Below are 57671 nucleotides of genomic sequence, written 5' to 3' on the forward strand. Positions count from 1 at the left end.
CGCTCAGCATGGCCCGCCCGGACACGCCGAGGATGTCGGTGGCCACCGTGGACAGCTTGATGCCGGCATCCTCCAGTTCCTTCTCCAGCCGCTGGGCCTCGCGGCCGAGTTCCGCGGCGAGGGTGGAGCGGTAGCGGGTCAGATCCCGCAGATGCCGGATCGGCTCCGGCGGCACGAACGACGCCTTCAGCAGGCCGCACTCGCCCAGCTGGCACAACCACGCGGCGTCGGCCACGTCGGTCTTGCGGCCGGGCAGCCCCTTGGCGTGCGCGGCGTTGACCAGGATCACGTTCAGGCAGTCCTCCAGCAGGTAGAAGGCCCCGCGCCAGTAGTCGCTGGTCGCCTCCATCACCACCAGGGTGACCTGCTCAGCAACCAGCCAGTCCCGCAGTTCCAGCAGCGCGTTGGTCGTGGTGGCGAACGTGCGGATCTCCTGCCGGCGCGAGCGCCTGCCGCTCGGGTTCGGGGTGCGCACGCACGCCTTGAGGTCTTTCTTGCCGATGTCCAGCGCGGCGCACCGCTGGTGCAACACGTCCATGGGCCCCTCCCGGATCGACGTCTGCCTGACACGCCGTCCGGAGGAACCACAGGGCTGAAGAGTCTGGTCCGCGTGCTGTCGCAACAATTGACGGTCCCTGTCAGCGGTCCCCAACGCCATACTGACGCGCGAGCTCGGCTGGCATCACAGATGCATCGGCGTCCCGGACGGACGCGGGCCCATTTTCCCGCCTCCACGGCGGCCCGCGAAGCGGCCTGGATTACTGACGCGTAAATAGCAGCAGGCCAGGGTGGGTGTGGGCAGGGCTGGGTGCCCGGTGGCTGTGGGGATCACCGGGTGTCCGGGCTCGGGAGTGGTCAGGCTGTGGCTTCTCTCGGGTTGAGGGTGAGGGTGTAGCCGAGCTGGTTGAGTGCGGTGATCGCGCGTCGGGCGGCGCGTTCGGGGTCGCGCTGGGTGAAGTAGGTGCCGCCGAGCTCGTGGTAGGGCTGGTCGTCGGTGAGCATGTGCCAGACCGCGGTGATGATCGAGTGCTCGACGGCGACCAGGGCCTTGAGCGGTCCGCGGCGGGCGGCCAGCCGCTTGTAACGGGCCTGCAGATAGGTGTCCTTGGTTCTCGCCGCGCTGAACGCGGCCATTCCGAGGGCGCCTTTGAGATAGGGGTTGCCGGGCCGGACTTTGGTGTTCCTTGTGCGGCCGGCGGACTCGTGGTGGCCGGGGCAGACCCCGGCCCAGGACGCGAGGTGTTTGGCGGAGGCGAACCGGGCCATGTCCCCGCCGGTCTCCGCGATGATCACGTCGGCGACTTTCCGGTTGATTCCGGGGATGGTGTCGAGCAGGTCCAGTGCGGGGCGCAAGGGGGCCATCGCCTCCTCGATCCGCCCGGTGAGTTGGTCGGTCATGGCGGTGAGGTGGTCGTACTGGTCCAGATACAGCCGGGCCAGGAACGCGTGGTGCTCGCGGAAACGTCCGGTCAGCGCCTCGGTGAGCTCGGGGATCTTGTTGCGGAGCCTGCGTTTGGCCAGGTCCGCGAGGACCTGCGGGTCACGTTCCGGGCGGATGAGGGCTTCGAGCATGGCCCGGCCGGAGACGCCCATGATGTCGGAGGCGACCGCGGACAGCTTGATGCCGGTGTCCTCCAGCAGCTTCTCCAGGCGCTGGACCACTCGGCCGCGTTCCCGGGTGGCAGTGGTTCGGGCCCGGCTCAGATCCCTCAGCTCGCGCACCGGCTGGGGCGGGACGAAGGAGGGCCTGACCAGGCCGTGGGCACCGAGCTGGGCCAGCCAGGCGGCGTGCGAGACATCAGTCTTGCGGCCCGGCAGGTTCTTGACCTGCCGCGCGTTGACGAGGATCACGTTCAACTCGTCGGCCAGCACGTAGTAGTAGGGCTTCCAGTAGTCCGAGGTCGCTTCGATCACCACCAGCGTCACCCGCGCGTCGAGCAGATGCTCACGCAGGGCGAGAACCGCGTTGGCCGTGGCGCCCCAGGTGGTGGTCTCGGTGGTGAAGGACCCCCGCCGCCGGGTACTGGGGGTGCGGACGCACGCCTTGGCGTCCTTCTTGCCGATGTCGATGCCGGCGCAGCGTTCGTGCATCACGTCCACGATCCGCCCCTTACGTCATGGAGGCCAGGAGGAACGCCGTCCCGGGAGGGCCAGGGTGAATCAGGAATTCTGACGCACGTGCTCACAGCAACGCTCCACGGTCCCCGTGGTCGGCCCTCAGCACCATGCTGACCAGCGAGCTGCACAGCATCACAGAGGCATCGGTTTCGGCCGGAACGACCACTCCATGATCCCGAGCGGGAACTGCCCCTTGTCAGGGGCAGACAGAAGCACCCCCAGCGCGCGCCAGGATTTACCGTGCCCCCGGCGCGCACCGAAGGCGCGCTGGACTGCTGACCAGCTGTTCCGGGGCATTTCCGGGCCAAGCCCGGGCTAACTAGGTTCGGCTGGTGCGGATACGTCGAGGTCGACGAAGGCACCAGACAAGCCCTTGCCGAACCACTCCGGGCACCGGTACACGACCTCCAGCGACCGCTCACCGGGCACCAACTCGTGGGTAGGCGAGCCGGGCGCGCTTGGTGCGAATGGCTGGCGCACAATCTGGATGGCACGCACGCGGCCTATCGTCTCGGGCCAGCCGCCACTGTGCCGCCAAGGGCGCTCAGGCTGCCCAAGTCAGCCCGCTCATTGGTTGTGCTCATCTGCGGCGATCCCCGACGTGTTCACCGCCATGCCGGACCGCATCGTATAGGAAATCGCCGCGTTGACGGCCGGTGCCTGAACGAACGCCGCCCTACCGTCGGCGCCAAGGCAGTACCTCCTGATCGTCGTCTGTATCCATGCGTTGCAGTGCGGCGTTGATCGCCTCACCGATCTCGGCGAACTGGCTCGCCTACTCAGGGGTGAGCGCATCGAAGACGACGCGGCGTACAGTCTCAACATGGGCCGGGGCCGCGCACTTCAGAAGCTCGAGCCCCTGCGGGGCGAGAGCGGCGAGCTGGTTGCGGCGGTTGCCGGGATGTTCCCTGCGATCGACGTAGCCAGCTTCTTGGAGCCGGGCTACGGCGTGGGTTAGCCGACTTCGGGTGATCTTGAGGCGCTGGGCCAGCTCGGACATGGTCAGAGCGTGCCCTGGGACCGAGGACAGGTGGGCGAGCAAGGTGTAGTCGGCATGCGTAATCCCGGCTTCCCGACGCAACTGACGGTTCAGGTGGTTGGACAGGTGGGTGGAGAAGTCGACGTACGCGAGCCAAGCCCGTCGCTCCTCGGGATTCAACCAGCGCGGCCTCGTGGGCATGGCCAAACCTTACCCATAGGTGTTTGAAGGTTCAAACCTTGCGGTGAAGTCCACGAAGAGGTTGACGGACGCCACCGTCGCCACCGTCCTGGTCCTCACCGCCGTAACCACGACGGCCAAGACCGACACCCACACGCACCACCGTGCGACAGTGAGCGAACAGGAGCGACTGCAGCCGCTAGCAGGCGGACGAGGTCGAGAGCGGCAAGGTCACCCCTCCTGTGGGCAGCGACGCCCAGGCCAGTGGGGCAGCCTGGTCGCCGCATTCCGGAACAGTTCCCGGACGTCGAAGTGCCCCTAGCCACCGACCTGATGGCGGACTCGCTCCGGCGGCCTGCTCCTTCGCACCCAAGAGCGCGGGCATATCCCATCCAGGGCGTGGATGGGCCGGATAAGGGATTCGGATTACGCGGAGGATGGCGGCGGGCCCCCGGACAGCTCATAGTCGTCCCTACCCGCACGCCGCTGTCCGGATCAGCCGCCGGCGTACGGCCGTCCTCAGCATGCCGTGCGCCACCGGCGCCCGTGAATGGCATGCCCGCTCCCGCACACCGTCCCCTGGAGTCGCCATGCCCGGTTCCGTGCCCCCGTCCCCCGCGGCGGTGGGTGACGCCGCCCCGTCATCCGTCGCCGTCTCGGGTCCGGCCCATCTGCTGCGGGTGACCCTGCTGATGGCAGGCAGCTGTCTGCCGATCCTGGGGGCGGTACTGATCGCCCCGGTACTACCGAAGATGCAGGATCACTTCGAGTCCGTCCCCGGCGCCAAGGCGCTGGTACCCCTCGCGCTGACCGTTCCGGCGCTGGCACTGGCGCTGCTGGCCCCGTTCGCCGGGGTGATCGTCGACCGCCTTGGCCGCAAGCGCCTGCTGATCGTGGCGACCGTCCTGTACGCCGTGTTCGGCACGGCGCCGCTGTGGCTGGACTCGCTGGGCGCGATCATCGCCAGCCGCGCCCTGGCAGGCGTCACCGAGGCCGCGATCATGACGTGCTGCACCACGCTGATCGGCGACTATTACTCCGGTCATCAGCGGGTGAAGTACCTCGCCCTGCAGATCATGTGCGCCTCCGCGTCGGCCACCGTCTTCTTCGTGGTCGGCGGCGCCGTCGGCGCGGCGGGCTGGCGGGTCCCCTTCTGGGTGTACGCCGTGAGCCTGGTGCTCGCCCCGCTGATGGCAATCGCTCTGCCCAACCCGGCAGCCGGCGGAGCCGCCGACGACGCCCTGGCCCAGACCGAAACGGCCGAAGCTCCGGCCCGCCGTCCGTTCCCATGGCGGCAGTTGGGGGGTATCTGTGTACTCACCTTCTTCGGGGCGATGGTTTTCTACACGGTCCCGGTGGAGATGGCGTACCTGCTAGATGACCTCGGCGTGAAGAGCACCGGGGTGATCGGTCTGGCCACCGCGATCGCGAGTGCCGCCACCGTGGCCGGTGCGGTCACGTTCGCCCGGCTGAAGCGCTCGCCCGACCCGATGCTGCCGGCCGTTCTCGCACTCTCTGCGGCCGGTTTCGGAGTGATGTTCCTCGGGGGCAGTGCCCCGCTGCTGGTCGTGGGAGCGGTGATCAACTGCCTGGGCACGGGCATGCTGCTGCCCGCCCTTCTCACCAGTGCCATGTCCCGTCTGGCGTTCGAGGACCGCGGCCGGGGCACGGGGCTGTGGACGGCGGCCTTCTTCGGCGGTGAGTTCGTCTGCCCGCTGGTGCTGCTCGCCCTGGAGTCGGCGGTCGGCAGCCTGGCGGGTGCGGTGGGTCTGCTGGGGCTGGCTGCCGCCGCCGTCGCGGCGGGGCTGTGGGCGGCCCGGCGCCGTGCGGGCACGGCGGATCCCCGGTCCCTGCCCGAGCAGTTGGCCTGAGGACGCGGAAGCCCGACGGGGCCGGGGAGTGCCGGACTACGGTGCCCCGGACCCGTCACGCGTGTCGGCCTCGCCGCCGTCGTATCGGACGGCGGCGAGGCCGACACGTGCCGAACACATCCCTGCCGTGGGACGGGGTCACGGCGGCCGCCGGGCCGAGATCAGAGCAGTTCCGGTACCGACCCTGCGCCCTGCGCGGCGGGTACGGCCTCGTCCGTGCCGTGGCCGGTCAGCGTCGCGCCCACCTCCGCCGCCTTCTGCCGCAGCCAGATGTGGGCCGCGTCCTGCGCGTGTACCGGGTGCCACCACATCGCCTCCTGCACCGGTACGGCCTCGAAGGGGCAGGGCAGGACGCGTACCGCGGCGGAGCGAACTGCTTTGCGTGCCAGGCGTTCCTGGATCATGGCGATCCGGCGGGTGCCCTCGACCATGTGGGGCAGCAGCTGGAAGGTCTGGACGGAGACCTCCACCCGGGGGCTGATGCCAAGCATGCTGAGCTGCCGGGCGGCCGGGGCGTCGTAGGGGCGCTGGTAGACCGCCCAGGGCAGGCGCGCGAGGTGGTCGAGGGAGAGTTCGTCGCCGACCTCGGGGTTGTCGTCGGCGACCATGCACAGCCAGCGGTCCTGATGGACGTCGACGGAGGGGAAGCCGTCGATGATGCCATGCGGCAGTAGCAGGCCGTCGACGGTGCTCAGCGCGGTCGCGGTGTTCTCGACGACCGCGGGCGTCGAATGCTGGAAGGTGAGCCGGATGCCGGGCGCCTCCCGGTGCAGGGCGCGGGCGAGCGCGGAGCCGAAGACGGCCGCGCCGTAGTCGGAACAGAGCAGTGTGAACTCGCGTGTCTCGGCGGCCGGGTCGAAGTCGGCCTGGCTGGCGAAGACCCGTTCCAGCAGGTCGCAGGCGGTGGCGCTGCGATCCTGCAGGGCGGCGCCGAGGGGGGTCAGCTCGTAGGCGTTGCCGGTGCGGGCGAGCAATTCGTCGTCGAAATGGCGGCGCAACCGGGACAGCGCCGCGCTCATCGCGGGCTGGCTCAGTCCGATGCGCTCGCCGGCCCGCGTGACGTTGCGCTCCTCCAGCAGCGCACGCAGGGCAACGACCAGGTTGAGGTCGAGTCGGGACAGGTTCACCGGACACCTACCTAGCAAGAGAGAACCATCCACATCATGGATTCGGCACATCCACAGGATTGATTTCCGTGATTCGCCGATCGGGGTCAGAGTAGACCGCATCCCAGCAGGAGGAAATCTCATGGCAACGCTCGCGCAACCTGCCGGCTCGTTCGCGCTCGGCACGGTCTCCGCTCCGAACGGGGAGCCGTTCCCCGGACTCTTGGTCAAGGGCCGGGTACTCGACCTCAGCAGAGCCCTGGCCTGGGCACCGTCCGAGCTGCGTGCCGTGGTGGAGCGGTGGGAGGAGGCCCTGCCCGTCCTGCACGTCCTGGCGGACGAGGACGCCCTCGACTGGCAGCCGCTGGAGGGACTGCGAGTGCACGCCCCGCTGGAGCCCCGCCAGATCTTCCAGTCAGGCGCCAACTACCGGCAGCACGTGATCGACCTGGAGGTCGCCCACCGCTCCCCCGACGACCCGCGCACCGTCGAGGAGACCCGCGCCGAGATCGCCGCGGTCATGGACCGCCGGGCCGCCGAGGACCTGCCGTACGTGTTCATCGGCCTGCCCAGCACCATCGCCGGCCCCTACGACGACGTCGTACTCCCCGCATGGGCCGAAAAGCCGGACTGGGAACTGGAGTTGGCGGCCGTCATCGCCAAGCCCACCTATCGGGTGTCCGTCGAGGAGGCCCTGGAGTACGTCGCCGGCTACACCATCGCCAACGACCTCACTGACCGCGCCACCGTCTTCCGCCGGGACATGAAGGCCATCGGCACCGACTGGCTGCGCAGCAAGAACGCCCCCGGATTCACCCCGCTCGGGCCCTGGATCGTCCCCGCCGAGTCCATCGCCGACCCGGGTGACCTGCGGGTCACGCTGAAACTGAACGGCGAGACCATGCAGGACGAGTCCACCAAGGACATGCTCTTCGGCATCGCGCGGCTGGTGTCGTACATCTCCCAGACCGCACAACTCCTGCCCGGAGACCTGGTGCTGACCGGCAGCCCGGCCGGCAACGGCATCCACTGGGGGCGGCTGCTGCGCGACGGCGACGTCATGGAGGGCTCCATCACCGGTCTGGGCGTGCAGCGCACCCGCTGTGTGGAGGAGAAGGCGTGAGCCTGGACCGCCACGACCCCGAGGGCGCGATCGCCGAGGCCGCCAAGGCGTACTCCAACTGGGGGCGCTGGGGTGAGGACGACAAGCTCGGCACGCTGAACTTCCTCGACGAGGCCAAGCGTCGCGAAGGCGCGGCACTTGTGCGCCGGGGCGTGAGCTTCTCGCTGTCGCAGCGATTCGACATGAACGGCCCACAGAAGGGCTGGCGCAGACGGACGAACCCCGTACACACCATGCTCGACACCGGCACGGACGCCGCCCTGGGCAACCAGGGCTTCCCGCACGGTATCGGCGGCGCCGACGACGTGATCGCGATGCCGCTGCAGTGCTCGACCCAGTGGGACGGACTCGGCCACATCTTCGACCACGGATTCGCCTGGAACGGGCGGCGCGCCGACAAGGTGGTCACCTCCGACGGCGACCTCGTCACCGGCATCGAGCACATGGCGCCGCACGTCGCCGGACGCGGCGTGCTCCTCGACGTCGGCCAAGTCGTCGGCACCGACGGCGAGCTGCCCGACGGCTTCGCCGTTACCGAGGAGCACCTGACCGCGACCGCGGAGGCGCACGGCGTGAGCGTCGGCCGCGGCGACATCGTCCTCGTCCGCACCGGACACCTCGCCCGTGCCCGGCGCGAGGGCTGGGGCGAGTACGCGGGCGGGCCCGCGCCGGGGCTGTCGTTCACCACGGCCGGCTGGCTGCACGGCACCGAGATCGCCGCGATCGCCACCGACACCTGGGGCTTCGAGGTCCGGCCGAACGAGTTCGAGAACTCCTTCCAGCCGCTGCACCAGGTCGCCATCCCCAACATGGGCCTGCTCATCGGCGAGATGTGGGATCCCGACGCCCTCGCCGCGGACTGCGCCGACGACGGCGTGTACGAGTTCTGGCTCACCGCAGCGCCCCTGCCCATCACCGGAGCCGTCGGCTCCCCCGTGAACCCCGTCGCCGTCAAGTAGCCCTCAGCCGCCGGATGCGCCCCTCCCTGGACAGCAATGGCGCATCCGGCCCATACCTCGCACCATCTCTGGCCCGCGCTCCAGCGGGCAAGAGCCGCACCCCCGCCGCCCGAAGCCGCGCGATCCCAATCCCCGGAGGTACCCCCGACATGGCTGACAGCCTCACCCTCCCCCCGCCTCCGGCCGGGGAGACCCCCATCGTCCTGGTCATCGGCGGGGGCGCCTCCGGCAACGCCGTGACCATCCTGCTGCGCCGCGCCGGCATCGCCGTGGACCTGATTGAGGCCCGACCCGACTGGAACGCCACCACCGGCTCCGGCATCACCCTCCAGGGCAACGCCCTCAGGGTGCTGCGCGAGCTGGGCGTGTGGGAGGAGGTGAGCGCTTCCGGGTTCGCCTTCGGCTCGCTGGGGGTGACCGCCCCCGACGGCACCGTGCTGTTCGTCGCCGACGACATCCAGACCGGCGGCCCCGACCTGCCCGCCACCCTCGGCATGCAGCGCCCGCAGCTCCAGCAGATCCTCATCGACGCGGTCCGCGCCTCCGGTGCCGGCGTTCGCCTCGGCACCACCGCCGAGTCGCTGGAACAGGACGCCGACGGCGTCTCGGTGCGCTTCAGCGACGGTACCGAAGGCCGCTACGACCTGGTGATCGCCGCCGACGGCCTGAACTCGGCGAGCCGCGCCATGATCGGCATCACCGACAAGCCCGAGCCCACCGGCATGGCCATCTGGCGCATCGCGGCCCCGCGTCCTGAAGGCCTGGAGCGCACGGACCTGGCGCACGGCGGCCCGGCGTACATCGCGGGCTACTGCCCCACCAGCGAGGACACCATCTACGCCTACGTCGTCGAGGCCAACCGCGACCGCGCGTCGATCCCGCCTCAGTCGTACGCCGACGAGATGCGCGCGCTCGCACAGGGCTACGGCGGCTTCTGGCCCGAGATCGTGAAGCACATCGACGATCCGGCCAAGGTCAACTACACCTGGTTCCACCGCCACTTGGTGGAGGGCCCCTGGCACCGCGGCCGGGTCGTACTGATCGGAGACGCCGCCCACTGCTGCCCGCCCACCCTGGCGCAGGGCGCGGCAATGTCCCTGGAGGACGCCTTGGTCCTCGCCGAGCTGCTGACCACCCGCAGCGAGTGGGACGACCAGCTCTTCACCGACTACCTCGCCCGACGGCTGCCCCGCGTACGCATGGTCGTCGACGCCTCTTGTCAGCTCGGCCGGTGGACGCTCGACGGGGTACGCGACGCGGACGTACCCGGACTGATGGGCCGCACCATGAACGCTCTGAAGGAACTCCCGTGACCGAGCCCGAGTCGATACCGACCATCGACGTCCACGCCCACCTCCTGCTCCCGGAGATCGAGGAGACCGTCGCCGGCCAGACGGGCCTCGCCGAGGCCCGTGATCTCGACGCCCGACGCAACGGCCCGGCGGCCGTGACCGTGAACGGCCCCATGGTCGGCGCGCGCGTGCCGAAGCTGAAGGACGTCGCCGTGCGCCTGGCGACCATGGACGCGCAGGGCGTCGACATCCAGCTGGTCAGCCCGTCCCCGGCGCACTACCACTACTGGGCCGAACCGCGGCTGGCCGAGCGGATCTGCAGGTTGGCCAACGAGGGAACCGCCGAGCACTGCGCCAAGGCCTCGGACCGGCTGCACGGCCTGGGCCTGATCCCGCTCCAGCATCCCGGCCTCGCGGTCGAGTTGCTCGACCACGCGCTGGACCAGGGCCTGAGGGGCGTGGAGATCTCCTCGCACGCCCCCGGCCCGGACGGCACGCGGGAGGTGGAGCTGTCCGACCCGCGGCTCGCGCCCTTCTGGGCCCGGGCGGAGGAGACCCGTGCTCTGGTCTTCCTGCACCCGTTCGGCTGCACGCTCGACGAGCGCCTGGACCAGTGGTACCTGTCCAACACCGTCGGCCAGCCCACCGAGAACGCGGTCGCCCTCTCCCACCTGATCTTCTCCGGCGTCCTGGACCGCCATCCGGGCCTGAAGCTGATCGCGGCGCACGGCGGCGGCTATCTGCCCACCCACATCGGCCGCTCCGACCACGCCTGGCGAGCCCGCCCCGACGCCCGGAGCTGCTCACGGGAGCCGAGCAGCTATCTGCGGCAGCTGTACTTCGATTCGCTCGTGCACGACCCGCACGTACTGCGGGCTCTGATCAGCGCCGTCGGCACCGACCGCGTCCTGCTCGGGTCCGACTTCCCCTTCGACATGGGCACCGAGGACCCGCTCGGCGCACTGCGCGCTACGGACCTGCCCGACCACGACTTCCACGCCGTCCGCGGCGGCAACGCCGCCGCGCTGCTCAACCTCGCATGAGGAGGAATCCCCCCATGAGCAACCGTCTGCTCACCCACCTGCGGCACGTCGACCTGGCCGTGCCCGACTACGACAAGCAGCTCGACTTCTACGCCGGCGTCTGGGGCCTGACCAAGGTCGAAGAGGACTCCGGGATCTCCTTCCTGGCTGCCGAGGGCTCCCCCGAGCAGTACGTCGTCCGGCTGCGCAAGGCTGACGAGAAGCGCCTCGACCTGGTCTCCTACGGTGCCGCTTCAGCGGCCGACGTGGACACCCTCGCCGATCAACTCCTCGCCGGGGGCGTGCAGTTGATCACCCAGCCGGGCAAGGTCGACACCCCCGGGGGCGGCTACGGCTTCCGCTTCTTCGACGTCGACGGACGCACCATCGAGGTCTCGGCGGACGTGGAGGTCAGGCAGCACCGGAAGATCGAGGAGAAGGAGTCGATCCCGGTCAAGCTGTCGCACGTCGTCCTCAACTCGCCGGACCTCGACAAGACCCGCGAGTGGTACGAGCGCCACCTCGGCTTCCGCCACTCCGACACGCTCAGCTCGCCGTACGTCGGCGACGTCATGCACTTCATGCGGATCAGCAACCAGCACCACTCCATGGCCATCGCCAAGGGCCCGCACACCTCGCTGCACCACGTCTCCTTCGAGATGCGCGGCCTGGACGAGTACATGCGTGGCTCCGGCCGGGTGATGCGGGCCGGCTTCCAGAAGGTCTGGGGTCCGGGCCGGCACATGGCGGGCGACAACACCTTCACCTACTTCCTCGACCCGCACGGCAACACCGTCGAGTACACGACCGAGTTGGAGCTCCTCGACGAGGACACCTGGCACCCCCACGTCTACGACTTCTCCCAGCCCGAGGTCACCGACCAGTGGGGCACCGCGAACCCGATGAACGAACTCGTCGCCAAGGAGTCGTTCAACGACGTCGACCGCGGCGTGTTCGTCGCCCCGCCGGTCTGACCGCCCGACCGGCAAAGTCCCCAAGTCACCCGGGGGCGCGGCAGCCCTGTCATGCCCTGACTCCCCGCCGCGTCCCCGGGCTCCCCGTGCCTGCCCACCCCGCGCCGACTGGACCCCTCCCATGCGTATCGCCACGTACGAGTTCCACAACCGACGCCAAGTGGCCGTCGTCGCAGAGGACGGCACGCTCCATCCCCTGCCCGGCGTCACCTCACTGACCGGCCTGCTCGCCGAGGGAGGCGGCCTGCCCGAACTGCTCGACGCGGGCACCGTGATACTCGACGTCCCGGCCGGTCCCCACGTCACCGACGTACGACTGCTGCCGCCGCTCCAGCCCCCCACCGTGCGGGACTTCGTCACCTTCGAGGAACACGTCGAGGGCGTACGCCGCTCCGTGGACGGGGCCGCCGGTGTACCTGAGGAGTGGTACGCGGCCCCGACGTTCTACTTCGGCAATCCCTACGCGGTGTACGGGCCGCACGACGACATCCCCGTGCCGCCGGGCTCGAGCGTGCTCGACTTCGAACTCGAAGTCGCCGCCGTGATCGGCAAGGAGGGCCGCGACCTCACCCCCGAGCAGGCCCGCGACCACATCGCCGGCTACACGATCTTCAACGACTGGTCCGCCCGCGACCTGCAGTCCGCCGAGATGAGAGTGGGCCTCGGCCCCTGCAAGGGCAAGGACACCGCCACCACCCTCGGCCCGTACCTGGTCACCGCCGACGAGCTGGAGAAGTACCGCGACGCGGACGGCTTCCTGCGCCTCGCCCTCACCGCCTCGGTGAACGGCGAGGTGGTCGGCAAGGACCTGCTGTCCAACATGAGCTGGACCTTCGAGGAGATGGTCGCCTACGCCTCCCGCGGCACCCTCGTCCGCCCCGGCGACGTGCTGGGTTCCGGGACCTGCGGCAACGGCGGTTGTCTGGCGGAGCTTTGGGGCCTACGAGGCGAACAGTCGCCGCGGCCGCTGCGGCCCGGCGACACGGTCACCCTCACCGTCGAGGGCATCGGCAGCATCTCCAACACCGTGGTGGCCGGCCCCGATCCGCTGCCCATCCCGACCGGCCGTCGCCGCTCGCGGGAACGGCCGTGACCGACCTGCATCCCTGGGGGCACCTCCCGGCCGAAGGCTGGGGGAGGCTGCTGGGCAAGGTCGTCGTGGTCACCGGAGCCGCCGCCGGCCAGGGCGCCGCGGAGGCCGAGGCGCTGACCCGCCAGGGCGCCCGGGTCATCGCCACCGATGTCGATCCAACGGATCAGTGCCGCCGTCTCGACGTCACCAGCGACAAGGAGTGGGCCCAACTCGCCGCGGAAGTACGGGAGTCGTACGGCCAGGTGCACGGCCTGGTCAACAACGCGGGCATCACATGGCGCGCCCGCATCGACGCCGTACGCCCCGAGGACATGGCCCGCGTCCACGCGGTCAACGTCACCGGCCCGCTTCTCGGCATCCAGCATCTGGCACCGCTGATGCGTCCGGGAGCGTCGATCGTGAACGTCGGCTCGTCCGCCGCGCTCACCGCTCACTACCCGGTCGCGTACACGACCAGCAAGTGGGCCCTGCGCGGCCTGTCGAAGACCGCCGCCATGGAGCTGGGACCCCGCGGCATCCGCGTGAACACGATCCACCCCGGCTTCATCGAGACGGACATGACCGCCTCCGCAGCGCCCGCCTTCCGCGCGGCGAACCTCCACGAGACACCACTCGGCCGCACCGGGACCGTCGACGACATCACCCCGCTCGTGGTGTTCCTGCTGTCCGACGACGCGTCCTTCATCACCGGGGCGGAGATCCCGGTCGACGGCGGCCTCACCGCGCACGGCGGTACCAAGTCGATCTCGGACGCCCTGCGCGTGGACGCCTGAACGCAGTCCCCGAACCTGCAAAAACGCACGACAGAAAGGCCCTTCCCCACCATGGACAAGGTCCGCGCGAGCGCCGCCGAGGCGGTCGCCGACATCCCCGACGGTGCGTCGCTGGCCGTCGGCGGCTTCGGCCTCAGCGGCATCCCCGACGTACTCATCCAGGCCCTCCACGCCCAGGGCGCCACCGCCCTCGAGGTCGTGTCGAACAACTGCGGCGTGGACGGGCGCGGACTCGGAGTCCTGCTGGCCGACGGCCGGATCGTCCGCGTCACGGGCTCGTACGTCGGCGAGAACAAGGAGTTCGCCCGCCAATACCTCTCCGGCAAACTGGAGGTGGAGCTGGTCCCACAGGGCACCCTTGCCGAACGGCTGCGCGCCGGCGGAGCGGGCATCCCCGCGTTCTACACCCCCGCGGGCGTGGGCACGCAGGTGGCCAAGGGCGGACTGCCCTGGCGTTACGCCTCCGACGGATCGGTCGCCGTCGCCTCGCCGCCCAAGGAGACCCGCGACTTCCGCGGCCGCCCGCACGTCCTGGAACACTCCATCACCACCGACTTCGCCCTCGTACGGGCTTGGCGCGGCGACCGCCACGGGAACCTGGTCTTCCGCAAGTCGGCGGCCAACTTCAATCCGCTGGCCGCGATGGCCGGGCGCGTGACGGTGGCCGAGGTCGAAGAGCTCGTAGAACCGGGCGAGTTGGGCGCCGACCGGGTCCACCTGCCGGGCATCTTCGTCCAGAGGATCGTGCCCCTCACTCCAGACCAGGCCGCCGACAAGCACATTGAACACCTTTGGATTTCCGCGTCTTCGACACGAGGGACCGTACGCGCATGAGCACGAACGTCCGTACGCAACCGGGCTGGACCCGCGACCAGATAGCCGCCCGCGCCGCCGCCGAACTCACCGACGGCTCCTACGTCAATCTCGGCATCGGCCTGCCCACCCTCATCCCCGGCCACCTCCCGCCCGGCGTCCAGGTGGTCCTTCACTCGGAGAACGGCATCCTGGGCACCGGCCCCTACCCCACCGAGGGCGAGGTCGACCCCGACCTGATCAACGCGGGCAAGGAGACCGTCACCGTGCTGCCGGGGGCCTCCTTCTTCGACTCGGCCCTGTCGTTCGGGATGATCCGGGGCGGCCACATCGACACCGCGGTGCTCGGCGCCATGCAGGTCTCCGCCGCCGGCGATCTCGCCAACTGGATGATCCCCGGCAGGATGGTCAAGGGCATGGGCGGCGCGATGGACCTGGTCCACGGCGCCGGCCGGGTCATCGTCCTGATGGAACACACCGCCAAGGACGGCACCACCAAGATTCTCAAGGAATGCACCCTCCCCCTCACCGGCGAACGGTGCGTCCACCGCATCATCACCGACCTCGGCGTCCTCGACGTCACACCCGAGGGCCTGGCTCTCGTGGAATGCGCGCCGGGCGTGAGCGCCGACGACATCGCTGCCCGCACCGAAGCACCTCTGATCCACATGCCATGAACCATGGACGCGTCGGACGGGCAGGGACCGTGGTCCCTGCCCGCCCGACGTTCTGCGCCTTGTTCTCAACCACCCGGACCGCGGTGGGCGACTCACCTCAGCGCATGAACGGGGAGGGATGGGGTTGGCCAACGAGTTGCGGAGTGAGGAGCGCGCCGGCGCGGTCGGCGAGGACGGCCATCTCGTAGCCGACGAGACCGATGTCGCAGCCCTCCTCAGCGAGGACGCCGAGGCAGGAGCCGTCCCGCATGTGGTTGACCATCATGAACCCGTCGAGCATTTCGACCATGACGAGCTTCATTCCGCGGAAGCCGTAGGTGTCTGCGGCGTTCTGGGTGAGGGACACGATGCCGGACACCACGGCGGACAGGTGGTCGGCGAGGTCGCGGCTGAGGCCGTCGGAAGCCGCGATGAGGAGGCCGTCGGAGGAGACGGCTACCGCGTGGGTGACGCCGTCGGCGGTGCGGGCGAAGTCGGAGATGAGCCAGGCGAAGTTCTGGTGTGCTGAGGTCACGTCGGTTCGGGTTCCTATCTGGCCTCGGCGCGCGCGACGCCCGCCCGGAAGCCGTTGAGCATGGATGAGACGTACTGCCGCTTGTCCGGCGGCGGGGCCTCGTCGGGGGCGAGGATGCGGGCGGGGAGGGTGACGAGAGCGGACACGCCTCCGCTGGGGGTGTCCGAGAGCAGGACCTCGACGCCGAGGCGGCGGGCGAGGCGGCCACGACGTAGTGGCCGAGGTAGCGGGTGGGTGCGACGAGGAACGCTTCCTTCCCGGCGATGCGGGCGTTGGCGCGGGCCAGGTCCGCCGGAGCCATGCCGATGCCGTGGTCGACGACGGCGATGCAGTAGTCGTTGCCGTCCGCCCAGCCGTGCACGTCCACAGGCTGGTCCGGCGGGGAGAAGGTGAGGGCGTTTTCTATGAGCTCGGCCAGCAGGTGGGAGAGTTCGGCGATGGCGCGACCGCTGATCCGGCAGGGCTCGATCTTCGCTATGGCCACCCGTCGGTACTGCTCGACCTCGCCGAGGGCGGACTGCACCAGTTCGAGGCTGCCGGCGGTCACGCTGCGGACCTGGGGGCTGCGTTCGTCGACGAGCACAAGCAGGCTCTCGGCGTTGCGACGCATACGGGTGGCGAGGTGGTCGAGTTCGAAGAGCTCGGCCAGCGCCTCCGGGTCGAGCTCCTGCTGTTCGAGGGCCGTGATGAGGCTCAGCTGCCGGCGGACGAGCCCCTGGTTGCGGCGGCCGAGGCTGGCCAGGGACTCGGCGGTGTTGCGGCGCAGCATGGCCTGCTCGGCGGCCAGGCCGACGGCGGTGCGCTCAACGTTGTGCAGAGCCGCGACGGCACGGGAGATTTCCTGTGCGCCGCTGGGCGGCTGCCCGCCTTCTTCGGCCGGGATGAGTTCACCGGCCTGGATACGGGCCACGGTATCGGGCAGGCGGCGCTGGGCGACGTCGTCGGCCTCGCGAGCGAGTGCGTCGAGGGGGCGGGTGATGGAGCGACCGGCGAGAACAGCGGCCACGACGAGGGCGGCGATCGCCAGCAGGCCAAAGGCGAGGTAGCCGGTCAGGGCCGCGGCGGCATCGTCGCTGAGAGCCTTGGCGCGGGCCTGTGCGTCGGCGTCGACCCTGCGCTGTGCGTCGTACACGGTGCGGTCGGCGCGGATCATGTTGCCGGTGAACCCCGTGGCGTCGGTGTCGATCTTCGAGCCGTCGGCAGCCTTGAGGGCCGCGTTCTCGACGACGTCGAGGCGCTTGGTCACCGGCGAGGAGAACATCTTCATGACGGCATCGCGCTGGGAGGGGGTGGCGAGTCTGAAGAAGCGGGCCATGGCGGATATGCGGGTCGCCCGCGCCTCCACGAAATCCGGGTAGTTCGTGCCCCTGAACGAATCTGCGGCGAGAACTCCGCTGAGCTGGCTGCCTTCCTGGCTGCCCGCTTCCTTCGCCTCGGCGAGGGCCTGCAGGGCGGGACGGCACCGTCATCGGGCCATTCCTTGCCGGCCGTGACGACGCCGCCCACAGGCCTGGACGAGGACCATCGCCTCTCCGGGCCGGGTCGGGCACGAGTGCGCCCACGGGGCTCAACCCTTGCCGACCGGTGGCCGGGCCCACGCGGCCCGGCCACCGGTGTTGATGCGTAGGGCGCGCCTACGGGGCCATCTCGTACGCGCCGGACAGCGCCTCGACCCGCTGCCAGACCCGCTCCGTGCGTGCCTCGTCGACGACCGGCCGCCGGATCGAACCCAGCGCCCACTCCTGCTGCTGTTCGGTCGCCGAGTCCTTGCCGTGCAGTTCGACGGCGTGCACGGAGAAGTCCCGCACGAGGACGGCGAAGAGTTCGTCGAGCACGTCCTCGTCGAGGCCGGTCAGGGCGGCCTGCTCCAGGACGAGCTGTCCGTGCACGACGAGTGCGAAGAGCTGACCGACCGCGAGGACGAGGTCGAGGTCACGGCTCTGCTCCGCGTCGGGAGCGGCCATGGAGACGAACTCGCAGAGTGCGTCGGCCTGTTCGCGGAAGCGTGTCACGTTGGGCAGGTGCGCGTACGCGTCGAAGGCGGGCCGCCAGTCGTGGAAGCGCACCGCGCCGAGGCCGCGAGCCGGCCCCTGCCGGAAGAGGAAGTCGTCGTCGGCCGCGTCGAGGCGGGTCGGCACGCCGGGATACTCGGCCGGGTCGAGGAGATGGCTGCGCATGAACTTCAGGATCAGCGCCAAGTTGACGTGGACCGTGCCTTCGAGCTTCGGCAGGCCGCGGATCTCCACGGCCGCCTGGCTGAAGTAGTTGTCCTTCTCGAAGCCCTTGGCCGCGATGACGTCCCACATCAGGTCGATGACCCTCTCACCCTCCGTGGTCACCTTCATCTTCGTCATCGGGTTGAAGAGCAGGTAGCGGCGGTCGTCCGGGCCGGCGGAGCGGAAGTAGTCGACAGCACGGTCGCTGAAGAACTTCATGCCGACGAGCCTGACGTACGCGTCGGTCAACTCGCGCCGCACGTGCGGGAAGCTGGTGACGGGACGGCCGTAGAGAATGCGGTTGTGGGCGTGGGTGACGGCCTCGTACATCGCGTGCTCACAGATGCCGATGGAGGCGGTGCACAGGTTGAACTTGCCGACGTTGACGGTGTTGAGGGCGGCGTCGAAGGCGGCGCGGCCGATGTGCAGGACGTCCTCGGCCGCTACGGGGTAGTCCTCCAGCCGGAACTCGCTGACGAACTTCGAGGAGTCGACGACGTTCTTGACCAGGTGATAGGCCGGGTGACGGCTGTCGGCGGCGAAGAACACGTAGCCGTCGGGGCCCTCTACGTCGGTACGGCGGCCGAAGACGGAGACGAGTCCGGCGGCGTTGCCGTTGCCGATGTAGTACTTGGAGCCGGTGGCACGGAAGCCGCCGTTGCCGTCGGGCTCGAGCAGCATGTCGGTGGAGTAGATGTCGGCACCGTGGACCTTCTCGGACAGGCCGAATGCGAACACCTCTCCCTGGGTGAGGAGTTCAGTGGCGCGGGCGCGGGCGGCGGCGTTGTCGCTCTGCCAGACCGGGCCGAGGCCGAGGATCGTGACCTGCCAGGCGTACCAGTAGTCGAGGCCGTAAAAGCCCAGGATCTCATTGAGCGCGGCGATCCGGCTTGTGTCCCACCGCTTGTCCGGTTCCCCCTCCCCCGCGGCGGACGACGGCGTCAGGAAGGTGGCGAACAGGTTCTCTTTCGCTGCGAAGGCGAGGAAGTCGCCGAGCCAGGCGCGGGTCCGGTAGTCCTCGATCAGCCGCCCCTTCCCACGTTCCTCGAACCAGTCGACGGTGGCACGCAGCAAGCGGCGCGTCTCGGGGTCGAAGTGCGCGGGGTCGTAGGTGCGCGGGTTGAACAGCAGCTGGTTGGCCATGGGGATGACGCCTTTCGGCTGGTGGACGGACGGGAAAGGGGCGGTCGGACGGCTGGACGGGCCGGATCGGGGGGATCGGCGGCGATCAGCAGCCCGGACCGAACCGGGCCAGCGTGGCGAGCACGTCGTCCAGCCAGTCGATCATCATCCGCTCGTACGCGATGCCGCCGCGCAGGACGACGTGCTGGAGCTCTCGCTCCGCGTCGAGCGGCGCACCAGGACCGGCCGTGCTTGCTTCGGGCGTGAAGTCGCGCGCCTCTCCTGCGAGATAGTGCGCGAGCCGGTCCCGGTGCGCCTGGTGGTGCCGCTCCACCTCGCGGATCAGGGCGGCCGGGTCGTCGAAGGCGGCGCCGCGGATCTTCACGGCCAGGTCGTGGCGAACGCTCTCCGGTTCGATCGGATCCTGCAACCAGGAGGACAGCGCGGCCCGGCCGAGGTCGGCGACGGAGTACTCCTTCTTGTCCGGCCGACCCTGCTGCGGGACGTCCCGGACGTCGACCCAACCGTCGTTCTCCATGCGCTTGAGCACGCGATAGATCTGCTGGTGGGTCGCGGTCCAGAAGTAGCCGATCGACCGCTCGAAGCGCCGGGCCAGCTCATAGCCGGATCCTGGCTTCTCCAGAAGCGACACCAGGATCGCGTGTTCGAGTGCCATGCCTCCGATCCTTCTATGCAACTCGTTGCATAGCAAGCCTCGCCCGCTCCGATGCGACGCGGCTCACCCCGACACCATTCCCAACGGCAGACGCCTCAAGGACAGACGTAGGTGAAGCTCGCCTTCGCCTCCATCGGGGCCGGCTGGTGCGCGATCCTCAGGCGGGCAGTCCCCCGGAAGCGGCCCGGACCGCGGACCGTCCAGCGCAGGTACACCCTGACCCGGCGCTCACCGCGGTGGGCAGTGCGGACCAGCTCGCCCGAGTCCTGACCGTCCGCGCGCAGCCACTGGTAGGTGACGGGGCCGCCTTGCCCGTCGGTGGTGACGACACCGATCAGGTCGGCCGTCTGACCGCAGTGCAACGGCCCAGCGGGGGTTTCAACCCGGACGGAGACGACCTCGGGAGCGGGGGCCGGGCGCAGCAGCAGCCAGAGCAGGACGGCGGCGATCGTGACGACGGCGGTGGTGATGATCCAGCCCCGTCGTCCGCGTCGCGAGCGGGGGGAGGCGGGAATCGCTGCCTCGGTCCGCCATCGGGCACGCAGGACGTCCTGCTCCTCCACCGGGACCCCGGGCCCGAACCGGAGCAGGATCCCGCCGGAGTCCTCCCCGGCCGTCACCGGAGGCAAGGTGACACGGTTGCGCTTGCCGTGGACGGTCGCCTGAGTGTCCAGGGCGGTGGGACGGCGAGCGCGGCCGACCGTGGTGAGCTGGTCGGCGGCGGCTGAAGGGTGAGGTCCGGGGGCGGCCAGGGGGGCTCGCGGGTCCGGGCCTGCGGCGGTGTGGGCGTGGGCCGCCGTGGCGGGTTGATCGGCGGTGGCTGAAGGGCGGGACGAGCCGTCGGGTGCGGTAGCAGGGTGTTCGGGGGCGGTGGGGCGTGGGGCGGGGTCAGTTGCGTTCGGCGCCGGGTGAGGGTCCGTCCGTGGAGCCGGGCGACCGGGGGCCACTGCGACGGACGGTGCCGGTGCCTTCGGCGGCGCGAACTCCGGGGTCGACGCGGCCGACGCCGCGCGGAGCCCCGTGCGGCGCAGGAAGTCCGCCGGGAGCGCCGCGCGTCCGGCCACCAGGGCGGCCCTGGCCGCCGCCAGCCCCTCCGACTCGGCGGTGGCGGAGCAGCGGGCGAACAGGTCCGCCGCGGGGGTTGCGGGCTGCGTCCAGGCGGCGCCGAGGGTTCGGGCCAGGGCGGCCCAGGCAGCGGTGGCGACTGCCTGGCGGTCGGCGTGCGGCGTGTCGCCCGACACCGGTACGGCGGCCGCGTCGCCCAGCACCGTGGCCAGCTCCGCCTCGGCCAGTAGGGCGACCCCATCCGGGTCGATCACGACGGTGTCGGGGCCGAGCGAGCCGTGGGTCAGGCCTGCCGTGCGCAGGGCGAGGAGGGTCTGCGCGGTCTCGTTGAGGATGCTGGCCACGCTGCCCGCGTCCGGGCGAGGACCGTTGGCCGACGACAGGACGTCGGCCAGGGTGGGGGCCGGTGGCCGGGCCGTGAGCAGCCACACCTCACCGGACTCGGCCACGAGGTCGACCGTGCCGAGCAGTCCGGGCAGCCTGAGCTTCGCCGTGGCGAGCACCACGGCCGCCAAGCGCTCGCGCGTGCCCTCGGGCGCCAGCAGGGCGCGGTCGATGCGCAGCGCGCCGAGGGTGCGCTCGCCGGACCGGGCGGGGAGCAGGGCGTACCAGGTGCCGTGGCGCGTGTGCCGTGACCAGCCGGACAGGGGCCGGTCGGCCACTGTGGTGGCTGTCGTCATGTCGATCCGTCCTCGTCGCGGCGGGGAGTGGCTCTCGGGTCCCTCGGGAGCGGGGTCAGCACGGCGGCGCGTCCAGGGAGGCCGTCTGGGGACCGTTCGCTGCCGCCGGGTCGCTGCTGAGCGTGACGTCCCAGGTCCCCCGGCACGGGTGGTTGGAGAAATCGGCCCAGAAGGTCAGGTCGTACCGCGTACTCCCGGACAGGGGCTGGGACTGGGAGCCGTACGGGTCGGCGGGTGTGTCGACGTAGTAGTTCGCGGTGACGGTCAGCGGACCGGTGCCTGTCGTCTCGACCGTCACCGCCGCGATGAGCGTGCCCGGTTTCTGTCCACGCTGCCAGGAGCCGATGGTGAGGGTGACCGTGCCGGGGGTGGCCGCGCTCGGGGACGCGGTGGCCGGCGGCTCGGCGGTTGGGGTCGTCGCCGTGGACGGGGGCGGCGAGGAAGACGGGCCGTCCGAGGGCGTGCTGGAGGGCGGAGCGTCGGCCGTGGGCGGCGGGGCGGCGGTCGGCGAGGTGGATGCGGAAGGTGAAGTGCCCGGCTCCGTGGGCGAGTTGACCGGCGAAGGGGTTGAACTCGCCACCGTCGTCGATGTCTCGTGCGGGCGGCCCGTCGCGTATGTCGTTCCGCCCGCGACGACCACCAGCGCGGCCACCCCACCGGTCGCCACTTTCCATCCCCCGCGTTTCAGCCGGCCCAGCAGGGTCAGCGCACTGGCCGAGCCCTCAAGGGTCGCGGTCGTGGTGAACGGGAACAGCAGGGCGAGCAGCGCGGCGAGTTCGGCCAGCCGGCGGCGGCCGCGCTCCTCCCAGCCGGCGCCGTAGCCCTCCGTGGCGGACCGTTCCAGGTCGGCGAGGAACGTCTCGACGCCCGGCCGGTCCGCCGGGTCCTTCGCCAGGCCCGCGCGCAGCAGCGCACGCACAGGCGCGGGTACGTCGTCCAGCGGGGCCGGTGCGCGCAGGTGCTGCAGGCGCAGCGCGGTCACGTCGTCGCCGGGGAACGGCCGCCGGCCGGTCAGGCACTCGAAGAACACCACGGACGCCGCGTAGACGTCGGCCGCCGGGCCGGCGGGCTCGCCGTTCCACTGCTCAGGCGCCATATAAGCCGGCGTGCCCGCGGCGTCGGTCTCCCGGCCGCTGCGCACCGCGATGCCGAAGTCGGCGAGCGCGCTGGTGCCGTCAGCGCGGACCAGGACGTTCTCCGGTTTGTAGTCGCGGTGCACCACCCCGGCCGTGTGGGCCGCGCCCAGCCCCAGCAGGGAGCCCTTGAGCAGGACGAGCGCGGCCTCGGGGCCGGTCGCCCCGTGCCGGCGCAGCAGCTGGCGCAGGCTGACGCCGTCCACCGCCTCCATCACGATCGCGGCACCGGCGCGTGCCTCGACGTACTCGTACAGCCGCACCACGCACGGGTGCCGGATCTCGCCGAGCAGCCGGGCCTCGGCGCGGAAGCGGGCCAGGAACTCCCGGTCCGCCCGCAGGCGTTCACTCAGGTACTTGACGGCGACGGGCACGCCGGTCGCGGTATGCCGGGCGAGGACGACCCGGCCGCCGGCTCCCTCTCCCAGCGTCCGGACGGCCGCGTAGCCGGGTACGGCCCAGCCACCCTCGGTGTGCGTGTCCTGGGTCATGCCGTCCCCTCCACCGGCGCGGGGAGCCCGGCGCCCTGCGGTACGTCCTTCGCGTCCCGCCGGCGCCGTACCCGGCGCAGCAGCCAACGCACGGGCGCAGACCACACCGGGAAGGCGACCAGGGCGACCACGGCCGCCTCGATCACCGTGGTCCACGGCTCGGCCAGCCGGCTCTCGAGCAGGTCGCCGATGCGGGAGCGCCAGGCCAGCAGGGCGAGGCCGAGGAAGCCGTAGGTGCCCACGACGACCGCGAGGCCGTAGGCGGCCAGGCCGGCCTGACGGGGTCCGGGCCGGTTGCCCGCGCGCAGGTCCCGCCACAGGCCCGTGCGGAAGTAGGCGCTCGCCTCCTCGCGCAGCCGGGGTACTCGCAGGGCGTCGGTCAGCGCCTGGTAACCGTCCAGCGGCATCAGCGGGTTGAAGTTGTAGAGGGTGTTCAGGTACAGGCCGAAGGCCAGGTGGTAGAGGACGGCCGAGGCGGGTCCCGCGGGCAGCAGGGCCGCGCCCGTGGCACACCAGCCGGCCAGCGCCGCCGTGGACAGGGGCCCGGACAGGGCCACCACAACCCGTGACCAGCGGGAGCCGAACCACATGTCGCTGGTGTCCACGAACGCGAACGGCATGCCCATCATCAGCAGGAATCCGCCACGCCTGACCTTGCGGCCGTACGACTTCACGGCCAGCGCGTGCGTGAGCTCGTGGACGAGCAGCGCGGTCACATATCCGGCGGCCAGCAGGACCGGGCCCCACACGCCCGCCCCGCCGAAGTCCAGCAGATGATGCCGGCCCTGCGCGGCGAAGAACGCGACGAGGCCGCCGGCCACCGACAGCCAGGCGAGCAGCACCCCGGTCCGGGTGAACAGCCGCCAGCCGAAAGCCTGGTAGAGCCGGGTCACCAGCCGGTCGAGGCCGGGGACGGACACCTCCAGCTTCAGCAGCGCCCGGTACACGGCACGCGCCACCCGCCGCCAGCCCTTCGGCCGCTCCTCCTCCGGCCGCCCGGGCAGGCCACGCAGCAGCCCGGCGTCCGCGAACGCGGCCAGCGCTGACTCGATGCGGGGCAGGGCGAGTTCGCCGTAGCGGTCGGCGTAGGCGAACAGCAGGTCCCGTACGGTGTTCTCGCCGTCGACGGCGTGCCACAGGAAGACCTGGCGCTCGTCCAGTTCCAGATAGCGGCCGGTTCGGGTGCTGCTGAGCACCCAGCGGGATGCGCCACGTTCGGTGGGGATCTGCTTGAGGGCCCAGCCGGAACGGCGGCGGGGGCACGCGGTGAGCGGGCCGTTCGCCTCGGGGGCCTCCTCCTGCCCGGCCTGTCCGGCGGTGGGCAGATCGGTCAGCTGGGTGCCGACGACCATCGTGCGCGAGCCGATCCGGGTATCGCGAGGCTGCTCGAACACCATGCGTACGTCGCCGACGGACAACTCGGTGCCGTCGGCGAGGCCGGCCGCGCCGCCGTGCAGGTCGACGCCGCCGACGGCGGTGCCGTTGAAGGAGTCCAGGTCCTCGATCCGGAAGCCCTCAGCGGTGCGGAAGATGCGGGCGTGGCGGCGCGAGACGCTGGTGTCGGACAGGACTACGTCGTTGTCCTCGCCCCGGCCCAGCGTGGTGACCGGGCCGGTCAGCGCGACGAGCAGCGTGGGTTCGTCGAGGCCGCGCAGCTGGGGTGCGGCGAACGAGGTCGGTGCGGCACCCCGGCGCGGGGTGCCGCAGTGCAGGCAGTACGGGAAGTCGCGCCGCACGTGGACGCGGCAGACACGGCAGAGCATGCGGTAGCTCAGCCTCCGCCGGAACCGCTGAGGAACGTACCGCCGTTGAAGCCACCGTCCGTCTCGGGCGCGGAGGGCGACAGGTGCGTGGCGATGTCACCGGTGCCGGGTGCGTCGATGCCGCCGCGTACGGTCGTCCCGGCGCGGCCGAGGGTGCCTTCGCGGCCACCACCGCCACTGGGGCGGTTACCGTTTTCCGGGTCGCCGCCGCCCTCACCACCGCCGCCGCCACCCTCACCACCACCGTGACCACCACCGCCACTGGGACGGTTGCTGTTCTCCGGGTCGCCGCCGCCCTCACCACCGCCGCCGCCACCCTCACCACCACCGTGACCACCACCGCCACTGGGACGGTTGCTGTTCTCCGGGTCGCCGCCGCCCTCACCACCGCCGCCGCCACCCTCACCACCACCGTGACCACCACCGCCACTAGGGCGATTGCTGTTCTCCGGGTCACCGCCGCCCTCACCACCGCCGCCTTCGCCGCCTTCGCCACCGTCACGGTCGTAGATACCGCCGTGGCCGAAGTGACCGGCGTCCCCGCCGCCCTCCCCGCCTGCACCGCCGAAGCCGCCGTGGCCCCCGAGGTCGCCGAACCCACCGGAGCCGACACCGCCGTCACCGAAACCACTGTCACCGAAGCCGCCGGTGCCAAGACCGCCATCGCCGAACCCGCCGCCGGTACCGCCGAACCCGCCATCGCCGAACCCGCCGCCGGTACCGCCGAAGTCCCCTTCGGCGCCACCGAACCCACCGTCGCTCCCGGCGCCGAAGTCGCCGAAGCCCCCCTCGCCGCCACCGCCGACATGCTCCCCGAACCCGCCGAGGTCCGAACCCGGGCCCTCGCTTCCATACTCGCCGAACCCTCCGAAGTCACCGAAGTTGCCGACCTGGTCCGGCTCGCCGGCCAGTTCGGCCGAGGACCGGTCCAGCAGGGGGCCGCCGAGCAGACTGTGTGTGCCGGTGGCGGCCGGGTCCAGGCCGCCGGCGCCCTCCTGGCCCTCGGCGGGACCTGACAGCTCGTAGCCCTGGTCGGTGGAGGCCGGGGCACCGGCATCGTGGTCGCCGGAGACCTGCTCCGCCGGGACGGCGTGGGTCGTGGAGGCCTCGTGCGTCACCGCGGCCTGGTGGTCGGCCGGGACGGCGTGGTCAGCCGTGATGTCGTGATGCGCCAGCGCGTGCGCCGCGCTTCCGAAGAACAGGGACGACTTGGACAGTCGTGGGTCGAGAGCTGCCGGTCCCCCCTCGGTGCCGGACTCGACGCGGAGGGAGCGGAGTTCGGCGACCTGGGCGGGCGACAGGCCGAGTCTTCGCGCCACCTCGCCGGTGTCGCCGTCGAGTTCAGCACGGAAGGCCGGGTCGACGGCCAGGCGGGTCAGGGCAGCACGATATGCGTCGTCGGTCATGGTTCGGTCTCCGTCGGTCTGCGGGCGCTGATGCCGATCGCGGCGGAGCCGAGGATCCCCCTGGTCGGCGGCAACTGCCATTTCCGGCCATCCCCGCCGATACCTGCAGGAGACGTTATAGAGCCTTGGCATGGACGGCGCAAGAGCAGCGAGCAGGGCAGTTGACGGGTGCCGGGCACCCCAGCCGCGCCGCGCACCCACCGATCAGATATGGCCACCGACCCACCGGCCTGCCGGCGAAATGACGAACAGTCGGAGCCGGCCTCTGTCAGCCCTCCCAGTCTCCCCGGCGGAAGCGATCGACCCACTCCGCGGGGGCCCGCAGGCCACCGAAGGTGCAGAAGTGCGCCTTCACCTCGTCGTGCCGCGTGGGGTCGCACCCCGTGCGAGCGCACCGTCTCGGCGTCTCGCGCTGACTTTCGTCGCTGCGGTCCTGGCCGAACTCCACGACGCTGGAGAGGTCTTCGACCGCCGCTACCTCTCCGAAGGCTCAATGGCCGAATTCCTCAATCTCAAGGCGACCGGGGACGAGCGCCGCTTCCCGCACCGGAGCCAAATCACCTTGACCAGTGACTACACCACTCGGCGGCAACGCCAGTGCGTTAAGGGTGTGTGCGCCCTGTCAAGAGGGCGGGACCTCTGGTAGTTCGCATGGTGTCGAAGCCATTGCGAGTGTCCCGGAGGTCCCGTTGCCGCAGAATTCTGTCAGCGTCAGGTCCGGCGCGACGGCCCTGGACGTGTACGCACCTGGTCATCTGGGCGAGTTGACCGAGATCATCGACCCGGGTTAGTCGACGCGGTCCTGGAGGACACCGGTGTCCGCACGCAGCGGCTGCGGCTGCTCCCGGCGCGCGTCGTGGTGTACTTCGTGCTGGCCCTCGCCTTCTTCGAGCGATCCTCCTACCAGGCGGTATGGGCCAAGCTCACAGCGGGACTGGGCAGCGTGCGCGTGGCCCGCCCGTGGCCCTCGTCGCTGGCACGTGCCCGGCGCCGGCTGGGAAGCGGACCGCTGCGCCACCTGTTCTCGATCCTGGCCGGACCAGTGGCCGACCACCGCCAGTCCTGCGCCTTCTACCAGGGCCTGCGCCTGGTCGCCGTCGACGGCACTACTCTGTCCGCTCCCGACGAGGAAGCGGTGACCTGGCATTTTCGCAAACACATCGGCCGGGTCCGCGCGTTCGGCTACCCGCTGGTGCGCCTGGTGGCCCTCGTGGAGTGCGGCACACGGGCTTTGGTGGACGCGGTCTTCGGACCCGACGACGTTGGTGAACTCGCCTACGCACGCCGTCTGCTGGGACATATGGACGCATCGATGCTCCTGCTGGCCGACGCCTACTACGACGCGTTCGACTTCCTTCAGGCCGTGCAGGACACTGGGGCCCGTTTCGTGCTGCGCTCGACCCGCAAGCGCCGCCCGACTGTGCACCGCCCCCTGCCCGACGGCTCCTACCTCACGGCAGTCCTGCCGCGCCGCCACCGTGCCAGGGCGAGCGGACAGCGGGTGGAGGTGCGGGTGGTCGAGGCGTGGCTCACCGTCGTCCTCGCCGACGGCACGCGGCGCACGGAGCTGTGGCGGCTGCTCACCAATCATGTCCTGCGGTGATCCGTACATCCGGCAAGAATCCCGTTGTGGATGCAGGAGTTGCTGCCGTCGTGGGTGCGGCCATAGGTGGAACCCTCGCGAGTCTGGCTGCTGCCGGGACGGGCTGGTTCACCGTGCGGGTGGCACGTCTCCAGAAGGAGACACAGCAGGCCGAGGCAGCCCGTCAGCGCCGCTTCGAGAGCTTGCGCGAGCGACGGGAGCCCCGTTCCAAGGCGTACGCCGATCTCCTCGATGCAGGTCAAGAAGTTCTTGACCTGCTCCGCTCCTCCTCTTCCATGGAGAACATGGCCGAGCGCATCGACAACCTGTACTCCACAGCTCGTAAACGCCGTGCCGCTGTGGCGATCGTCGGACCTGAGCCTGTCGCCCTGTCAGCCACCGAACTCCTCCGCAACGTAGCGGTGATGAGAAACGAGGTCATGCACCTGCGCCGCTTCAGCGGCATCTCGGATGTCGAACGGGCACTAGAGCTGTTCACGCGGGCTGCTCGTGCCGCTCTGTAGGACGACGGCGACGTGCCGCCTGGATCAGGATGAGAGCGGCAGCTCCGCAAGCATCACGGCGTACACCGGGGAGTCCGGGAAGGGCTGGCGCTCCCCGACCTTCCGGAAGCCCCAGTCCTCGTACAGCGTCTGGACCCTGGGGTGTTCGACGTCCACCAGAAGGACGGCGAGGTCCTCGTCCCGGCCCTCCAGGAGAGCCCGGGAGAGCAGGTCCGCCACGCCCTTCTTCCGCCAGTTCGGGCTGACGGCCAGTTCGGAGTACGAGAAGGTCACCGCCTTCTCCGGCGCCTGGTCAAGGTGCTCGCGCCACCACTCACGGCCAGGGACCGCAGGAGCGCCGTAGGCGAAGCCCACCGCCTCGTCACCGTCGTACGCGAGCACACAGGCGAAGTCGGCGTTACCACCCCAGTGGTCCACGAACCAGGGGAACTTCTTCTTGAAGTCGTCGTCCCGGTCGGGGCCCGCCGCTGCGGCGTGCAGATCGATGATCGTCTGCCGGATCTGCGGCAGGTCGTCATGCCCGAAGCGGCGGATGTCCAGCCCAGCGGCGCTCACAGTCGGCTCCATTCGGATCGGTAGCGGTCGCCCCACTCTCGGGCGATCGTGGCGTCTGGCGCAAGAGTGATCAAGTCCCGGTAGTAGTCACCGAGCAGAGACCGAATCCGTCCAGGGATCGGGTGGCCGGCCATCAGCTTGAAGACCGTGGAGGCCGTGGTGCACGCCTGGTCGACGTCGCGCTGGTGGAGCTGGGCCAGGGCGAGCCGCGCGGTGGCCAGAGCCCGGTTCCTGCGGAACGCCTTCGGGATCGTCCCGAGAGCCTTGTGGGAGGCGGCCTCCGCCTCGGCGGAGTCCCCGATCCGGTCCCGGACGATGGCGGTGATGGCCATCAGCTCAGACAGCCCGTAGAAGGCGATCCAAGACGGCCTGGGCTCGGCCGTCTCTGCCTTGCCCAGGGCCTCCTGGGCGTGTCCCAGGGAGCGCAGGGCGGCCTGACGGTTACCGAGGTTCGAGTGGCCGATGGCCGTACGGGCGTGGGCCAGGGAGCTGTACAGGGGCTCGCGCCGGGCGATGGCTGTCCCCTGGGCCGCGTAGGCGGCATCGACGGCTTCGGCGTACTCGTCCCGGTGGTGGGCGAGCATCGCGTACGAGTTCCAGACCCGCATCTCGGCGACGGGATCCTTGGCCATCCCTGCCAGGTACAGAGCCCGGCCGAGGAGCTGGGAGGCCCGGTCCATCTGGCGGGCGTCGATCGCGCTCCAGGCGGCCGTGGCGGTGTAGTCGGCGGACACCGAGAAAAGCCTCTGGCGGATGCGCTGGGTGGCGCCGAGCTTCTGCTTCTCCAGGGCCTCGGCCGCCCCGGCCAACGCGGCTCTCTCCAGGCCCTCGTGGCCTCCTCTGTTGCGGTCCAGCGCCATCAGGGCGTCCAGCCCGCTACGGAGCCGGATGACGTCGGAGGTGCCGACCTGGGGAGGGGCACCGACGAAGGGGACGACCACGGAGGCCGTCGTGCCGGTGGTGGCGGTGAGGAAGTTCCTGCGGTCCACAGGGGACTCCGGTTCGCTGGCGGGACGTGGTCTTCGGGCCGGAGGGCTGAACCCCAGCTCCTCGACCGTGCATCCGAATACTGCCTCCAGCGCCTGCCGTTGACGGGGGTGGGGCCACCTGGTTTTTCCGGTCCGCCAGTGGCGGACAGTCCGGTCGCTGACCGTCCCGTCGTGTCCGGCACAGATCAAGCGGGTGTTGATCGCGTCCGCTAACTCGACCTGGGTCATGCCCCGCTCGTCCATCACGCTGATGAAGCGCTCATTGCCGTCCACATACCCACGGTAGGCAGTGAGTCCCTATCCGTGAGCAGGAACGCACAGAAATTTCCGGTCGGGCCCGATGCACAGCGGGCAGATATTTCCTGCCCCTCAGCAGCCAGGAGCCGTTCACTCAGGTAAGGCCACTCACACCCGCACCCCCTGAGGTCCTGATGACTGTGACGGCAACGCCACGCCCCACGGGGCACCCCGGTTACTCGCAGACTCTCGATCGCGTACCGGAGAGCGCGGGCGTTGCTCGCAGCCTGGTACGTACGGCGCTCACCGCCTGGGGGCAGGAAGACATAGTCGACGATGCCCTGATCCTGATCACCGAGTTAGTCTCCAACGCCGTCGACCACGCTCGCCTCCCCGCGATCCGGATCATCGTCCTACGCAAGGAGGGCTGGGTCCGGCTCGCAGTGGTCGACCGCTCCCGGGACATCCCCCTCATGCGGACGGACTCCAACGGCGACCAGATCCGGGGCCGTGGCCTCGTCCTGGTGGAAGCCCTCTCGGACCGCTGGGGCACCGACCTCCACCGCTGGGGCAAGACGGTCTGGGCCGAGATCCGATACGAGGGAGCGCGGTGAGGGACAGCAAGCCGTGGATCGGCGACCAGGTGTACGACCACGAGGCTCAAAGGAACGGGATCATCACCGACGTCCACGGCGGCACGTACGTGCTCCGACCGCTTGCCGGGGGAGGCGCCGAGTGGGACGCCCCCAGTGACGAGAAGCTGAGCGTCAGCGTGCCGCACCCGGAGCGGATCGGGTGGCTGAGGGCCTGAAGAGCATCGTGTTCCCCTGGCTGAGCGGCCTGCCGGACGAGCAGGCGTACGAGTTCCTCAGTGAGGTGATCGAGGCCGCCAACGCCGCCGGGACGCACACCGCCTTCCTCCAGACCCTGGACGCCCTCGTCGTCGAGTGGCGGGACGAGCAGAGGTCTCCCAGCTCCCTCGCGGGGTCAAGCCCGTAGAGGCTCCACCGATCTCGCGAGGCGAGAGGAGGGCCCCGGTCCCCGAGAGGTGGCCGGGGCTCTTTCGTGGCCTCGGAGGATCAGTCCTCCTCCTCGAACACGAAGTCCTCGTCATCAAAGTCCTCGATCTCCGGGTCCTCACCCTTGGGGTAGGTGATCGGGTCCGGGTCCCAGTGGCGGTACTCCCAGCGCGCCTGAGTAGTGATCTGTTCGATGCTGTCCGTCGGCATGTGGGCGCGAGCCGCCTCCATGGCAGCCATCACTACCTCGCCGTACGTGTCGCTCAGCCGCCTGGACCGGGTCACCTTCTCGTTGACCTCGATCTCCAGCTTGATCGTGAGGATCTTCTTGACGCCCACGGGCCCCTCCCTCGTCGTTGGACGACCAGTCTGTTCCGCAGCGCCGACCAGCCGCCGGGGATCACTGGAGTTGGCGCCGAAAACCCTCAAGTAGATGTTCTACAAGGAAAGTGTGGTGGGCGACCTTGAGAACATCCACTGCTTCCAGCTCAGCGGCCGTCGGCGATCTCAACAGGGCGCGCTGGGCCGGGGGTTCGAGGTCGCCCGCAACAGCAGCCGCAGTCCCGCCGACCGTACGATCAAGGCGACACTGGCGTCGTTCGGGCCGTCCGGCGTCGGGGCCGGGCTCGGAGGCGGCCACAACACCCGCCAGTCGAGGTTTCCCGTGCGCCGCCGCTCCCCCGCCACGGCCCGGGTCACGGGGATGTGCCGTGTCGCCGCCTCCCTTCGTACGAACTCGACCTGGTCCGGCGGCTCTTCGAAGCCGGTCGTCTCGATCGCGCCCACCGAACGCCCGCGCAGCACGCCCGGCAGCCCCGCGACATGATCGGCGTGGACCTGTTCTCCACGATCTGCATGTCTCATGAGACATCGGGCTGCCCAACGCTTGCAGGAGGGAGGCAGATTCTGCCGTGATGTAAGAGCTGGCGTGTTGAGACATCGAAATGACCCGATCGACGTGATGCGGATCACATCACGCGGTGGAGGCCCAGTTGCACCCGCGTCTCACGGCGGCCGCGGCCGCCGTGAGTAAGGCCATCGCCCGCTGGGTCACGTGCCGCGAGGTAAGCGGCAACGCGTCGGCGGGCAACAGGACAGTCAGCACCGCTCGCGCGAGCGCAGGTGTCCGGCCGGGCAGGCTTCACAGCCGCGGTAGTCCACCAGTCCACTGGCTGCCGCGGCGGCGAAGAGCCGCCTGTCGTTAATGCGCGCGATCCCCCGCCACGCCCCGCCCCCCTGTCGGCCAGCCATGGCCGCAGCGCGCACTACTCAACACGAAGCTTAATCTCCCGATTGTGTTCAACATGGTCGACAACTACTCCTTCGATCGAAGAACCAACCGCTGGCCAATGTGTCGAATCAGTGATTCTTCCATTCGGTACATACGAGACGGCGTCTACCACGAATTTGACGCTTGAGAACTCTGGAACATGCACAAACATTCCGAATGGGTACGACTTCTTGACGATACCCTGCACTCGCGTCCCGAATGGCAGGAGCCGCTTCGCCTCACTCCAGTCCTGGTCACGATTCATTATTTGTACCAATCCCTCGGATATTGATTAAGCTTCTCAAGGTCATAGTTAGGGATTGTGACCTCCTGTGCGGGGCCCCCTTGGTAGTTGTATTGATGCTTCCGGAAGTATTTTTCGTAGTCGGCGGCGGGAATTTTGATCACAATTACCCCTTCGCCATAGGATTCAGCATATCCTTCCGCCACCCTTTTCCCGTCATCACCGAGACCGAAATAGGCCTTTCCATCCCATTCTGCGTACATGTCATCCGGATCTCCAGGGAAATCTTCCTTCCTGTATCCATTGACTCTTTGATGCTCCCCGAGGCCTCGTTGAGGAGCCTTATACAGGAAGACTGAATCTGCGCTGCCCCCACTAAATGCGGGATCACTCGAGTGCGCCGCTCCGGGGCCGAACCGCGGGGGAAGTGCAGGCTTCTTGCTGAAGAGTCCCTTGCCCCACCGCCAGGCTGGCCCTACGAGACTGCCGAGTCCGCCGGTGAGAGCGCCGACGAGGAGGTCGAGAGGGGTGGTCGGCTGGCATTGAGCGGTGTTGATGGCCCAGGCGAAGCCCATGCCGATTGCGGCGTCCGTGGCAACTGTGACTGCAAGGGCGCGCCCGCCCTGCAGCCCGAGCTGGGTTGCCAGGCTGGCGCCAGCTGGGGCGAGGAAGCCGCCGGCCGCGCCGATGACCATGCCCTCGCCGGTAGCTGCGGCGAAGTCTCCCCAGTCGAAGTCGTCGTGGTGGGTGAAGGCGTAGACGCCGCCGCTGACGATGCCGCCGATGGCTGCTCCGATGCACATCGGGCAGTTGCCGGAGGGGTCGGAGAGGTTGGCGGGGTCGTTGTCGGCGTAGTTGTAGGGCGACTGATTGGGGCTGTCGGCAGCGGCCGGGACCGGGTCTTGGGTGGTGAAGCGGCGCTGGGTGGTGTCGTAGGAGCGGGCGCGCAGTTGGAGGCGGTCGGGCAGGTACTGGTCTTTGTACTGGCCGGTGTAGCCGAAGATGCTGGTCTGGCCGTCGGTGATGGTGGCGGTGCCGGTGGAGGTGCCCCAGGCGCTGTAGGTGTAGTGGTAGTTGTCGACGCCCGCCGCGTCGTAGACGGCGCTGACGGAGTTCTGTCGGTCCTGGGTGAAGTAGTAGTTGCCGGCGGTGCGGTCCATGGAGCGGGCCGTGCCGTCCGGGTCGTAGTGGTAGTCCGCCAGCAGGCCGCCGGAGGAGTCGGTGTCGGTGGCGATCTGCGGGAGGTCGCCGTTGATGTCCCAGCGGGACGTGCGTATCAGCGCGCTGTTCTTGTTGGAGACGGTGCGGTTGCCGTCGGCGTCGTTTAGGAACGAGAAGTTGTCGCTGCCGATGGTGGCGGACTTGACCCGGCCTGCTGGGTCGTAGGCGTAGGTGCCGTCGTCGTCCTTGGTCTGGTTGCCGTCTGCGTCGTAGGTGTAGCTGGTCTTGGTCGTGCCGACGGTCGTTGAGGACAGTTGGTCGCCGGCGTCGTACTCGTTGGTCGTGGTGGAGCTGGAGCTGGTCGTGCTTTTGAGGTTGCCGACCTTGTCGTAGGCGTAGGTGGATCCGCTGGTGCCGGTCAGGCAGGAGGTGGCTGAGGTGTCGGTGCAGGCTCTGGTCATGCGGCCTGTGTCGTCGTAGCCGTAGCGGGCCGGGTAGCCGGTGCCTGGCTTGTCCGCGACCAAGCGGTTGTTCTCGTCGTAGGTGTAGGTGTTGCTGAGGGTCGGCGTGGTCATGGAGGCCAGGCGGCCGGCCTCGTCGTAGGTGCGGGTCTCGCTGCGGGCCGTGGTGGTGGGCAGGGCGACCGAGGTGAGGTTGCCTGCCTTGTCGTACCCGTAGCTGACGGCCTTGCTGTTGGCCGTCTGGGTCTTGATCCGACCGACCTTGTCGTACGTGTAGCTGGTGGCCCGGCTGTCCGGGTAAGTGCGCGACTTGAGGGTGTCGTCCGTGTTCCAGCTGTAGCTGAACGGCTTCGTAGCCCCCGGTGACGTGATCGAGAGGATCTTGTCGTCGTTGTCGTAGGTCAGGGTGCGGGTGCCGGTGGCGTCGGTGACGTCCTTGAGGCGGCTCGCGTCGTCGTAGACGTAGATCTCTGTCGGGGTGCCGTCGGAGTAGGTGATTTTCGTCGGCAGGTTGCGGGCGTCGACCGTGGTGATGACAGTCTGCGCGCGGGCGTTGGTGACCTTGGTGCGGTTCCCGTCGAGATCGTACTCGTAAGTGACGGTCTTGGAGAGCGGGTTCTTGACCGAGGTCAGTTGGCCTTCGGCGTTGTAGCCGTAGGTGCTCGTGTGGGTGTTGGCGTCGGTGGTGGTGTCCAGCAAGCCGGCTGTGTTGTACGTGAAGGTGGTGGTGCCGGCGTCCGGGGCGGTGACCTTCTTGGGCCGGTTGAGCTCGTCGTACTCGTAGACCGTCTGCTTCTTGCGTGCGTCGGTGACCGAGGCGATGTTGCCGAGAGCGTCATAGCCGGTCGACTGCTTGTGTCCGAGCGGGTCGGTCACAGAGGTGGGATGGCCGGCCGGGTCGTAGCCGTAGGACCACGTGTACTTCGCCGGGTCAGCACCACTGACATTGCCCCGCGGGTCGACGGAAGTGTCGAGCTGCCCGTCGTCGTTGTAGCTGTAGCTGGTGCGCTCGGCTTCCGGGGAGACCTCTGCGGAGAGGTGGCCGTCGTCGTCGTACTCGTAGCTGGTCGTGTAACCGGCCCAGGTCTTCGACGTGGCGAGCCGGTTGTCATCGTCGTAGGTGAGCGTCATGCCGTGACCGAGGCCGTCAGTCGTCTTGACGACGCTGCCGTTGTCGTCATACGTGACGCTGCGTGTGTGGCTGAGCGGGTCGGTGACCGACACGGGCCGGTTGTCGGCATCCCAGGTGAATGCGGTTGTCTTGCCCAGCGGGTCTGTGACGGTCTTGCGGTTGCCGACCTTGTCGTAGCCGGTCGTCCAGGTGTACTGCTTCGCGTCGGCGCCGGTGGCGTTGCCGCGAGCGCTCACCACCTGAATCTGATTGCCGGCCTTGTCGTACTGGTAGGTGACGACCGCACCCCGACGGTTGGTCTCCCTGTTCAGACGGCCGACCGGGTCGTAGCCCAGCACGGCCTGCTTCAGCGCCGGATCCGTGACGGTCGACAAGTGATTGGCGTCGTCGTAGTCATAGCTTGTGGTGCGCTGACGGGCATCGGTGACCGTCTTGAGATTGCCGACCTCGTCGTAGCCGTAGGCAGTGGTGTTGCCGCGCGCGTCGGTGACCGTCTTCACCCGGTCGGCGTCGTCGTAGGTGTAGGCGGTCGTGTACTTTGCCGGGTCCGCTCCGCTGACGTTGCCCCGCGGGTCGACGACCGTCTTCACCTGTCCCGACGGGAAGTAGGTGCGGGTGGTCTTGTTTCCCTTCGGCGTGGTCACCGACGCCAGGTTGCCGTCCGAGTCGTAGCCGTACTTCGTCTGCTTCCCGCGTGCTGTGGTGGCGGTCTCCAGCAGTCCGGTGGTGGGGTTGTAGCCGTACGCGGTGGTCTTGCCCAGCGGGTCCTTGATGGTGATGAGCTGGTTGGCCGTGTTGTAGCCGTAGATGGTCTTGTTGTACTCGCCGTCCTCGTACGTGGCCACGTTGCCGTTGCTGTCGTACGTCCAGGACTCGTCCGACGCGGAGTTGGACCGCCCTGTCATGCGGCCCGAGCTGTCGAACGTCCACTGGGTCTCGCGGATCTCCGCGTCCACCGCGCTGGTGCGGTTGAAGAACTTGTCGTAGCGGTAGTAGCTCTTGTTGTTCAGCGGATCGAGCTGCGTGAAGAGGACGTTCTTGTAGTAGACGTCCGTCCATACACCCTGGTCCGGTGCCGTGACGTCGACCTGGTTGAAGACACCGTTCTTGGAGTACACGAAGCTGGTCTTGTGGCTAAGGGCGTCCGTCTGGGACGTCACCCGGCCCTGCGTGTCGTAGACGTTGAACGTGGCTTGCTTGTTGCGGGCGTTCGTGACCTTGTTCAGGCGGCCCGAAGTGTCGTAACCGTAGGTCTCCGTCTTGCCGTCGAGGGCGGTCACGCTTGTCAGCTGGTCGCCGGTGTAGCCGTAGTCGACTACCCGGCCGTCCGCCAGTGTCACCTTGTCCAGCAGCGCACCTGTGTACGCGAGCGTGGCCGACCGGCCCGCTGCATCCGTGATCTGTGTGGGCTGGGAGCCGGTGTAGGTCAGGGTCAGACCGCGGCCTGTACGGTCCTTCAGCGCGGTCAGTTGCCCCAAAGCATTGAAGCCGTAGGCCGAATGATCCGCGGTGGTCAGCTGGTAACCACTGCCGTTCGCAGCCAGCTTGGAGCGGGCCTCACCTGGAGTCGTGAACGTCCCGTCGGACTTCTTCAAGTAGGCGTGCCGGGTCCCGCCCTCGCCTATCAGGACCGCGTCACCGTTGGACCCGATCGACAGCCGGGTCTCCCATGGCAGTTGCCAGCCCTTGCCCAGCGCGCCGGTGAGCGTGTTGTCCGAGGAGTAGACGCGTCCAACCGTCAGCGGGACTCCGGGCGCAGGAACCTGGGCGTCGGTGAAGGCTTCCGTGAACGCGCCCGTGGCGGTGTTCACCGGGTCCGCGCGCATCACCGTCGTGCCGGCCGAGCCGCTCGCGTCACCGCAGAGCGCACTGCAAGCCGCTCCGTCGGGCAGGGCCGGAACGATGTAGTACGAGTTGTACGAGCCGCAGGTCTCCGTGGAAGTGGGGTCGTCCGTCACGGTCGTGCACGCGTAAATGAAGTACTGCGGCACCGGGTTCGTGCACTCTGGCGTGGGCAGCGTGATCAACGCATTCACTACCGGCAGCTCCACACCGGTGTTCAGTGTCGGTGCTGAGACCGTCTGGCCGAAGTCGAACCACTTGATGTCGTCGTTGCTGAGACGGCAGCTGTAGGCGTCCAGTTTCCAGCGCACCTTGACTGGGTGCACTTCGCCAGTGGCCCCGCCGGCCTGGTAGATCGCAGCGGACAGCTGGAGCGGCTCGCCCGGAACGGCGGCACCGATGTGGTTACCGAGCGCCATGAGGAAGCCGCCCTGCTGGGCAGCAGTGTTCCCGAACGGATCGGCTGTCACCTGCCACAGTGCACCGCTCGAATACGAAGCTGCGGCTGCGGCCGTATCCACACGGGTTGTAAAGGAGGCGGGGCGGACACCAGAACCCGAACCAGCAGCCACGCCCAGGGGCTTCGGCCCTGCGGCCTTCAAGTGCCGCTGGTTCTGCCGGTGCAGCTTGATCTGCGCGGACGTGGCGGGCTTGCTCTTCGTCGGGCGCAGACCACGCGACTTGGTCGGCTTCGCGCGGTCCCGGGTCTGCTCCCGCCGCTCCTTGGGAGACACCGGATCCTGATGCGCCGCAGGCTTCGGCCCCCGGTACGCCGCGCTGTCGGACCCACCGGCGTCGTCGACGGCCACTCTGATCAGCCAGCCACCACCGGCAACTACCGACAGCACCAAGGCCACGATCAGCACACGGACACGCCCGGACACAGACGTCAACACATCCCCCACCCCCACACATCGTGCACATCACTGGTCACTCAGTGCACAACCTGTGACGACTCTGCCGCGCGCCTCCATCAAAGATCAAGCATGGAAAGATTCCACTAGTTCTGATAACGAGTCATCTGGCTGGGGCATCCATACGGATGCGTCACCTCGCCACGCATAACCGCTTCGAACGGGGCCCCGCCACCGCGGAGTCCGCGCAGCCCTGCGCCCTCAGCAATGAACGAGGACAGGGATCGCGGCCTCTGCAGCATCGACGCTGAAGCCCGGCCAGACCCGCGCACAGTGTCCCCGGCGCACACCAAGGGGTGGCACCAATCGCGCGCGCTGCGGCCTAGGCGTTCCCTGCAGTACAGGTCACCACCCTTCAGCCCACCATGGTCCACGTCGGGAAGCTGCCGTAGCCGTTGGCCACCAAGGACAGAGGCGACCATCCCAGGGTAACGATTCAATAAAGGTGTTACATATTTGATCTTTTAGATGCCTAATTCAGACCTTTCGCTGCTTGATCTTCGACCCGTGATCGCGACAAAGTCTTCACGGGTTGTGCACTGAGTGACCAGTGACGTGCACATCGTGTGCGAAGGTGGCAGATGCTGACGCCTTACTCCGGGCGCACGACCCTCCCAGGCGTCCTGCAGGAAGTCTGCTGTCGCACCCGCCATGGCCGTTTCAGGTGGCTCGTTCAGCACTTCGCGTAGCAGCTGGCGGCGTGCAGCATGCAATTCAGGGCATATGGGGCGCCAGAAATCGCGGGATGCGCAGAACTCGAGCTGTACGGACGTTGCGTCCATTGGGCAAGTCGATCACGGCCGATCCGGAGGCACTTCCTCTGGAAGCAGCTTCCAGGCCAGATCATCCCAAATATATCGACGGGCACTTTTGAGCCTGTTCACATCGGGGAGAAATCAATGAATAAGAGCATGAAGAACATCTGCGGTGTAGCCCTTGCAGGGATTTTCCTACTTGGCGCGAGTCCGGCCTATTCCCTCTCGGCAAACACCAACGGCGCCGCAGCTTGGACCTCTGAGTGCAATAAAACCCAATGCAAGAACGATGATGGGTACGTCTGGATTAAGGACATCAAGGCTGACGGCCACCCGGTGAAGGCACAGTACGAAAGAGCTCTCTCGGGAAACGTTGACACTCTGTGGGAGAAGCGCGGGAATGGTAATTCGAGTGTGAGTTCGTTCGTCAGTGAGGGAATTGTGGCCTTGAAGACGTGCGAGTACATCAACAACTGGCCGGACGATTGCAGCGGCTGGGACCGGTAGAGGTAGCGTTCGATTCAGGCCTCCCTTCTTCTTTGGTTTCTCGCCAATTCGGAAGGGGGGCCTAATCTTTTCTTGAACCCGCTGCACGAAGAAGGATACAAGCATGGATTCAATTCTTGAGATCAATGATGTGTCGTACAGAATCGCAGAGCGACAACTCCTGGATTCGGTGAGCCTGCTACTGAGGCGTGGTGAATCCCTGGCAATTTCAGGGCCTAGTGGCAGTGGTAAGTCGACACTTTTGAACCTCGTTCTGGGATTGCAGCAACCATCCGAAGGTTCGATAACTGTAGCCGGATTCTCGATAACGGGCGCATCACCCCGTGAGATAGCTCGATACCGCAGAAAACACATTGGAATGGTATTCCAGTTCGGTGAACTTCTGCCGGAACTGAGTCCCTTGGAGAACGTTGCCATTGCCGGATTGCTCAATGGAGCTCACAAGAAGCAAGCTTTTTCCCGTGCCGCAGAACTCTTGCAGGATCTCGGGATTGCGCCGGAACTAAAGCTGACTGGTGCGCTATCAGGAGGCGAGCGCCAGAGGGTAGCTGTGGCGCGTGCTCTGATTAATCATCCCGCACTTATCTTGGCAGATGAGCCCACAGGGGCACTCGACACGGCAAACAAGGAAAGTGTGGCAGAACTCCTGTACAGCCTTCCCGGGAAATGGAGCTGCGGTTTGATTGTAGTCACACATGATGCCTACGTTTCCTCAGGTGCGCAGCGAGCACTGTGTTTGCGGGATGGCCAGGTCAATGTACAAAGCCGAGAGAGCACGGAGTTTCCTTCATGAGAATGGTAGATGGACGACCGCTCAGCCTACAATTGCTCGCGGCGGGGCGACGGGCTTCCACATCGGCCGAAGGGGGAAAGATAAGGTTCTGGTCAATCTGCCTGTCAACCTTTATATTCATCCTCGCCATCTTTTCCCTCATGCTTGCGTCAGCGACTTATGAGGGGCGAGACATTCGCGGTGCTGCTCGAAGTCCACTTCCAGTTCGTCAAGACGGGACCCATAGTGCGGTAGCTCTGTGGTCACCGGATACTGACGACATCGACGGATCGCAGTTCTTCCTGGCTTACATCGAACCCCTCTCGGACAATGCTCCACCTCCCCCTGGGCTTGTGAAATGGCCTCAGCCTGGTGAGGCTGTGCTGTCCGAGGCGCTCGTCATGGCCGGCGCAGACGATGGCATCAAATCTCGTTACGGAAGATTTGCAGGATTTATATCCTCTGATGGCCTGCAGTCGCCGTCCGAAAGATTTGCCTACGTGCGACCGGCCCGCGCCATGCTCGACTCTCGGGATATGTATAAAATTTCTGGCTTCGGGAGACCGTCTGAAATATATTGGGGTGAGAGTAGGTCGCTGCCGAATTTCACCATGTTTTCTGCCGGAGTCGTCGGATTCCTTCTGTTGCCAGCCTCGGCGCTTTTGATCTCTTCGGTTCGTACCGGTTCATCTGCACGGGAGCGCCGTGTCGCGTTGCTCGAGCTTCTCGGTGCTGGGCTGCGCTCCAGGATTATTTTCGTAATCGGTGAGTCTATAACACCGGTAGCGGTTGGCTGCCTCGCCAGCATTGCAGCCGTCACGCCAGCTTTGAAATGGAACATTCCTTTCCCTGGTGTGGACTTTATTCTTTATTCTGCCGATGCTACACGCTCTCTACAAAAGCTCGTCGGCACCTTTACCCTCTCCGTGATCGTAATTCTTTTCGCGGCTGTAGCCCTAACCCCAGGAACCAGAAAATCCCGCTACTTCCATATCGGAACTCGCGTCTACAAACACACGAGATGGTGGCCTTGGATCTTTCCGCTGTCATTCATATTGGCAGTTCGTGGCCCGGGACTAGCGAGTACCGAATGGCGACTCCCCATATACGTCATAGGGACGTTGGGAACCCTGACTGCACTTCCTTCACTAGTAAGCCTAGCGGTAGCTCAGGGAGGCTCGATTCTTTCGGCAGCGGGGACAAGAGCAGGGAACTCCGGGATGATTTTTTCGGGGCGCAGGACGGCACTGCAGAGCCGTTCTACGGCTCGATTCGTTACAGCATTGATGGTAGCCATATTTCTCGTCGTACAGACGCAACTCTGGACAGGCCTGCTTGGCGCTAATGCCAAGCTGGCAAGAGATTCTCAAGATCGAATCGGCACTTCACTTGTGACGGTCTCGGGTGCCTCTACAGCATCAAAGGTTCGGGATTTCTCGAATTCGCTTCCCCAGGATGTTGAGATCGCGGCGATAAATATGTCAGCGCCAAATGAAAGTGGCCTGAGATCCCTTTCAATCTCTGGTTCATGTGCAGCGCTACGCGCCCTGGCAGCACCCTGCAAGCGTTCCGAAGTTCCCCCACGAAGCATCGATCAGAGAGTTTCAGAACTTATTCGCTGGAACTCGAGTGGGGCGCCGACGGTTGGACGTATTGAAATCAGACTAAATCCTGTTTACCGCCTCGATACTGACCATACCGAAAACAGTTCCCTCTTTCTATTCTCGAAATCCGGCAAGAATCTCCCCGTCTCATCGTTGCGAATGATCGCACGAAGCACCCTCGCGATGAGGGCAAAGGTAGAGCCGTTGGGGAATAGCTGGGAACTGGGCGCGAGGGACCTTGCGTCTTCCGCAAAATGGGTTCGGCTTCTCGGCATCATCGGTATGGTGTTCACCCTATTCGCTGTCGGGATTAGTTTCCTCGGTGAGTTCTTGCGATTCGGGCGCGAGGTTGCGCCAATAATTATCCTGACGGGAAATGTAAGGATTTATGCTTCTATAGCATTCTGGTCAATGTTCGTGCCATCCGTCCTGGCTTCCCTAGGAGGCGCGCTAGCTTCCTCATGGCTAACATCCCCGATAACTGCGGGCTACGGAAACCCTGTCTCAGGTGCTCTGTACCTTTCGGTCACGGCGGCAGCAATTACGGCTAGCGCCTTTCTCTGCCTCTGTGGATGGCGAATCATGACTCGTATGGCACGCTCCTGGCGTTCGCAAGACGACGTCTGCTGACCCTGTCGGTGTGTCCGCCCGGATCGCGGGCCGCAAGGAGCACAAGGGCGTGATCAAAGCGACGGTTGTCTGTCGAGCCCGAGCAGAGTGGCCAGCTCCGGGCCCTGCTGGCCACGTGGTCAGAGGAGTACAAGGCGGAGTTCGGAGGGCGCCGCCGCGCTGAAGTACCCGCTGCCTGGCCTGGTCCGGTGCACCTGCAAGGTCCCGCACGTCATCGGTCAGCCCTGCGGCTGCAAGGAGACAGGGAAGCCTCACCACAAGATGAGCACGAGCGAGCGGGGCGACAATGGCATGCCCATCGATACGTGCATGCGGTCAGGCGCCTCGGCGAGCGGCGCATTTTATCTTTGACTGCCCTTTGAACCAAGTGACTTGACAACCATTCAGCAGGGTCGATTACGGTTCATCCGCACGTCTGTGGCCTTCTGGGCCGTCTTGCCCCCGTGCCGCCGTCGGCGGAGGGATGAAGTCACTCCAGTGCGCACACCGTTCCCGCACAGGGACAACTTTCTGCGCGGTGAGTGCCTGGCAGGCGGTTCTGCCGGGCAGACGGTCGAGCCGATGGAGGCCCCCACAGGGGCCCCTGAGGTTTCGGCGGCCTCGCGCCCACCCCTGGAACGGGTGGCTGCGTGATCCCGGGTGCGTGCCGTGCCCGGCGATCCAGCCGGGGGGAGAGGTGGTGCGTCGTGGCACCCCGCAACGGCCCTCAGGGCCCCTACCCCTATCCGACCAGCATCGATTGGTCGGAGAAGCTCTTCGAGGCAATCGTCAACACCTGCGAAGACGAAGGTCTCGTTCCGTTGCCCGAGGCTGCCGTGAAGCATGGCCTCGCACCGGCCCTCGGAGTTGGCTAGGCCAAGCGCATCGTGGAGACGCAGCGCTCCGGACGCCGGGTGCTGCGCCAGTCCGCCTACCACGTCGAGGGGCGTGACACACCGCAGACCATGCTCTGTCTCAACGTTGATCTGCACGGAGCCGGCTCCGTGCCGTGGTGGCTTAACGACCGCACTCGCACCAGCTGGGTACGCTCCACTCCGGAGGCCGTCGAGCTGCAGCCGAAGCTGGTAGCCGCCGAGATCAGCCTGGCTCGCGCGGAGGCGGCGCTGAGGCGCGTCAAGGCGGCCGTGCGCAAGACCGGGGCCGCCGCGACGCAGGTGGAAAAGGAGGCCGCCCAGACCGCGCTCAAAGATGCCGAGGAGCGCCACAAGCAGGCGGTGGAGCAGCACGAGAGGGCCGAGGCTGCGCTCAACGGCCGCCGCCCGCTGCCCCGTATCGAAACGCACCGCGAGGACGGCCGCCCTACTGCGGCGCTGACCACCGAGTTGCTGCCTGTCGAGGTCGCGGCTTCCGTTCAGCAGTACGCCACGGCCATGCTTCGCAAGCGAGGACAGCTGCGCCCGTACGACCTGGAGGAGTCCCTCGTGCAGGAGGGACAGCGCGACCGCGCCACCGTCGTCCTGCAGCTATTCCGGATGACGGGCCTGGACGGTGAGGCCATCGAGGCCTGGCGTCCAGTGCGGGTCACCGGTAACAACCGCGCCGACTGCAGCCTGGAGATCTACGGGCTGCAGGCCCACCAGATCATCATGGGTGTGCCGCAGCCGCTGCTGCTCATCGAGGGAGAGAAGGAGGACCCCGCTCTCATCCTGCGCGGGCACAGCGCGATCCTGCGGCGCTTGAGCACTCGGCTGAACACTCGGTACGCCAATCCGGACCGCGACGCGGATGAGACCGCCGAACGCGCCAAGAAGATCGCCCAGGTCCCGGTGCGTGTGGTCGTTGGCGCTGCGGTCCCCGAGCGCCTCGAGGCCTCCCTGCGTGAACTGAACGTCCATGACCACCTGCGTGGCCAGCTGGCTTTCGTTGACACGGAGCGCAGCCTCGCGCTGTGGTCCAGCATCGTCAAGGCGTATCAGGACGACGGCCTGCTCGCCAACCTCGTCCTGAACCAGGCTGTCCAGGATGGCAGCGCGCCCGACGCCGTCCTGGACACAGGGTCAATTGCTGACGCGCTCCTGGGTTCCGGCCCCCTCGAGCCTCTCGCTGTGCTGCTGCCTGCAACCGAGCCGGTCACCCCGCATGCCCTGCGCGACGCGGCGATCCGGTGCATCACAGCAATGATGTTCCCCCTGGTCCCGCCCCGGCCCGCCGGCCAGCGGTCCGGGACTCACCGGCGCACAGGCCGCTACTGGCCCGTTGTCAGGAAAGCGCTCATGGAGGCCCCCTGGTGTACTGGTAACGGTACCTCGGGTCAGAAAGTCAGGCGGCGCACCGAGGTCTGGGCCACGGCCGTCGCCCAGCAGTTCGTCCACCGTGGCAATCTGCTCGCCGGCATGATTAACGCTCCCGAACCGTTCATCACTGCTGGCCAGGGCTCCGAAATCGCAGCAACCGTAAGGGTGTGCGTCGCACACCCTCCAACGCCATCGCTGCGCTCACCCGTGCCTACGACAAGCCCGACCATCCCCACGTCACCCGCCAGCTGCTCCTGTCCTTCGCACGCTCCGTCCTCCACGCCCCGGACGCCACCGAGGGATTCCCTGGCTGCCCCGCTGGCACCTTCTCCGCCCCCGATGCCAATGGGATGCCCCGGCTTGGCGTTCTGGCCGATAAGGAGTGGTTCGACGACCTCTTCCCCAATCTCCCCAGGGAGAACACGAACGGCCAAGATGAGGGGATTGAGTCCGACCAGTCGCCACTGGAGGAGGATCCCAAGCAACAGGAGGATGACCTTGAGCCGCCGGCCTACACACGCGACCAGTATGAGAGCCAGAGTGCCAGGACGGCTCGGCTCCGCCTGGAGTTGATCGACCAGGTAAGGGCGACTCACGCCGCCTTCGAGGCCGCTGGCGAACAGGCAGCGTCACTCAAGTCTCTGGCGGAAGACGCAGGACGTGCCCGGACCCTGGCCGGAGTGGAACCTGCAGAGCCAGAGATTGTGATGATCCACCTCCAGGACATCAGGACCATCCTCGCGATCACGGAAGGGCTGTCCAATCCGCTGACGGAGACCATGAAGACGGTGATCGACCTGTGAAGCGCGACTGCTGCCCCGAGCCGCTCGCCGGCCCCACCATCGACGACCGCGCCCTGATGTATGCCCGTACCAGCCTGGGACCGCTGACCAGGGGAGACTGGCCCCGCAAGATGGACCTTGGTCTCCCCGCGCGGTACGCCACTCTAGACGCGCTCAGCAACGTGCTGGTGTGCCTCTATCTGGCCGTAGACGCTGACGGCCGACTCCGCTGGCTCGGCAAGGCATGGCGCGATGGAGGGGTAGCCCACCGCCTGCGGGAGCACCTGTCCCACCCGGAACGCCAGCGGGTCTTCGCCCACGTGTATATCGCCGAGGCAGACCCCAAGTGCCGTCCAGAGGGCCTTCGGTGCGCAGAGGGAATGGCCGCCGACCTCCTGCGACTTCGTGGCCGCCTCGGCCCCAGAGCCTGGCCCTCAGCCACCGACTGGAACCGTCTCGTCGCCGCGGCCTGAGAGCCACATCCGACGCCCCTGGCATGAGCTAACCATACGAAGAGCTCGCGCTACGGGATGAGGACAACTACCACGAAGCCCTCGGGGCTTGTGGAGAGCCAGGTGCGGCGCCAAGTCACATGCCCGGTTCGGGAAGCGGCTCCGGGGAAATGTACCGGTCGAAAGACCGGCACCGCGCCCCGGGCCGACTTCACCAGCTCAGCTCTCGATGTGAGGTCTCAGGAGATGCTTGACCGTTTGTGCTCTGGACATGGTTGACACGTTCGGCTGAACGTCCGTCGTCTCCCAACTGCCGGTAGAGCATGGGTGCTTCTGTCGGAGTCGCCCCTGAAGAAGTCCGGGACTGCCTCTGGGTTGTCCTCTGGGGAGAGCTGGTGAGGGCCGGGCCATGGCCGCGACAGTAGAGGCGGGTCGTTGCGGCCGGGGGTGGGGCGGTGTTGCGTGTCGCGGGAGTGCAGGATGCCTGGTGGGAGGTGCTGCCGGAACATGCGCGGCAGTTACCCGCCGAGCTGGCTCGGGTCGATGCGTTCTTGGACGACGAGCGATTCATCGCTCCGTGGCGGGCGAGGTTCACCGAGCGGCTGGGGCGGCCGTCGGTACCGGTGGAGACGCTGCTGCGCCTGCTGTATCTCATGCACCGCTACCAGCTGGGTTACGAGACCCTGTGCCGTGAGGTCGCGGACTCGTTGAGCCGGCGCCGGTTCTGCCGCATCCCGCCGGCCTCCCCCGTGCCGCACCCGACCACGTTGATCAAGCTGGTGCGCCGCAGCGGAGCGCAGACGGTGAAAGAGCTGAACGCCGCCCTGTTGGGCAAGCTGGTCGAGGACAAGCTGCTGCGGTGCCGCAAGCTGCGCATCGACACCACCGTGATGGAAGCCGACATCGACCATCCCACGGACGCCGACCTGCTCGAACACGGGGTACGCAAGCTGGGGCGGCTGGTTGGGCGGATCAAGGCGTCGGAGGCGGCCAAGCGCACCCGCTTCCGTGATTTCAGCCGGTCAGTGGGGCGCCATTTGGAGGAAATCTCGCGCACGCTGCGGCGGCGCACCGGCCAGGCGCTGGGCGAGATCGACCGGCTCACCGGTGAAATCGCCGCCGTGGCCCGCGCGACATTGCGGGACGTGGCGGCGGTGGAGCGCAATGCCCGGCGCACGCTGGGCAAGCGGCCTTCGGGACGACTTGCGCACCTGGTGGGCGAGCTGGCCGCGACCGCGGCGGGCACCCGCCGACTGCTGGAGCAGACCGCTTTGCGGCTGGCGGGCATCCGCACCATCCCCGAGTGGCTGGTCTCGTTGGCCGACCCCGACGCCCGGCCGATTCGCAAGGGCAAGCCCCAGCACCCCACCCAGTTCGGCTACACCACGCTCGTGGCCGAGGACCAACGCGGCTTCATCGTCGACCACCAGGTCCAGCGAGGGAATCCGGCCGATGCGCCGCAACTGGTTCCTTCGGTGGAGCGCACCGTGTCACTGACCGGCCGCCCCCCGGCACAGTTGTGGCCGACCGCGGCTTCGGCACCGCGGCCAACGATCTCGCCTTGGCTGAACTCGGTGTCCAGCGGATCGGCCTGCAACGCGCCGGAAAACCTGGAAAGACACGGCGTGAGTACGAGCAAAGTCGCCCATTCCGGCGGATGCGTAACTGGAGAGTCGGCGTCGAGGCCCGTATCAGTCACCTCAAGCGCAGCTTCGGCTTCCGTCGCACCCGCCTGCGTCGCCTGGCCGGCGCCCAGGCCTGGGCCGGACTGGGGATCTTCGCCTACAACCTCCAGCGAATGAGCGTTCTCACCCGGTAAGGCACGGACCATCGACAAGCTGACAACACACCGCCATCCCACAGCAGGGCCCCATCACCGCCCGAAGCCTTTTTCAGGAGCAAGTAGCTAGGACGATAGGGGCCCCGCCGGGCCGCCGGCGACCCAGCCCAGTTCGTACGCATTCCAGCCGAGTTGTAGTCTGCTCGTGACCCCCGCCAGCGCCATCAGCCCCTTCACCCGCCGTTGTACGGTACGCAGCCCCAACTCCAGCTGTTTGGCGACGCTCGCGTCGGTCATACCGGCCAGCAGCAGGGAGAGGATCTGAAGATCGGTGGCGCCAGGTCCCGCCGGCTCCTCCTCGATGACCTCTCCGCGCCCGCCGAGCCGCAGCGCCAGCGCGTCTCGCCACACCTCCTCGAACAGGCCCATCAGCGACTCCAGCAGCCCGCTCGCATGGACCACCAGGGCCGCGGGCTCAGCGCCCCGCGCGCTGAGCGGCACCATCGCCAGGGTGCGGTCTGCCACGACCAGTTTGGTCGGCACCTGTTCGACCACCCGGACCTGTTCACGGCGTCCCAGCCCCGCGGCCAGCTCGGTGAGCTGGCCGGGCAGCGACAGCGCCTCGCGCTCGAGCACCACCCGGTAGGCGACCCCGCGGTTCACGGCCCGCTCCTCGGCCGCGTTGTCCACGGGAGTGACGGCGACCGGTTTGCCGGTGACCAGGACGCAGATCTCCTGGGTCGCGCCCAGCTGGAGCTGGAGGAAGCGGTGCGAGACGGCGCTCGCGCCCGTCACCACCTCGACCAGGTCGTGTACCGCAGGCTCCGCTGCCTCGGCGCGGTACTCATCCGCCAGCAGCGCCGCGGCCAGTTCGGCCTGCTCCAGCTCATGCCGCTGCTGAGTGAGCAGCGCCCCCAGGGCGACGCCGGGCGGGGCCGCCACCCACCGTCCCGCACGGGCCGAGGACTGGGCAGCGAGGCCCTGCTGCTCGAGCCGTCGTAGCGCACCTGCCGTGGCGGTCTCGGTGAGCGAGAGCCGGTGTGCGAGATCGGGGACATCGGCGGCGCCGAGCATGACCAGGACGCGGTACGCCGATTCCTGCGTCTCGTCGAGACCTATTGCTCTCAGCACCCCTGCCTCCATCCCGGAAGCGAAGCTTCCACGGCGTCCGTGGCGGGAAACGGCCACGGCATATTCCCGCCGCACAACATCATTCCCTCACCGCCCGCTCCTTTGCCAGGGTGTCGCCACCGCAGCAATGACAAGCAAGGGAGAGCGATGCGCCCGATATCGCGTACGGCCCTGGGGGTGGCAACCGCCGCCGTCCTGGCCGTCACCGCGGTCGCGCCGTCCGTGGCCGCCAGGCCGCAGGACGACGCCACTGGCAGCAGACCACTCGTCGGAAGCAAGACGGCCGTGGCACGGCAGACGGACAAGCCCGTCACGGTCACCCTCGTCACCGGCGACAAGGTCCTGGTGAGCACCGACCGTTCAGGGCGCAGCGCCGCGACCGCGCTGCCGCGCGAGGACGGCAGTGTGCCGCTGCTGGAGACCCGTCAGACGGGCCAGGACCTCTACGCCTACCCCGAGGGCGCTGCCGAGGCCCTCGCCGCCGGCAGGGCCGACGAGGAGCTCTTCAACGTCACCGGCCTGATCCGGCAGGGATACGACGACGCGCACACCGACGCCGTCCCCCTGATCGCCGTCTACGACGCCTCCGTCGACGTCGCCCGCACCGTGCCCGTCACCCCGCGCGGCGCCGCACGCGGCCCGGTGCTGAAGGCGGCCGACGGTGTGGCGCTGAAGGCCGACAAGAAGCGGGGCGCCGACTTCTGGGCGGACATCACCTCCCGCCGCTCGCGCTCCGGCTCCGGCCTCAAGAAGCTCTGGCTGGACCGCAAGGTCGAGGCCACCCTCGAGAAGTCCACCGCCCAGATCGGCGCCGACCTGGCCTGGGCTGCCGGCTATGACGGCAAGGGCACCAGGGTCGCGGTCCTGGACACCGGCGCGGACGCCGAACACCCCGACCTGAAGGGCCGGATCGCCGCATCCAAGAACTTCACCGACTCCTCCACCGACGGCGACCTGCAGGGCCACGGCACCCACACCATCTCCACGGTGGGCGGCACGGGCGCGGCGAGCGGCGGAAAGAAGAAGGGCGTCGCGCCGGGCACCGAGCTGCTCAACGGCAAGGTCCTCAACGACCGGGGCTCCGGGGCCACTTCGTGGATCATCGCCGCATGCAGTGGGCCATCGACAACAAGGCCGACGTCGTCTCCATGAGCCTCGGCAACCCCGCCCCCACCGACTGCACCGACCCGATGAGCACCGCAGCCGAGCAACTCGCCCGGTCCAACAAGACGTTGTTCGTCATCGCCGCGGGCAACTCCGGGCGGCTCAACTCCGTCTCCTCCCCGGGCTGCGCCCCCAGCGTGCTCACCGTCGGCGCCGTCGACCGCGACGACTCCACGGCGTACTTCTCCAGCCGCGGCCCGGCCCGTATCTCGCACACGCTCAAGCCCGAGATCGCTGCCCCCGGTGTCGGCATCTCGGCCGCCGCGGCGGGCGGGCGCGGCATCTATGCGTACCGCTCCATGTCCGGTACGTCCATGGCCACCCCGCACGTCGCGGGCGCCGCCGCCGTCGTCAAGCAGCGCCACCCCGACTGGAGCGCGCAGCAGATCAAGGCCGCGCTCGTCTCCTCCGCGAAGACCTCCATACCCGGCGACGTCCGCGAGACCGGCGGCGGTCGCCTCGACGTCAAGGCGGCGATCGACGCCACGGTCCTCGGCGCCCCGGCCGTCCAGGGCGGCGCCTTCGACTGGCCGCAGAGCAGCGGAGACCGCACCACCGTCGAGGTGCCCTACACCAACACCACCGACCGGCCCGTGGAGCTGGACCTCGCCGTCCAGCGCGTCACCGGCAACGACGGCACCGACGTCCGCTCGCCGATCGCCAGGCTCGGCAAGGACAGCGTCACCGTCCCGGCCGGAGCCACCGTCAGGGTCCCGCTGAACCTCGACCCGGCCGCGCACCTGGAGCCCGGCCAGTACGGCGACATCACCGGCCGGGTGCTGGCCACCGCCAACGGCGTCAACGCCTCCACGCCCTTCTCCCTGTACGTGCAGCCGGAGACCGTCACCCTGCGGGTCAAGACCGTCGACCGCCTCGGCAAGCCGGCCACGGGCGCCTCCTCGCTCGACGTCGTCAGCACCGACACCGCCGCCGGCGAGCGCCGCTACAACCAGGGCGCCACGGACCAGGAGTACCGGCTGCGCGCCGGCAGCTACCTGCTGTCCAGTTTCGTCGTCACCCCCGACGCGGGCGAGGGCGCGAAGCTCGCAGACTCCATCGCCTACCTGGGCCGTCCGCAGCTGGAGCTGAAGAAGGACACCACCGTCGTCCTGGACGTCCGCGACGCCCACCGACTGCAGATCCGGACCGAGCGGCCCACCGAAGTGCGCTCCGGCACCCTGGCCTTCGCTCGCTCCTGGGACGACACCTGGCAGCACGCCGGAGCCCTCTCCGGTGGCCGTACGGTCCGCGGCTACTACGCCTCCGTCGAGGGCGAGGCCACCGACGGCGACTTCGAGTTCAGCAGCTACTGGCGCGCCGCCGCCCCGCTGATCTCCGAGCTCGCCGTCGTCGGCGGCGAGACCCTCCACCCGGTCACCGCCTCCACTGGCTCGGTCAACCTCGACGGCACGGGCGAGGCCCCGCTCGTCGACGCGAAGACCGGCACGCCCGAGGAACTCGCGGCCGCCGGGGTACAGGGGAAGATCGCCCTGGTGAGGATCGCCGACAACCAGACGTACGTCGCCCCGCTGGCCCGCAACGCCAAGGGCGCGGGCGCCAAGGCCGTCATCACCTACCACTCCGCCCCCGGACGCTGGCTGCCGGTGACCGGCATCAACGGCGGCGATCTCCCCGTGCTCGCCGTCGAGTCCACCGAGGCGACCGCGCTGCTGGACCGGCTGGCCGGCGGCGAGGTCACCCTGCGCTGGAAGGCCACCGCGAAGAGCCCGTACGTGTACAACCTCGCCTTCCCGCAGCGCGGTGAGGTGGACGAGGACCGTACGTACCGGGTCGATGACGACCGGCTCGGCCGGAGCGAGTCGACGTACCACGCGATGGGCGTCGCCGCCGACTTCATCGACGTCGTCGGCGCACAAAGGCCGAACGGCGCACGGGTGTTCTTCCCCCTCGACACCGCCGCGGCGCCCGGCGCCCGGACCGAGCTCTTCACGCCCGGCGACACCTCCTGGGACCGCTTCGTCTCCAGCAGCTTCCCCTGGGGCGAGCTCATGGCCGGCCGGCCGCGGGCGTACCAGGCGGGGGAACAGCGCACCGAGCAGTGGTACGACGGAGTGATCGCCCCGCGCGCCCCGATCGACGCCGCCGGCAAGCCCATGCTCGCCGCCGAACGCCAGGGCAATCTGATCGGCTTCGCCACCGCGATGTGGGGCGACGGCAGCCACCACGCCGTGGACGGATCGTTCGGTGACATCGGCAACCTGCGCCTGCGCCGCAACGGCGAGCAGATCGGGTCGAGCTACTACCCGTTCGGGGTCTTCGAGGTCCCGGCCGAGGAAGGCACGTACGAACTCGAACAGTTCATTGAAAAGTTCGGCGCGCCGGCCAAGGTCTGGCAGCGCTCCACCGCCGTCAAGACCGTCTGGAAGTTCCGCTCCGCGCTCGACGAGAACGTCTACTCGCAGGGCATCCCGATCCTCTTCCCCCGCTACGGGCTCCCCGAGGACGGCCTCAAGACCCTCGCCGCGGCCGACGGCCAGAAGATCACCCTGACCGCCACCGGCCACGGGGGCTACACCCCGGCCGCCCTGGTCACCGCCAAGTTGTCGTACTCGTACGACGGCGGTACGACCTGGACCGAGGCCCCGGTCACGCAGCACGATGGCACCTGGACCGCCACCGTGGACCACGCAGGCGCCTCCGGCAAGCAGGTCACGCTGCGGGCCGAACTGACGGACGCGAACGGCAACTCCGTCACCCAGACCGTGGCCCGCGCCTACGACGTGCGCTGACCACGAACGACCCCGCCGGGCTTCCCCTGAAGTGAGGGAGGGACGCCCGGCGGGGCCCCTGACGTCGCCGAGCCGGCGCAGGACTTCTTCGTGCAACCGCCCCCACACGTCGGCTCTGGAATCACCTGGAACAGCCAGGTCGGGGTGGGGCCGGAAGTCTCATCCGCTGGTCTGCCTCGCGGATCTTGCCCAAGTCGGTTGCCTGGAGAGACCTTTGGCTCTCCAGGCAGCCTCAGAGCGCAATCACCATCCTTGACTGTCCAAACGGGTATGGGCTGCTCGCTCGGCCTCGTTGCCCGCTTTAACTCCAGCATTTCCTTGCGGAGTTGTTTTGGCACTGCTCGTGCGACCGGATTGTTGGTTAGGGTGACAAAGTAGAGGCTGATCCCGATGCCCTTGGCCAGGGCGATGGCCAGGCTGGCGAGTGCGGGGCTGCACAGGCTGGCGGCTCCCGTGGAGCCGTACAGGCCAGGAGCGGTTCTTCGGTGGGCGGTTATGGTCGCTGGAGGGTGAGTCGGACACGACGGGGGGCTCGCGTTGGATCGCCTGGCCGGAGCGGACCTGGAAGTCGGCCAAGACCAGTTCGTGCTTGACGGGTTTGTCATCTTGCTCGGTCCAGCCGCGCAGCGCGTACGGGCTGACGATCCCGGCCATGTCGGCGGGCGGCAGCGGGCAGTAAGCCGTGGCGTTCCCAGAATTCCGGGCACCGGAGTCGTCCGGAAACAACGCCCCGCCGTCGTGGGGCGCGGTCCCCGGCTCCGCCAACGCGGTCAGCGTCTTGTTGCGGTCCCGCGGCGCCGGCAGGGCGGCGACGTAATCCCGCAACGCCCGACGCTGCCCACGGCAGACAAGAAGGTCACTACCGCAGGTCGACCGGACGCGGTGGGCGTGTGACCGGCCGGCCGGAGCCCGCGGTGCTGCCCCGGTCGCTGCGCGCGTGGCTCGGGCCGATCGCGGCCCTCGCCGCGCTGGTGGTCGGCGTGCTCGGGGTCTTGTACGCCGGCCACAGCGAGCCCGGCAGGGTGGACAGGTGGATCATCCAGCCGACGGCGGACAGTGTGCGGCCGCCCTGGAGGCGCGTCGCTCTGGCCTTGGACTTCTTGGGGGAGCCCGCCGGATCGGCGATGCTGGTCGTGGCCATCGTGACGGGCTGCCTGCTGCTTCGACGTCCTCGCGCAGCGGTGCTCATCGTTGCCGGCGTCGGCATGACCGTGGGGACGGCGACGCTGCTCAAGCATCTGGTGGGACGCACCATCCACGGCGACGGCAACCTGTCCTATCCGAGCGGGCACACCGCCTTCTTCACCTCACTCGCCCTCATCGTGGCGCTGCTCGCGACCGGCCGGTTCGGCCTCGGCAGGACGGCCGGCACGTCACTCGTACTCGCCGCGGCGCTCGTGGCCGGCGCCGCGATGGGATGGGCGCAGGTCGCCCTGGGCGCGCACTACCCGACCGACGTCCTCGGCGGCTGGTGCACCGCGCTGGCGGTAATTCCGGCGACCGCGTGGCTGGTCGACCGGATGGCCGACCGGTTGGCCGACGCCGGTCGGCTGGAGCATCGCTGACGTCACGTCACGTCACGCCAAGCGGCGGAACACGGGCTTCACCGGCCGCCCGGCCAGCCAAGGGGTGGGGTCAGCGGCGTCCAGTGCCTTCCGGTACACCGCACACGCCTGGGCCACCACATCGACGGTGCGGTCGATGTCGGCGTCGCTGAGCGCGCTGCTCACCACGAACGACGGGGCCAGCACCCCGCCCGCGAGGAGCCGGCGCAGGAACAGGGTGCGGTACTGCTGCGACGGCTGCCGGTTCTCGTCGAGGGTGGCGAAGACCAGGTTGCTGGCCCGGCCCCGGACGACGATGTGCTCGCCGACGCCCATGCCGGCCGCCGCGTCGCGAACACCGGCGGCCAACCGCTCGCCGAGGGCGTGCAGCCGCGCGGTGACGCCCTCCTCGACGTAGGTGGTCTGCACGGCCATCGCGGCTGCCAGGGAATGCGTTTCCGCACCGTGCGTGGTGGACAGCAGGAACACCCGGTCGCCGGAGTGACGCAGCCCGCCCCGCTCCATCAGATCGCGGCGCCCAGCCAGCGCGGAGACGGCGAACCCGTTGCCCAGCGCCTTGCCGAACGTGGAGAGGTCGGGCACGACGCCGTACAGGCCCTGAGCGCCCGCCTCGGACCAGCGGAAGCCGGTGATCATCTCATCGAAGATCAGTACGCATCCGTGCCGGTCGGCCAGCTCGCGCAGGCCGGCAAGGTACCCGGGCGGCGGCTCGGTGTGGCCGCCAGGTTCGAGGATCAGGCAGGCGACCTCGTCCTGGTACCGGGTCAGCACCTCCTCCGTGGCGGCCAGATCCCCGTAAGGGAACGCCACGGTGAGCTCGGTGGTCGCCGCCGGAATGCCCGCGGACATCGGCGTGGTGCCGATGAACCAGTCGTCGACGGAGAAGAACGGATGGTCGCCGCAGATGGCCACCCGCGGGCGCCCGGTGACGGCGCGGGCGAGGCGCACCGCGGCGGTGGTGACGTCGGAGCCGTTCTTCGCGAACTTCACCATCTCGGCGGTCGGCACCGTGGCCAGGAAGCGTTCCGCGGCCTCGACCTCCACGATGGACGGCCGGACGAAGTTGCTGCCGCGGTCGAGTTCCCGCCGCACCGCCTCGATCACACGTGGGTGGGCGTGGCCGAGGCTGACCGACCGCAGGCCGGACCCGTACTCGATGTAGCGGTTGCCGTCGATGTCCCACACGTGGGCACCGTGGCCGTGGCTGATGACCGGGGCCAGGTTCTCGGGGTACTGGTCGTCGCCCTTGGCATAGGTGTGCGCGCCCCCGGGGATCATGGCGTGCAGCCGCTCGTTCGCCAGCCGCGACCGGGGCAGGAGGAACTCTTCGGTGTCCACGCTGACTTCAGCTCTCTTTCTGCTTCAGGGCCTCGGCGAGTCTCGGCGCCTCCCGGTCCCGCTGGGACATCGACGTGACCGGCAGCGGCCAGGGGATGGCGAGCTCCGGGTCGTCGAAGGCGATCGTCACGTCCTCGGCCGGATCGTGCGGGCGGTCGATCCGGTACGAGGTGTCGGCGGTCTCGGTCAGCGCCTGGAAGCCGTGCGCGCATCCCGCCGGGATGTACAGGGTCACCTGCGTCTCGCCGGACAGGTCGAAGAAGGCCCGGTTGCGGTAGGTCGGCGAGTCGGGCCGCAGGTCCACGACGACGTCGAAGATCCTCCCGTACGAGCACCGCACCAGCTTGGCCTCGCCGGCGCCGGAGCGCAGGTGCAGGCCGCGCAGCACGCCCCGGACCGAGCGCGACACACTGTCCTGAATGAAGGCGTCCGGGTCGAGGCCCACCGAGCGGACCACGTCGGCGTCGAAGGTGCGGCAGAAGAAGCCGCGCTCGTCGGCGTACGGCGTCGGCTCGAACAGGTACGCACCGACGATCTCCGGGACTTCGGTCGCTTTCACGGAGCCTCCCGCAGGGCGTGGGCGTGGTCGGCCGCAGGGAACAGGGCCGTGGTCAAGGCGGTGAATTGGAGCTCGAGTTGCCGGGCGGCGGCCAGGTTCCGCTCGGCGAGGGTCCGCCGCAGTTCCGCCGAGCTCTTCTCCAGGGCCCGGAACTGCTCGAGCAGCCGGTCGGCGTCGACCTCGCGAGCCGGGTGGCAGTACGCGCCCAGCCCCATCTGAGCCATGAGCGCTTCGCTCTTCACCGCATAGCTGAGTGCGAGCGTCGGCGTGCCGACCTTCAGCGCGCAGATCAGGTTGTGGTACCGGGTCGCCACCACGGTGTCGGCAGCCGCCGTCTCCTTCATCAGGTCGGCCAGCGACGCCACCTCGGCAGCCGTGACCAGCGGCGAGTCCACCGCGTCGAGGATCGCGGCGACCACCGGCGCGTCGACCTGGTCGCCGTGGAGCAGCCGGACCGGCCTGCCGTCCTCGACCAGCGCGCGGACGAACCGGGTCGTCCCGTCGAGGTAGCGCCGGTGGATCTCCTCGGCCCGGGCGCGGTCGTCGTTGCCGCCGTGGAAGGCCATGACGCCGACGCAGACCCGGCCCGGCTGGCCGGAGGGCGCACTCGCCCGCAGCGTCGGCAGGGAGAAGGCGAGGTCCGGGTAGACCTCGTCGCGCGCGGTGTCCACGCCCATCGCCCGCATCGCGTCGCGGGACGGGGCGTCCCGGTACGACCGGTACGCGGCCAGCCGCGCCGACCAGCGCACCAGGGCCCGGGTCGGCCGGTTGCCGATCTCGGCGGCGCCGACGCTGACCAGCGCGACCCGGGTGCCCAGCAGCCGACCGCTCGCGCAGAGCAGGAACAGCGAGTACGGGAAGCCCCACGGCCGCAGCGGCAGCGTGGCCTCCAGGACGCCCATGCCCGGCACGATCACCACGTCGTGCCGGCGCACCCAGGCGGCGGTGCGGAAGACGTCGACGAGTTTGCCGAGCCCCTTCGCCGCGATCGCCCTCGCCCGCGACGCGGTCCGGTACTCCCCGCGGTACCAGTGCAGCCGTGTCGCTGGGATCCCGAACCGGGTCGTCACGGCCTCGGGCCCGCCGCACAGCGCGTCCACGACCGCCTCCGGGTGCTCGGCGCGAAGGTACCCGAGGACGGCCTCGAGCGACCCGTCGTTGCCGAGGTTGCCGGAGCCGAGCAGGCCGAACACCCCGACGCGTACCGGAGTTTCGTCCGCGGACGTCATGCCTGCCTCCCCTCACGGCCGGCGACGAGGGCGTCGACGGAGACCGTGAGCAGGGACGGGTCGACCGGGGCGCGGTCCTCGACCCGCTCGCCGGCACCCGGCCGGACCCGGCTGGTCATCCACGCGGCCAGGTGGCGGTAGCACGCGCGCCGGTCGGCCGGGGACAACGGCGCCCGCCGGATCGCCGAGGCGAAGCCCCAGATGTACTCGGCGAGCAGCCGGGGCGTCGGGTGCAGCGGGCCTGCCCGGCGCGGGTCCAGGTTGACGCACCGGGAGCGCTTGGAAGGGTTCGCCCGCTCGGCGCGGGTGGGGTGGTCGCGGCGGAAGTACAGCAGCTCCGGCACCTGGTGGAAGGGCCCGTGCAGGGTGATCTCGGCGACGAACGTGCGGTCCGCGTGGTGGTAGCTGTCCATCGGTTTCACCCGGCGCAGCACGTCGGCCCG

General features: G+C 68.6%; 42 protein-coding genes and 5 pseudogenes (1 of these 47 running past the window's edge). 23 read left to right on the forward strand and 24 right to left on the reverse strand.

What is annotated here, in order from left to right; all coding sequences use genetic code 11:
* From ACZ4RZ_RS43080 to ACZ4RZ_RS43095, 4 genes and pseudogenes are all read right to left on the reverse strand, one after another.
* Window positions 1-538 (reverse strand): IS110 family transposase (locus ACZ4RZ_RS43080; RefSeq protein ID WP_467753019.1); only part of this gene is annotated, 538 nt, incomplete at its 3' end.
* A gap of 317 nt (window positions 539-855) precedes the next feature.
* A complete protein-coding gene (locus ACZ4RZ_RS43085; RefSeq protein ID WP_467753020.1) occupies window positions 856-2100 on the reverse strand; it encodes an IS110 family RNA-guided transposase in 1245 nt (414 codons plus the stop codon).
* Between the two features lie 333 nt (window positions 2101-2433).
* Window positions 2434-2637 (reverse strand): annotated as a pseudogene (locus tag ACZ4RZ_RS43090) (DUF6578 domain-containing protein); the annotation flags it as partial.
* A 256-nt stretch (window positions 2638-2893) separates the two neighbouring features.
* On the reverse strand, window positions 2894-3298 hold the full coding sequence (locus ACZ4RZ_RS43095; protein WP_467753021.1) for a MarR family winged helix-turn-helix transcriptional regulator: 405 nt from the start codon (window positions 3296-3298) through the stop codon (window positions 2894-2896).
* Window positions 3299-3867: 569 nt separating this feature from the next.
* Between ACZ4RZ_RS43095 and ACZ4RZ_RS43100 the strand changes: the two genes are divergently transcribed.
* Window positions 3868-5148, forward strand: coding sequence for an MFS transporter (locus ACZ4RZ_RS43100; protein WP_467753022.1), 1281 nt, complete (start codon window positions 3868-3870; stop codon window positions 5146-5148).
* Between the two features lie 161 nt (window positions 5149-5309).
* Here ACZ4RZ_RS43100 and ACZ4RZ_RS43105 read toward each other — a convergent pair whose 3' ends face one another.
* Window positions 5310-6275: a LysR family transcriptional regulator gene (locus ACZ4RZ_RS43105; RefSeq protein WP_467753023.1), complete on the reverse strand. Its 966-nt coding sequence runs from the start codon at window positions 6273-6275 to the stop codon at window positions 5310-5312.
* A gap of 121 nt (window positions 6276-6396) precedes the next feature.
* On the opposite strand from ACZ4RZ_RS43105, the gene ACZ4RZ_RS43110 reads away from it, so the two are divergent.
* The 9 genes from ACZ4RZ_RS43110 (at window position 6397) to ACZ4RZ_RS43150 (ending at window position 14980) form a co-directional block, all read left to right on the forward strand.
* Entirely contained in the window at window positions 6397-7377 is a 981-nt protein-coding gene (locus ACZ4RZ_RS43110) for a fumarylacetoacetate hydrolase family protein (protein ID WP_467753024.1), read from the forward strand.
* On the forward strand, window positions 7374-8336 hold the full coding sequence (locus ACZ4RZ_RS43115) for a cyclase family protein (protein ID WP_467753025.1): 963 nt from the start codon (window positions 7374-7376) through the stop codon (window positions 8334-8336). The genes ACZ4RZ_RS43110 and ACZ4RZ_RS43115 overlap by 4 nt, the downstream gene beginning before the upstream one ends.
* A gap of 149 nt (window positions 8337-8485) precedes the next feature.
* A complete protein-coding gene (locus tag ACZ4RZ_RS43120; RefSeq protein WP_467753026.1) occupies window positions 8486-9649 on the forward strand; it encodes an FAD-dependent oxidoreductase in 1164 nt (387 codons plus the stop codon).
* On the forward strand, window positions 9646-10671 hold the full coding sequence (locus tag ACZ4RZ_RS43125; protein ID WP_467753027.1) for an amidohydrolase family protein: 1026 nt from the start codon (window positions 9646-9648) through the stop codon (window positions 10669-10671). The genes ACZ4RZ_RS43120 and ACZ4RZ_RS43125 overlap by 4 nt, the downstream gene beginning before the upstream one ends.
* Before the next feature lie 14 nt (window positions 10672-10685).
* Complete coding sequence (locus tag ACZ4RZ_RS43130; protein ID WP_467753028.1) at window positions 10686-11624, forward strand: VOC family protein; 939 nt, start codon at window positions 10686-10688, stop codon at window positions 11622-11624.
* A gap of 121 nt (window positions 11625-11745) precedes the next feature.
* Window positions 11746-12717, forward strand: a complete 972-nt coding sequence (locus ACZ4RZ_RS43135; RefSeq protein WP_467753029.1) for a fumarylacetoacetate hydrolase family protein — start codon at window positions 11746-11748, stop codon at window positions 12715-12717.
* Window positions 12714-13490: an SDR family NAD(P)-dependent oxidoreductase gene (locus tag ACZ4RZ_RS43140; protein ID WP_467753030.1), complete on the forward strand. Its 777-nt coding sequence runs from the start codon at window positions 12714-12716 to the stop codon at window positions 13488-13490. Before ACZ4RZ_RS43135 ends, ACZ4RZ_RS43140 begins: the two co-directional genes overlap by 4 nt.
* A 51-nt stretch (window positions 13491-13541) precedes the next feature.
* Window positions 13542-14324, forward strand: coding sequence for a CoA transferase subunit A (locus tag ACZ4RZ_RS43145; RefSeq protein ID WP_467753031.1), 783 nt, complete (start codon window positions 13542-13544; stop codon window positions 14322-14324).
* Window positions 14321-14980, forward strand: a complete 660-nt coding sequence (locus tag ACZ4RZ_RS43150) for a CoA transferase subunit B (RefSeq protein ID WP_467753032.1) — start codon at window positions 14321-14323, stop codon at window positions 14978-14980. The genes ACZ4RZ_RS43145 and ACZ4RZ_RS43150 overlap by 4 nt, the downstream gene beginning before the upstream one ends.
* Window positions 14981-15077: 97 nt before the next feature.
* Here the strand turns inward: ACZ4RZ_RS43150 and ACZ4RZ_RS43155 are convergent, their stop codons facing one another.
* The 9 genes and pseudogenes from ACZ4RZ_RS43155 to ACZ4RZ_RS43195 all read right to left on the reverse strand — a co-directional run bounded on the left by ACZ4RZ_RS43155 (window position 15078) and on the right by ACZ4RZ_RS43195 (window position 26046).
* A complete protein-coding gene (locus ACZ4RZ_RS43155; RefSeq protein WP_467753033.1) occupies window positions 15078-15494 on the reverse strand; it encodes a roadblock/LC7 domain-containing protein in 417 nt (138 codons plus the stop codon).
* Between the two features lie 14 nt (window positions 15495-15508).
* Window positions 15509-15640, reverse strand: coding sequence for a hypothetical protein (locus ACZ4RZ_RS43160; RefSeq protein ID WP_467753034.1), 132 nt, complete (start codon window positions 15638-15640; stop codon window positions 15509-15511).
* 188 nt (window positions 15641-15828) lie between these two features.
* Window positions 15829-16944: pseudogene (locus ACZ4RZ_RS43165) on the reverse strand (nitrate- and nitrite sensing domain-containing protein); the annotation flags it as partial.
* A 184-nt stretch (window positions 16945-17128) separates the two neighbouring features.
* Window positions 17129-18853, reverse strand: a complete 1725-nt coding sequence (locus ACZ4RZ_RS43170; RefSeq protein ID WP_467753035.1) for an acyl-CoA dehydrogenase family protein — start codon at window positions 18851-18853, stop codon at window positions 17129-17131.
* A gap of 85 nt (window positions 18854-18938) precedes the next feature.
* Window positions 18939-19508 (reverse strand): PadR family transcriptional regulator, encoded by a 570-nt coding sequence (locus tag ACZ4RZ_RS43175; protein WP_406166058.1) that lies wholly within the window; start codon window positions 19506-19508, stop codon window positions 18939-18941.
* Window positions 19509-19603: 95 nt separating this feature from the next.
* Window positions 19604-21253 (reverse strand): hypothetical protein, encoded by a 1650-nt coding sequence (locus tag ACZ4RZ_RS43180; protein ID WP_467753036.1) that lies wholly within the window; start codon window positions 21251-21253, stop codon window positions 19604-19606.
* 55 nt (window positions 21254-21308) lie between these two features.
* Window positions 21309-22877, reverse strand: a complete 1569-nt coding sequence (locus ACZ4RZ_RS43185; RefSeq protein WP_467753037.1) for a serine/threonine-protein kinase — start codon at window positions 22875-22877, stop codon at window positions 21309-21311.
* On the reverse strand, window positions 22874-24640 hold the full coding sequence (locus ACZ4RZ_RS43190; protein WP_467753038.1) for an FHA domain-containing protein: 1767 nt from the start codon (window positions 24638-24640) through the stop codon (window positions 22874-22876). The genes ACZ4RZ_RS43185 and ACZ4RZ_RS43190 overlap by 4 nt, the downstream gene beginning before the upstream one ends.
* 8 nt (window positions 24641-24648) lie before the next feature.
* Window positions 24649-26046: a hypothetical protein gene (locus ACZ4RZ_RS43195; protein ID WP_467753039.1), complete on the reverse strand. Its 1398-nt coding sequence runs from the start codon at window positions 26044-26046 to the stop codon at window positions 24649-24651.
* Window positions 26047-26884: 838 nt separating this feature from the next.
* Here ACZ4RZ_RS43195 and ACZ4RZ_RS43200 point away from each other — a divergent pair.
* Both ACZ4RZ_RS43200 and ACZ4RZ_RS43205 read left to right on the forward strand, forming a co-directional pair.
* The gene (locus tag ACZ4RZ_RS43200; protein WP_467753086.1) at window positions 26885-27649 is read left to right on the forward strand and encodes an IS4 family transposase; all 765 of its coding nucleotides are present in this window, start codon (window positions 26885-26887) and stop codon (window positions 27647-27649) included.
* Window positions 27646-28152 (forward strand): hypothetical protein, encoded by a 507-nt coding sequence (locus ACZ4RZ_RS43205; RefSeq protein WP_467753040.1) that lies wholly within the window; start codon window positions 27646-27648, stop codon window positions 28150-28152. The genes ACZ4RZ_RS43200 and ACZ4RZ_RS43205 overlap by 4 nt, the downstream gene beginning before the upstream one ends.
* Before the next feature lie 24 nt (window positions 28153-28176).
* Here ACZ4RZ_RS43205 and ACZ4RZ_RS43210 read toward each other — a convergent pair whose 3' ends face one another.
* The gene (locus ACZ4RZ_RS43210; protein ID WP_467753041.1) at window positions 28177-28719 is read right to left on the reverse strand and encodes a GNAT family N-acetyltransferase; all 543 of its coding nucleotides are present in this window, start codon (window positions 28717-28719) and stop codon (window positions 28177-28179) included.
* Window positions 28704-29969: a helix-turn-helix transcriptional regulator gene (locus tag ACZ4RZ_RS43215; RefSeq protein WP_467753042.1), complete on the reverse strand. Its 1266-nt coding sequence runs from the start codon at window positions 29967-29969 to the stop codon at window positions 28704-28706. The genes ACZ4RZ_RS43210 and ACZ4RZ_RS43215 overlap by 16 nt, the downstream gene beginning before the upstream one ends.
* Before the next feature lie 158 nt (window positions 29970-30127).
* On the opposite strand from ACZ4RZ_RS43215, the gene ACZ4RZ_RS43220 reads away from it, so the two are divergent.
* The 3 genes from ACZ4RZ_RS43220 to ACZ4RZ_RS43230 are packed head-to-tail and all read left to right on the forward strand — an operon-like array spanning window position 30128 to window position 30932.
* Window positions 30128-30547, forward strand: coding sequence for an ATP-binding protein (locus tag ACZ4RZ_RS43220; RefSeq protein ID WP_467753043.1), 420 nt, complete (start codon window positions 30128-30130; stop codon window positions 30545-30547).
* Complete coding sequence (locus ACZ4RZ_RS43225) at window positions 30544-30744, forward strand: hypothetical protein (RefSeq protein ID WP_467753044.1); 201 nt, start codon at window positions 30544-30546, stop codon at window positions 30742-30744. Before ACZ4RZ_RS43220 ends, ACZ4RZ_RS43225 begins: the two co-directional genes overlap by 4 nt.
* The gene (locus tag ACZ4RZ_RS43230) at window positions 30729-30932 is read left to right on the forward strand and encodes a hypothetical protein (protein ID WP_467753045.1); all 204 of its coding nucleotides are present in this window, start codon (window positions 30729-30731) and stop codon (window positions 30930-30932) included. Before ACZ4RZ_RS43225 ends, ACZ4RZ_RS43230 begins: the two co-directional genes overlap by 16 nt.
* An 80-nt stretch (window positions 30933-31012) precedes the next feature.
* Here the strand turns inward: ACZ4RZ_RS43230 and ACZ4RZ_RS43235 are convergent, their stop codons facing one another.
* From ACZ4RZ_RS43235 to ACZ4RZ_RS43245, 3 genes and pseudogenes are all read right to left on the reverse strand, one after another.
* Window positions 31013-31291, reverse strand: a complete 279-nt coding sequence (locus ACZ4RZ_RS43235; protein ID WP_351530885.1) for a hypothetical protein — start codon at window positions 31289-31291, stop codon at window positions 31013-31015.
* Between the two features lie 61 nt (window positions 31292-31352).
* Window positions 31353-31786: pseudogene (locus ACZ4RZ_RS43240) on the reverse strand (ComEC/Rec2 family competence protein); the annotation flags it as partial.
* Window positions 31787-32486: 700 nt separating this feature from the next.
* Window positions 32487-37946 carry a DUF6531 domain-containing protein gene (locus ACZ4RZ_RS43245; protein ID WP_467753046.1) on the reverse strand — a complete coding sequence of 1820 codons (5460 nt, stop codon included), beginning with the start codon at window positions 37944-37946 and terminating at the stop codon, window positions 32487-32489.
* Window positions 37947-38875: 929 nt separating this feature from the next.
* On the opposite strand from ACZ4RZ_RS43245, the gene ACZ4RZ_RS43250 reads away from it, so the two are divergent.
* From ACZ4RZ_RS43250 to ACZ4RZ_RS43275, 6 genes and pseudogenes are all read left to right on the forward strand, one after another.
* A complete protein-coding gene (locus ACZ4RZ_RS43250; RefSeq protein ID WP_467753047.1) occupies window positions 38876-39238 on the forward strand; it encodes a hypothetical protein in 363 nt (120 codons plus the stop codon).
* 103 nt (window positions 39239-39341) lie between these two features.
* The gene (locus tag ACZ4RZ_RS43255) at window positions 39342-40031 is read left to right on the forward strand and encodes an ABC transporter ATP-binding protein (protein WP_467753048.1); all 690 of its coding nucleotides are present in this window, start codon (window positions 39342-39344) and stop codon (window positions 40029-40031) included.
* Between the two features lie 3079 nt (window positions 40032-43110).
* Window positions 43111-45051, forward strand: a complete 1941-nt coding sequence (locus ACZ4RZ_RS43260) for a cell envelope integrity protein TolA (RefSeq protein WP_467753049.1) — start codon at window positions 43111-43113, stop codon at window positions 45049-45051.
* A 107-nt stretch (window positions 45052-45158) separates the two neighbouring features.
* Window positions 45159-45281 (forward strand): hypothetical protein, encoded by a 123-nt coding sequence (locus ACZ4RZ_RS43265; protein WP_467753050.1) that lies wholly within the window; start codon window positions 45159-45161, stop codon window positions 45279-45281.
* A complete protein-coding gene (locus tag ACZ4RZ_RS43270) occupies window positions 45278-45733 on the forward strand; it encodes a hypothetical protein (RefSeq protein WP_467753051.1) in 456 nt (151 codons plus the stop codon). The genes ACZ4RZ_RS43265 and ACZ4RZ_RS43270 overlap by 4 nt, the downstream gene beginning before the upstream one ends.
* Window positions 45734-46167: 434 nt before the next feature.
* Window positions 46168-47531: pseudogene (locus tag ACZ4RZ_RS43275) on the forward strand (ISNCY family transposase).
* Window positions 47532-47618: 87 nt separating this feature from the next.
* Here the strand turns inward: ACZ4RZ_RS43275 and ACZ4RZ_RS43280 are convergent.
* Window positions 47619-48623, reverse strand: coding sequence for a helix-turn-helix domain-containing protein (locus ACZ4RZ_RS43280; protein ID WP_467753052.1), 1005 nt, complete (start codon window positions 48621-48623; stop codon window positions 47619-47621).
* A 147-nt stretch (window positions 48624-48770) separates the two neighbouring features.
* Between ACZ4RZ_RS43280 and ACZ4RZ_RS43285 the strand changes: the two are divergent.
* Together ACZ4RZ_RS43285 and ACZ4RZ_RS43290 are read left to right on the forward strand one after the other, a co-directional pair.
* A pseudogene (locus ACZ4RZ_RS43285) lies at window positions 48771-52537 on the forward strand (S8 family serine peptidase).
* An 890-nt stretch (window positions 52538-53427) separates the two neighbouring features.
* Window positions 53428-54102: a phosphatase PAP2 family protein gene (locus ACZ4RZ_RS43290; RefSeq protein ID WP_467753053.1), complete on the forward strand. Its 675-nt coding sequence runs from the start codon at window positions 53428-53430 to the stop codon at window positions 54100-54102.
* Between the two features lie 12 nt (window positions 54103-54114).
* Here ACZ4RZ_RS43290 and ACZ4RZ_RS43295 read toward each other — a convergent pair whose 3' ends face one another.
* The 4 genes in view from ACZ4RZ_RS43295 to ACZ4RZ_RS43310 are tightly spaced (at most 7 nt apart) and all read right to left on the reverse strand, a layout consistent with a single transcriptional unit that may run on beyond the window.
* Complete coding sequence (locus ACZ4RZ_RS43295; RefSeq protein WP_467753054.1) at window positions 54115-55440, reverse strand: glutamate-1-semialdehyde 2,1-aminomutase; 1326 nt, start codon at window positions 55438-55440, stop codon at window positions 54115-54117.
* Between the two features lie 7 nt (window positions 55441-55447).
* A complete protein-coding gene (locus ACZ4RZ_RS43300; protein WP_467753055.1) occupies window positions 55448-55999 on the reverse strand; it encodes a dTDP-4-dehydrorhamnose 3,5-epimerase family protein in 552 nt (183 codons plus the stop codon).
* The gene (locus ACZ4RZ_RS43305; protein WP_467753056.1) at window positions 55996-57228 is read right to left on the reverse strand and encodes a polysaccharide pyruvyl transferase family protein; all 1233 of its coding nucleotides are present in this window, start codon (window positions 57226-57228) and stop codon (window positions 55996-55998) included. Before ACZ4RZ_RS43305 ends, ACZ4RZ_RS43300 begins: the two co-directional genes overlap by 4 nt.
* A protein-coding gene (locus ACZ4RZ_RS43310; protein WP_467753057.1) for a glycosyltransferase family 2 protein crosses the window boundary here: on the reverse strand, window positions 57225-57671 show its 3' end. Its footprint extends 501 nt past the window's final position; the window shows 447 of its 948 coding nt (coding positions 502-948); the start codon falls outside the window, past its right edge; its stop codon occupies window positions 57225-57227. The genes ACZ4RZ_RS43305 and ACZ4RZ_RS43310 overlap by 4 nt, the downstream gene beginning before the upstream one ends.

The organism is Streptomyces sp. NPDC027189, from assembly GCF_055566975.1.

What these genes read in the sequence shown, in the direction of transcription:
- ACZ4RZ_RS43195 (WP_467753039.1), bottom strand. Translation starts at nt 26,046, where the DNA reads ATGACCGACGACGCATATCGTGCTGCCCTGACCCGCCTGGCCGTCGAC.
- ACZ4RZ_RS43110 (WP_467753024.1), top strand. Translation starts at nt 6,397, where the DNA reads ATGGCAACGCTCGCGCAACCTGCCGGCTCGTTCGCGCTCGGCACGGTC.
- ACZ4RZ_RS43150 (WP_467753032.1), top strand. Translation starts at nt 14,321, where the DNA reads ATGAGCACGAACGTCCGTACGCAACCGGGCTGGACCCGCGACCAGATA.
- ACZ4RZ_RS43100 (WP_467753022.1), top strand. Translation starts at nt 3,868, where the DNA reads ATGCCCGGTTCCGTGCCCCCGTCCCCCGCGGCGGTGGGTGACGCCGCC.
- ACZ4RZ_RS43190 (WP_467753038.1), bottom strand. Translation starts at nt 24,640, where the DNA reads ATGCTCTGCCGTGTCTGCCGCGTCCACGTGCGGCGCGACTTCCCGTAC.
- ACZ4RZ_RS43135 (WP_467753029.1), top strand. Translation starts at nt 11,746, where the DNA reads ATGCGTATCGCCACGTACGAGTTCCACAACCGACGCCAAGTGGCCGTC.
- ACZ4RZ_RS43305 (WP_467753056.1), bottom strand. Translation starts at nt 57,228, where the DNA reads ATGACGTCCGCGGACGAAACTCCGGTACGCGTCGGGGTGTTCGGCCTG.
- ACZ4RZ_RS43220 (WP_467753043.1), top strand. Translation starts at nt 30,128, where the DNA reads ATGACTGTGACGGCAACGCCACGCCCCACGGGGCACCCCGGTTACTCG.
- ACZ4RZ_RS43250 (WP_467753047.1), top strand. Translation starts at nt 38,876, where the DNA reads ATGAATAAGAGCATGAAGAACATCTGCGGTGTAGCCCTTGCAGGGATT.
- ACZ4RZ_RS43180 (WP_467753036.1), bottom strand. Translation starts at nt 21,253, where the DNA reads ATGACGACAGCCACCACAGTGGCCGACCGGCCCCTGTCCGGCTGGTCA.
- ACZ4RZ_RS43175 (WP_406166058.1), bottom strand. Translation starts at nt 19,508, where the DNA reads ATGGCACTCGAACACGCGATCCTGGTGTCGCTTCTGGAGAAGCCAGGA.
- ACZ4RZ_RS43210 (WP_467753041.1), bottom strand. Translation starts at nt 28,719, where the DNA reads ATGGAGCCGACTGTGAGCGCCGCTGGGCTGGACATCCGCCGCTTCGGG.
- ACZ4RZ_RS43170 (WP_467753035.1), bottom strand. Translation starts at nt 18,853, where the DNA reads ATGGCCAACCAGCTGCTGTTCAACCCGCGCACCTACGACCCCGCGCAC.
- ACZ4RZ_RS43185 (WP_467753037.1), bottom strand. Translation starts at nt 22,877, where the DNA reads ATGACCCAGGACACGCACACCGAGGGTGGCTGGGCCGTACCCGGCTAC.
- ACZ4RZ_RS43145 (WP_467753031.1), top strand. Translation starts at nt 13,542, where the DNA reads ATGGACAAGGTCCGCGCGAGCGCCGCCGAGGCGGTCGCCGACATCCCC.
- ACZ4RZ_RS43130 (WP_467753028.1), top strand. Translation starts at nt 10,686, where the DNA reads ATGAGCAACCGTCTGCTCACCCACCTGCGGCACGTCGACCTGGCCGTG.
- ACZ4RZ_RS43095 (WP_467753021.1), bottom strand. Translation starts at nt 3,298, where the DNA reads ATGCCCACGAGGCCGCGCTGGTTGAATCCCGAGGAGCGACGGGCTTGG.
- ACZ4RZ_RS43120 (WP_467753026.1), top strand. Translation starts at nt 8,486, where the DNA reads ATGGCTGACAGCCTCACCCTCCCCCCGCCTCCGGCCGGGGAGACCCCC.
- ACZ4RZ_RS43255 (WP_467753048.1), top strand. Translation starts at nt 39,342, where the DNA reads ATGGATTCAATTCTTGAGATCAATGATGTGTCGTACAGAATCGCAGAG.